The organism is Photorhabdus sp. S10-54, assembly GCF_963878145.1.
In the GTDB taxonomy this organism is placed as follows: domain Bacteria; phylum Pseudomonadota; class Gammaproteobacteria; order Enterobacterales; family Enterobacteriaceae; genus Photorhabdus; species Photorhabdus kayaii.
In genome coordinates, this window is record NZ_CAWNXG010000002.1 from 173,015 (window position 1) to 220,794 (window position 47,780).

42 protein-coding genes, 1 tRNA gene, 1 other RNA gene and 3 pseudogenes (1 of these 47 cut by a window edge) are annotated in these 47,780 nt (G+C 41.6%); 15 read left to right on the forward strand and 32 right to left on the reverse strand.

The window, feature by feature from the left end; all coding sequences use genetic code 11:
* Nucleotides 1–111, reverse strand: partial view of a zinc ABC transporter substrate-binding protein ZnuA gene (gene znuA, locus AACQ83_RS02025; protein ID WP_112876053.1) — the 5' portion only. Its footprint begins 837 nt before the window's first position; 111 of the gene's 948 nt are visible here — the first part of the coding sequence; its start codon is at nt 109–111; its stop codon lies off the left edge, out of view.
* 76 nt (nt 112–187) lie between these two features.
* Here znuA and znuC point away from each other — a divergent pair, with 76 nt between their 5' ends.
* Nucleotides 188–946: a zinc ABC transporter ATP-binding protein ZnuC gene (gene znuC, locus AACQ83_RS02030; RefSeq protein ID WP_112876054.1), complete on the forward strand. Its 759-nt coding sequence runs from the start codon at nt 188–190 to the stop codon at nt 944–946.
* Nucleotides 943–1,728, forward strand: coding sequence for a zinc ABC transporter permease subunit ZnuB (gene znuB, locus AACQ83_RS02035; RefSeq protein ID WP_112876055.1), 786 nt, complete (start codon nt 943–945; stop codon nt 1,726–1,728). Before znuC ends, znuB begins: the two co-directional genes overlap by 4 nt.
* Before the next feature lie 93 nt (nt 1,729–1,821).
* Here znuB and ruvB read toward each other — a convergent pair whose 3' ends face one another.
* The 6 genes from ruvB to aspS all read right to left on the reverse strand — a co-directional run bounded on the left by ruvB (nt 1,822) and on the right by aspS (nt 7,158).
* Nucleotides 1,822–2,829 carry a Holliday junction branch migration DNA helicase RuvB gene (gene ruvB, locus AACQ83_RS02040; protein ID WP_112876056.1) on the reverse strand — a complete coding sequence of 336 codons (1,008 nt, stop codon included), beginning with the start codon at nt 2,827–2,829 and terminating at the stop codon, nt 1,822–1,824.
* A 16-nt stretch (nt 2,830–2,845) separates the two neighbouring features.
* Entirely contained in the window at nt 2,846–3,463 is a 618-nt protein-coding gene (ruvA, locus tag AACQ83_RS02045) for a Holliday junction branch migration protein RuvA (RefSeq protein WP_112876057.1), read from the reverse strand.
* 79 nt (nt 3,464–3,542) lie between these two features.
* Nucleotides 3,543–4,064 carry a crossover junction endodeoxyribonuclease RuvC gene (gene ruvC, locus AACQ83_RS02050; RefSeq protein ID WP_112876058.1) on the reverse strand — a complete coding sequence of 174 codons (522 nt, stop codon included), beginning with the start codon at nt 4,062–4,064 and terminating at the stop codon, nt 3,543–3,545.
* Between the two features lie 111 nt (nt 4,065–4,175).
* Nucleotides 4,176–4,919 (reverse strand): YebC/PmpR family DNA-binding transcriptional regulator, encoded by a 744-nt coding sequence (locus AACQ83_RS02055; protein WP_036806426.1) that lies wholly within the window; start codon nt 4,917–4,919, stop codon nt 4,176–4,178.
* A gap of 29 nt (nt 4,920–4,948) precedes the next feature.
* A complete protein-coding gene (gene nudB, locus AACQ83_RS02060; RefSeq protein ID WP_112876059.1) occupies nt 4,949–5,386 on the reverse strand; it encodes a dihydroneopterin triphosphate diphosphatase in 438 nt (145 codons plus the stop codon).
* Nucleotides 5,386–7,158 carry an aspartate--tRNA ligase gene (gene aspS, locus AACQ83_RS02065; RefSeq protein WP_112876060.1) on the reverse strand — a complete coding sequence of 591 codons (1,773 nt, stop codon included), beginning with the start codon at nt 7,156–7,158 and terminating at the stop codon, nt 5,386–5,388. The genes nudB and aspS overlap by 1 nt, the downstream gene beginning before the upstream one ends.
* 276 nt (nt 7,159–7,434) lie before the next feature.
* Between aspS and AACQ83_RS02070 the strand changes: the two genes are divergently transcribed.
* The 3 genes from AACQ83_RS02070 (at nt 7,435) to cmoB (ending at nt 9,692) form a co-directional block, all read left to right on the forward strand.
* The gene (locus AACQ83_RS02070; protein ID WP_112876061.1) at nt 7,435–7,830 is read left to right on the forward strand and encodes an MAPEG family protein; all 396 of its coding nucleotides are present in this window, start codon (nt 7,435–7,437) and stop codon (nt 7,828–7,830) included.
* A gap of 135 nt (nt 7,831–7,965) precedes the next feature.
* Complete coding sequence (cmoA, locus tag AACQ83_RS02075) at nt 7,966–8,724, forward strand: carboxy-S-adenosyl-L-methionine synthase CmoA (RefSeq protein ID WP_112876062.1); 759 nt, start codon at nt 7,966–7,968, stop codon at nt 8,722–8,724.
* The gene (gene cmoB, locus AACQ83_RS02080; RefSeq protein ID WP_112876063.1) at nt 8,721–9,692 is read left to right on the forward strand and encodes a tRNA 5-methoxyuridine(34)/uridine 5-oxyacetic acid(34) synthase CmoB; all 972 of its coding nucleotides are present in this window, start codon (nt 8,721–8,723) and stop codon (nt 9,690–9,692) included. The genes cmoA and cmoB overlap by 4 nt, the downstream gene beginning before the upstream one ends.
* A 38-nt stretch (nt 9,693–9,730) precedes the next feature.
* Here cmoB and cutC read toward each other — a convergent pair whose 3' ends face one another.
* Entirely contained in the window at nt 9,731–10,477 is a 747-nt protein-coding gene (gene cutC / locus AACQ83_RS02085; protein WP_112876064.1) for a copper homeostasis protein CutC, read from the reverse strand.
* A gap of 137 nt (nt 10,478–10,614) precedes the next feature.
* Nucleotides 10,615–11,199 (reverse strand): VOC family protein, encoded by a 585-nt coding sequence (locus tag AACQ83_RS02090; protein ID WP_112876065.1) that lies wholly within the window; start codon nt 11,197–11,199, stop codon nt 10,615–10,617.
* 648 nt (nt 11,200–11,847) lie between these two features.
* Here AACQ83_RS02090 and AACQ83_RS02100 point away from each other — a divergent pair.
* Nucleotides 11,848–12,225, forward strand: coding sequence for a LecA/PA-IL family lectin (locus AACQ83_RS02100; protein ID WP_112876066.1), 378 nt, complete (start codon nt 11,848–11,850; stop codon nt 12,223–12,225).
* Between the two features lie 395 nt (nt 12,226–12,620).
* Here AACQ83_RS02100 and AACQ83_RS02105 read toward each other — a convergent pair whose 3' ends face one another.
* Both AACQ83_RS02105 and AACQ83_RS02110 read right to left on the reverse strand, forming a co-directional pair.
* Nucleotides 12,621–13,199, reverse strand: coding sequence for a YceI family protein (locus AACQ83_RS02105; RefSeq protein ID WP_112876067.1), 579 nt, complete (start codon nt 13,197–13,199; stop codon nt 12,621–12,623).
* A 26-nt stretch (nt 13,200–13,225) separates the two neighbouring features.
* Nucleotides 13,226–13,780 carry a cytochrome b gene (locus AACQ83_RS02110; protein ID WP_112876068.1) on the reverse strand — a complete coding sequence of 185 codons (555 nt, stop codon included), beginning with the start codon at nt 13,778–13,780 and terminating at the stop codon, nt 13,226–13,228.
* A gap of 527 nt (nt 13,781–14,307) precedes the next feature.
* Here AACQ83_RS02110 and AACQ83_RS02115 point away from each other — a divergent pair.
* Complete coding sequence (locus AACQ83_RS02115; RefSeq protein ID WP_112876069.1) at nt 14,308–15,045, forward strand: cyclase family protein; 738 nt, start codon at nt 14,308–14,310, stop codon at nt 15,043–15,045.
* 352 nt (nt 15,046–15,397) lie between these two features.
* The gene (gene argS / locus AACQ83_RS02120; RefSeq protein ID WP_112876070.1) at nt 15,398–17,128 is read left to right on the forward strand and encodes an arginine--tRNA ligase; all 1,731 of its coding nucleotides are present in this window, start codon (nt 15,398–15,400) and stop codon (nt 17,126–17,128) included.
* A gap of 219 nt (nt 17,129–17,347) precedes the next feature.
* Here argS and AACQ83_RS02125 read toward each other — a convergent pair whose 3' ends face one another.
* The 7 genes and pseudogenes from AACQ83_RS02125 to rimJ form a co-directional block, all read right to left on the reverse strand.
* Nucleotides 17,348–21,628 (reverse strand): non-ribosomal peptide synthetase, encoded by a 4,281-nt coding sequence (locus AACQ83_RS02125; RefSeq protein ID WP_112876071.1) that lies wholly within the window; start codon nt 21,626–21,628, stop codon nt 17,348–17,350.
* A 14-nt stretch (nt 21,629–21,642) separates the two neighbouring features.
* Nucleotides 21,643–21,822: a hypothetical protein gene (locus AACQ83_RS02130; RefSeq protein WP_112876072.1), complete on the reverse strand. Its 180-nt coding sequence runs from the start codon at nt 21,820–21,822 to the stop codon at nt 21,643–21,645.
* A 14-nt stretch (nt 21,823–21,836) separates the two neighbouring features.
* Nucleotides 21,837–22,805, reverse strand: a complete 969-nt coding sequence (locus AACQ83_RS02135) for a diiron oxygenase (protein ID WP_112876073.1) — start codon at nt 22,803–22,805, stop codon at nt 21,837–21,839.
* A 360-nt stretch (nt 22,806–23,165) separates the two neighbouring features.
* Nucleotides 23,166–23,414, reverse strand: coding sequence for a hypothetical protein (locus AACQ83_RS02140; protein ID WP_112876074.1), 249 nt, complete (start codon nt 23,412–23,414; stop codon nt 23,166–23,168).
* A 681-nt stretch (nt 23,415–24,095) separates the two neighbouring features.
* Entirely contained in the window at nt 24,096–25,634 is a 1,539-nt protein-coding gene (murJ, locus tag AACQ83_RS02145; protein WP_112876075.1) for a murein biosynthesis integral membrane protein MurJ, read from the reverse strand.
* Between the two features lie 513 nt (nt 25,635–26,147).
* Nucleotides 26,148–26,534: pseudogene (locus AACQ83_RS02150) on the reverse strand (hypothetical protein); the annotation flags it as partial.
* A 527-nt stretch (nt 26,535–27,061) separates the two neighbouring features.
* Nucleotides 27,062–27,646: a ribosomal protein S5-alanine N-acetyltransferase gene (gene rimJ / locus AACQ83_RS02155; RefSeq protein ID WP_112876076.1), complete on the reverse strand. Its 585-nt coding sequence runs from the start codon at nt 27,644–27,646 to the stop codon at nt 27,062–27,064.
* A 187-nt stretch (nt 27,647–27,833) separates the two neighbouring features.
* Between rimJ and mdtH the strand changes: the two genes are divergently transcribed.
* Together mdtH and AACQ83_RS02165 are read left to right on the forward strand one after the other, a co-directional pair.
* Nucleotides 27,834–29,039 (forward strand): multidrug efflux MFS transporter MdtH, encoded by a 1,206-nt coding sequence (gene mdtH, locus AACQ83_RS02160; RefSeq protein WP_112876077.1) that lies wholly within the window; start codon nt 27,834–27,836, stop codon nt 29,037–29,039.
* A 37-nt stretch (nt 29,040–29,076) separates the two neighbouring features.
* Entirely contained in the window at nt 29,077–29,640 is a 564-nt protein-coding gene (locus AACQ83_RS02165) for a lipoprotein (RefSeq protein WP_112876078.1), read from the forward strand.
* 65 nt (nt 29,641–29,705) lie between these two features.
* On the opposite strand, the gene AACQ83_RS02170 is transcribed toward AACQ83_RS02165, so the two are convergent.
* Nucleotides 29,706–30,245 (reverse strand): TorD/DmsD family molecular chaperone, encoded by a 540-nt coding sequence (locus tag AACQ83_RS02170; RefSeq protein ID WP_112876079.1) that lies wholly within the window; start codon nt 30,243–30,245, stop codon nt 29,706–29,708.
* 72 nt (nt 30,246–30,317) lie between these two features.
* Nucleotides 30,318–31,259, reverse strand: coding sequence for a glyoxylate/hydroxypyruvate reductase GhrA (gene ghrA, locus AACQ83_RS02175; protein ID WP_112876080.1), 942 nt, complete (start codon nt 31,257–31,259; stop codon nt 30,318–30,320).
* A gap of 323 nt (nt 31,260–31,582) precedes the next feature.
* Between ghrA and AACQ83_RS02180 the strand changes: the two genes are divergently transcribed.
* From AACQ83_RS02180 to mazF, 4 genes are all read left to right on the forward strand, one after another.
* Nucleotides 31,583–31,672: transfer RNA gene (locus AACQ83_RS02180), tRNA-Ser, on the forward strand.
* Between the two features lie 48 nt (nt 31,673–31,720).
* Nucleotides 31,721–31,844, forward strand: a non-coding RNA gene (locus tag AACQ83_RS02185) — RtT sRNA.
* Between the two features lie 342 nt (nt 31,845–32,186).
* Nucleotides 32,187–32,432 (forward strand): AbrB/MazE/SpoVT family DNA-binding domain-containing protein, encoded by a 246-nt coding sequence (locus tag AACQ83_RS02190; RefSeq protein WP_112876081.1) that lies wholly within the window; start codon nt 32,187–32,189, stop codon nt 32,430–32,432.
* Nucleotides 32,433–32,765: an endoribonuclease MazF gene (mazF, locus tag AACQ83_RS02195; RefSeq protein WP_205068643.1), complete on the forward strand. Its 333-nt coding sequence runs from the start codon at nt 32,433–32,435 to the stop codon at nt 32,763–32,765. It abuts the gene before it with no gap.
* A 360-nt stretch (nt 32,766–33,125) separates the two neighbouring features.
* Here the strand turns inward: mazF and luxE are convergent, their stop codons facing one another.
* The 9 genes from luxE to AACQ83_RS02240 all read right to left on the reverse strand — a co-directional run bounded on the left by luxE (nt 33,126) and on the right by AACQ83_RS02240 (nt 43,644).
* Nucleotides 33,126–34,238, reverse strand: coding sequence for a long-chain-fatty-acid--protein ligase LuxE (luxE, locus tag AACQ83_RS02200; RefSeq protein ID WP_112876082.1), 1,113 nt, complete (start codon nt 34,236–34,238; stop codon nt 33,126–33,128).
* A gap of 62 nt (nt 34,239–34,300) precedes the next feature.
* A complete protein-coding gene (luxB, locus tag AACQ83_RS02205) occupies nt 34,301–35,275 on the reverse strand; it encodes a luciferase subunit beta (protein ID WP_112876083.1) in 975 nt (324 codons plus the stop codon).
* A 14-nt stretch (nt 35,276–35,289) separates the two neighbouring features.
* Complete coding sequence (gene luxA, locus AACQ83_RS02210) at nt 35,290–36,372, reverse strand: luciferase subunit alpha (RefSeq protein WP_112876084.1); 1,083 nt, start codon at nt 36,370–36,372, stop codon at nt 35,290–35,292.
* A gap of 182 nt (nt 36,373–36,554) precedes the next feature.
* Nucleotides 36,555–37,478 carry an acyl transferase gene (locus AACQ83_RS02215; RefSeq protein WP_112876085.1) on the reverse strand — a complete coding sequence of 308 codons (924 nt, stop codon included), beginning with the start codon at nt 37,476–37,478 and terminating at the stop codon, nt 36,555–36,557.
* Between the two features lie 12 nt (nt 37,479–37,490).
* Nucleotides 37,491–38,933, reverse strand: coding sequence for a long-chain-fatty-acyl-CoA reductase LuxC (gene luxC / locus AACQ83_RS02220; protein WP_112876086.1), 1,443 nt, complete (start codon nt 38,931–38,933; stop codon nt 37,491–37,493).
* Nucleotides 38,934–39,475: 542 nt separating this feature from the next.
* Entirely contained in the window at nt 39,476–39,940 is a 465-nt protein-coding gene (locus tag AACQ83_RS02225) for a type II toxin-antitoxin system PemK/MazF family toxin (RefSeq protein ID WP_240000676.1), read from the reverse strand.
* Nucleotides 39,912–40,196 carry a hypothetical protein gene (locus AACQ83_RS02230; RefSeq protein WP_112876088.1) on the reverse strand — a complete coding sequence of 95 codons (285 nt, stop codon included), beginning with the start codon at nt 40,194–40,196 and terminating at the stop codon, nt 39,912–39,914. Before AACQ83_RS02230 ends, AACQ83_RS02225 begins: the two co-directional genes overlap by 29 nt.
* 512 nt (nt 40,197–40,708) lie before the next feature.
* Nucleotides 40,709–42,460: a carbamoyltransferase family protein gene (locus AACQ83_RS02235; RefSeq protein WP_112876089.1), complete on the reverse strand. Its 1,752-nt coding sequence runs from the start codon at nt 42,458–42,460 to the stop codon at nt 40,709–40,711.
* Between the two features lie 491 nt (nt 42,461–42,951).
* Complete coding sequence (locus tag AACQ83_RS02240) at nt 42,952–43,644, reverse strand: SDR family NAD(P)-dependent oxidoreductase (RefSeq protein WP_112876090.1); 693 nt, start codon at nt 43,642–43,644, stop codon at nt 42,952–42,954.
* Nucleotides 43,645–44,343: 699 nt separating this feature from the next.
* Here AACQ83_RS02240 and dauA point away from each other — a divergent pair.
* On the forward strand, nt 44,344–46,059 hold the full coding sequence (gene dauA, locus AACQ83_RS02245; protein ID WP_112876091.1) for a C4-dicarboxylic acid transporter DauA: 1,716 nt from the start codon (nt 44,344–44,346) through the stop codon (nt 46,057–46,059).
* Nucleotides 46,060–46,194: 135 nt separating this feature from the next.
* On the opposite strand, the gene kdsA is transcribed toward dauA, so the two are convergent.
* The 3 genes and pseudogenes from kdsA to AACQ83_RS02260 all read right to left on the reverse strand — a co-directional run.
* Nucleotides 46,195–47,049: a 3-deoxy-8-phosphooctulonate synthase gene (gene kdsA / locus AACQ83_RS02250; RefSeq protein ID WP_112876092.1), complete on the reverse strand. Its 855-nt coding sequence runs from the start codon at nt 47,047–47,049 to the stop codon at nt 46,195–46,197.
* A gap of 98 nt (nt 47,050–47,147) precedes the next feature.
* Nucleotides 47,148–47,648, reverse strand: a pseudogene (locus AACQ83_RS02255) (tetratricopeptide repeat protein); the annotation flags it as partial.
* Nucleotides 47,649–47,693: 45 nt separating this feature from the next.
* A pseudogene (locus AACQ83_RS02260) lies at nt 47,694–47,780 on the reverse strand (RNA-guided endonuclease InsQ/TnpB family protein); the annotation flags it as partial.

A 47,780-nucleotide genomic window follows, 5' to 3' on the forward strand; every position in this document is an offset into this window, starting at 1 on the left:
TGATGTCACAACATCGGCATTAACCGATTGTATCGTTCCTGACATGAAAACAGCAGTAATCGCAGTCTTGCAGAGAAACTTGTGCGCTAGTTTATATGATTTGTGTAACATAATGTAAATATCTCGTGGACAGAAACCAGAATTGTTATATTATAACATCTCAATATTCACGCAAGATATATTTAACATGTCGACACTCATCACTTTAAAAAATATTGCTGTTAATTTCGGCGATCGTCGGGTATTAAACAATATCTCTCTACATTTGCAACGAGGAAATATTCTGACGTTGCTAGGTCCTAATGGTGCCGGTAAATCAACTTTAGTCCGCGTTGTTTTAGGGCTTATTGAGCCATCATCCGGCACTATTGAACATACCGATGGATTGAAAATCGGCTATGTTCCACAGAAGTTGCATCTTGACCCCACCCTGCCATTGACAGTTAAACGCTTCATGATGCTAAAACCTGGGGTAAAATCTGGCGATATATTGCCGGCACTTGAACGAGTAAATGCTGCTCATCTATTGCAACAGCCCATGCAAAAATTATCCGGTGGGGAAAGCCAACGGGTTTTATTAGCCAGAGCACTATTAAATCAACCTCAATTACTCGTCCTTGATGAACCAACACAAGGGGTCGATGTTAATGGTCAATTAGCACTTTATGATTTAATCAATCAAATCAGGACCGAATTACATTGCGCTGTACTGATGGTTTCCCATGATTTGCATCTGGTCATGGCGAAAACAGACGAAGTTTTATGCCTTAATCAACATATTTGTTGTTCCGGCACACCTGAAGTTGTTTCAACTCACCCTGAATTTATCGCGATGTTTGGTCATCATGGTGCTGAACAATTGGCAATATACCGCCACCAACACGACCATCACCATGATCTGAAAGGGAAAATTAGCTTGGAAAATAACAGGGAATGCCACTCATGATCGAATTATTATTCCCCGGTTGGTTGGCCGGCGTATTATTGGCTATTGCTGCCGGGCCATTAGGCTCATTTGTTGTCTGGCGCAGAATGTCCTATTTTGGCGATACTCTGGCTCATGCTTCATTACTGGGCGTTGCTTTCGGATTATTGCTAAATATTAGCCCTTTTTACACAATTATCGCCGTCACTTTGATACTGGCAATTATTTTAGTTTGGCTGGAGAAACGTCCTCAACTGGCAATCGATACTTTGTTGGGGATTATGGCTCACAGCGCATTATCATTAGGGCTAGTGGTTGTCAGTTTAATGTCTAATGTGCGAGTTGATTTGATGGCTTATCTGTTTGGTGATTTGTTATCAGTCACCTATGAAGATATTTGGTTGATTGCCATCGGTGTCACCATGGTCACCACGCTCCTGTTCTGGCAATGGAACGCCTTGCTCTCTATCACCGTCAGTCAAGAAATGGCTTTTGTGGATGGAATTAAAATACAGCGGTTAAGAGTGCTGTTAATGCTGGTAACCGCGTTGACAATCGGCTTGGCAATGAAGTTTGTCGGCGCACTGATTATCACCTCCCTGCTCATTATCCCGGCCGCCACTGCTCGCCGTTTTGCCCGTACACCGGAGCAAATGGCCGGTATTGCTATTGCGGTTGGTACGCTTGCCGTCACCGGTGGATTAGCTTTCTCCGCCGTTTACGACACACCAGCTGGGCCTTCTGTCGTGCTATGTGCTGCGGTGATGTTTATTATCAGCCTGATCAGTAAAGCAAAAAATTGATCCACTGAGTGGGGATAACCCAGTTATCAGGAGAACGGGATAGGTTTCCCTTGCAGGGAGTACCCATCCCGATTTTTCAGGTAATTAAACAAGTCATTCCTGATCTCTGACCATACCAAAATGGCGATAAGCATGTTCGGTGGCAATTCGTCCACGGGAAGTGCGTTGAATAAAACCCTGTTGAATCAAAAAGGGTTCCAGCACATCTTCAATCGTTTCCCGCTCTTCACCAATAGCAGCGGCAAGATTATCTACCCCAACCGGCCCGCCCATAAATTTATCAATGATGGCAATCAGTAATTTACGATCCAGATAATCAAAACCGGCAGCATCTACGCTCAACATATCCAGCGCTCTGGTGGCAATATTGCCATCAATCGCACCATTCCCTTTTACTTGAGCAAAATCACGTACCCGGCGCAGTAAACGATTTGTAATCCGCGGCGTTCCACGAGAACGCATGGCAACTTGCCGGGCGCCCTCATCAGTGATCGCCACCCCCATAAAACGAGCGCTGCGAGAAACGATACTTTGCAAATCGTCCACGTTATAAAACTCAAGGCGCTGCACGATACCGAACCGATCACGCAGTGGAGAAGTTAAAGAGCCTGCGCGAGTAGTAGCACCAATCAAGGTAAAAGGTGGCAAATCAATTTTAATCGAACGGGCTGCCGGCCCCTCGCCAATCATAATATCCAGCTGGTAATCTTCCATAGCTGGATAAAGAATTTCTTCCACTACCGGCGATAAGCGGTGAATTTCATCGATAAACAACACATCGTGCGGTTCAAGATTGGTCAGCATTGCCGCCAAATCACCCGCTTTTTCCAACACCGGGCCTGAAGTTGTGCGAAGATTAACACCCATCTCATTGGCAACAATATTCGCCAGCGTTGTTTTCCCCAATCCTGGCGGACCAAAAATCAGTAGATGGTCAAGAGCATCACCACGCTGTCTGGCAGCCTGAATAAAAATCTCCATCTGCTCACAGACCTGCGGTTGTCCGACATATTCAGACAACAATTTAGGTCTGATGGCACGGTCAACGGCTTCATCATCTGGCAAAACTTCCGCAGAAACCAGACGGTCAGCTTCAATCATGGCTTACCCCTGTAACTTAGAGAACAGCGCGAAGCGCTTCGCGGATAAGTGTTTCACAATCCGCGCCCGGTTTAGCAACTTTACTTACCATGCGGCTAGCCTCTTGCGGTTTGTAACCCAGAGAGACTAACGCCGCAGCAGCTTCCGCTTCGCTATCAACGTCAGAAGTTGTCTGTTTGGCCGTTGCCGGCAAATTAATATCACTGCTCTGATTGAAGAGATCGCCATTCAGCCCTTTAAAGCGATCTTTCATTTCAACCACCAGCCGTTCAGCGGTTTTCTTACCCACACCCGGTAGTTTAACCAGAGAAGCGATCGCCTCTTGTTCAATAGCAGAAACAAATTGCTGCGCAGACATGCCCGAAAGAATAGCCAACGCCAATTTAGGCCCTACGCCATTCACTTTAATTAATTCTCGGAATAGTGCCCGCTCCTGCTTATCATTAAAACCATAAAGTAATTGCGCATCTTCACGCACAACAAAGTGAGTAAACAGAACAGTCTCCTGTCCGGCATCAGGCAATTCATAAAAACAGGTCATTGGCATATGGACTTCATAACCAACGCCATTCGTTTCCAGTAAAACCAAGGGTGGTTGTTTTTCCAGCACAATTCCTCTGAGACGCCCTATCACTCGTTTACCCCCTAAAAAATAAAACTGATTGTTCTACTTATGGTTATAACATAAAAAAAGCTGGATGCATATCCAGCCGTTATCTTAAACGTCCACGTGCCAAGATTAATCTGGGATCACCAACCCGCAAAAGATTCTGATTAAAGTGACAATGGGTTATCGCAACGGCCAATGCATCTGCCGCATCGGATTGCGGATTAGCAGACAATTTCAGCACCGAGCGTACCATGTGTTGAACTTGGCTTTTTTCAGCCGCCCCGGTTCCGACAACCGTTTGTTTCACCTGCCGAGCAGCATATTCAAAAACCGGTACCGATTGATTAACGGCAGCAAGAATCGCAACTCCCCGCGCTTGCCCTAATTTCAGCGCTGAATCGGCGTTTTTTGCCATAAAGACCTGCTCGATGGCAAAAGCATCTGGTTGAAACTGCGTAATAATTTCAAAGATACCCGCATAAATACGCTGTAATCGGTTAGGCAGATCATCAACTTTTGTTCGGATACAACCACTACCAAGATAGCTCAAATGACGTCCCTGCTGACGGATCACACCATAGCCAGTGACGCGGGAACCCGGGTCGATACCTAAGATAATCGCCATATTTTATTTATTCGCCTTTGATTATCACCTTTAATATAAGGAGATAAAAACGTTAGAGAAAGTGTCCTGTACCACAGCACACTTTCTCTACGCTATACAACCCGATTGAAATTACAGCAAAGCAGCAACTTCATCAGAGATTTCGCCGTTATGGTAAACCTCTTGTACGTCGTCTGAATCTTCCAACATATCAATCAAGCGCAATAATTTAGGTGCGGTTTCCGCATCCAATTCCGCTTTAGTAGAAGGGATCATCGAAACTTCCGCTGATTCAGCCACAAAACCGGCGGCATCTAACGCATCTTTCACGTCACCAAACGTTTCTGGTGTAGTGTAAACATCAATCGCGCCATCATCATAGGTTTCTACATCATCAGCGCCGGCTTCCAACGCCGCTTCCATAACCGCATCTTCATCCAATCCTGGCGCGTAAGAAATCACCCCTTTCTTGGTGAACAGATAAGCCACCGAGCCATCAGTGCCCAAATTACCACCGGTTTTAGTGAAAGCATGACGAACGTCGGAAACAGTACGATTACGGTTGTCACTCAGACACTCAACCATCACCGCCGTTCCCCCCGGACCATAACCTTCATAAATGATGGTTTCCATGTTATCCGCGTCATCGTTGCCGACACCACGGGCGATAGCACGGTTCAACGTATCGCGGGTCATGTTGTTGGACAGTGCTTTATCAATTGCAGCGCGCAGACGTGGGTTAGATGCCGGATCTCCACCACCCAAACGGGCTGCCGTTACTAGCTCCCGGATAATTTTGGTGAAAATCTTACCGCGTTTCGCATCCTGCGCAGCTTTGCGGTGCTTGGTGTTGGCCCATTTACTATGACCTGCCATAAGGTTCTCCGATAAAACGTCTAATAAACTTATTCAATAACAAACTCTTCAATCGCCTGCCGATTGCTCCACGACTTAGTGAGCTTTACTGCTTTATCCGCATCCAGCCACTGATAAGCTTGATGTTCAGTCAACAGGCATTCTCGCTCTTCCGGCAATGCCAGACAGAACCAGTACTCTTTATTGCGGGTGACTCCTGGAGCATAGCGATGGCGCAAGTGGGTAAAAATCTCATAATAAAGAGAACGCCGGCAATCTATCAGTTCAAGATTTTCACCTATAATATCAATACCGACTTCTTCTTGCACTTCACGTAATGCTGTCTCCCACGGCGTTTCATCTCCATCAAGGCTGCCAGTGACAGACTGCCAAAAATCAGGATCGTCCCGCCGCTGTAACATTAGCACCCGTCGGCTGGAAAACGCATAAATAACCACCAGTACAGACTCGGGGCGCTTATAAGCCATTATTGACTCTCTTTTCTAGCAACAACAGAGATTGATAACTCTTCAAGGGCCGCCGAATTGGCATAACTTGGCGCTTCCGTCATTAAACAAGCGGCAGCGGTAGTTTTAGGGAATGCGATAACATCACGGATGTTATCCGTTCCTGTCAGCAACATCACCAAACGGTCAAGACCAAATGCCAAACCTGCATGGGGAGGCGTACCAAATTTCAGTGCATCCAGCAAGAAGCCAAATTTCTCCTGCTGTTCCTGCTCATTAATGCCCAAAATACGGAACACCGCTTGTTGCATTTCATTACGGTGAATACGCACTGAGCCACCACCCACTTCGTAGCCGTTAATCACCATATCGTAAGCATTAGCAATAGCCGAAACCGGATCTTGCTCCAACTCCGCCGCTGACATATTACACGGTGAAGTAAACGGATGGTGCATAGCGGTCAGGCCACCTTCCCCATCATTTTCGAACATGGGGAAGTCGATAACCCACAGTGGCCGCCAGCTATCCAATTTTGTCAGGCTCAGATCGCGCCCTAATTTCAAACGCAACGCTCCCAAAGCATCAGTGACCACTTTTACATTACCAGCACCGAAGAACAAAATATCGCCATCCTGTGCATCGGTACGGGAAAGCAGACCTTCAATCACCTCTGCATTCAGGAACTTGGCTATCGGACTTTGAACCCCTTCCAGACCGGCAGCACGCGCATTGACTTTTATCCACGCCAGCCCTTTTGCGCCATAAATCCCAACGAATTTGCCATATTCATCAATCTGCTTACGGCTCAGTTCAGAGCCACCTGGTACCCGAAGTACGGCTACGCGGCCTTTACTGTCATTCGCCGGTTCAGCAAAAACACTAAATTCCACATCTTTAACCAGATCAGCAACATCAACCAACTCCAATGGGTTACGCAGATCAGGTTTATCAGAACCGAAACGACGCATCACTTCGGCAAACGTCATCACCGGGAAATGCCCCAGATCAACACCTTCAATTTCAAGCCACAATTCGCGGATCATTTTTTCCATCATTTCCCTTACCTGCTCAGCAGTCATAAAGGAAGTTTCCACATCGATCTGGGTGAATTCTGGCTGACGATCCGCACGCAAATCTTCATCACGGAAGCATTTAACAATTTGATAATAACGGTCAAAACCAGACATCATCAGTAATTGTTTAAATAACTGTGGGGATTGAGGCAGGGCATAAAATTTGCCTTTATGAACACGACTCGGCACCAAATAATCACGAGCACCTTCGGGGGTTGCTTTCGTCAGCATCGGCGTTTCAATATCCAGGAAACCCTGATTATCCATGAAACGACGAACAAAACTGGTGATTTTAGCACGTGCTTTCAGACGATTTGCCATTTCAGGCCGGCGCAGATCAATATAACGATATTTCAGACGCTGCTCTTCACTGTTCGTCTGATTGCTATCCAAAGGCAAAGGTTCGGAGCGGTTGATAATATTTAAACTTTCCGCAAAAACCTCTATTTCACCGGTAGCCATATCTTTATTGATTTGACTGTCAGGACGGGCGCGTACAGTACCGGTGATTTGAATACAGAATTCATTACGCAGTTCAGCAGCCTGAGAAAATGCGGCTTGCTGATCCGGGTCAAAAAACACCTGAACAATCCCTTCACGATCACGCATATCAATAAAAATCAAGCCACCCAGATCACGGCGGCGGTTTACCCAACCACAAAGAGTCACCTTCTGGCCTTCATGGGTCAGATTCAACTGCCCACAATAATCAGTACGCATACAATATCCTTTTACTCGGCTGTTGTGCTGTTGCTGCGGAAATTTTGGCATCGTTCTTGAACTTGAAAAATGTCATGAAGTGTCAAAAAAGGTCGCCATTATAATGGAAATTCTGCTCAGAGATAAGGGCAGGTAATATTCCGATGCTATACCATTGCTTGATGTCTGATAATCGGGCAATTTATTTTCAATTCCCATCTATTTATAGCGACAGTTTTATTTTTGGGGTTTATCATAACTTAATTGGCCAATTTCGGTTAGGCAATGGAGTTAAAAATGGTTAGCTCGCTTTATGTTGTGTTGGGCGCACTATTATTGATTAAGCTGTCTTTTGATGTGGTTAAGTTAAGAACACAATATCGTGTCTCATATGGAGACGGTGGTTTTTACGAATTACAAACAGCGATCCGCATCCACGGTAATGCTGTGGAATATATTCCTATCTCTATGTTATTGCTAGTCATGATGGAGATGAACGGCTCAAATGTCTGGATGATACATGTCTGTGGTTTGATTCTGCTCACCGGCAGAGTCTTGCATTATTATGGTCTGCACCACCGTGAACTCCGCTGGCGACGTTCAGGCATGGTAGCAACTTATCTCTCAATCGTATTAATGGTGATGACAAATATTTACTACTTGCCTTGGGAACAGATATTTTCTCTCTACTAATCTAATAGTACTAGCGCTGAAATAACAGGCAGCAAACTCTGCTGCCTGGAATTATTGCGCTGATTACCCTTGCAGCCTTTTTGTGAATTTCTGTTAGAATGCCACCTTCTATTTTTTCTGATAATTAATGCTGTTATGTCAAATCAAGATCCTTACCATCAAAGGGATAGCCTGTTTGCCACGCCCATTGCCAATCTGGGAGACTGGCGTTTCGATGAACGGGTAGCCGAAGTTTTCCCTGATATGATCCAACGCTCCGTGCCAGGTTATTCAAATATTGTTTCCATGATTGGTATGCTGGCCTGTCGTTTCGTGACATCAAACAGTCAAATTTATGACCTGGGTTGTTCTCTGGGCGCATCAACCTTGGCAATGCGCCGCAATATTGCCGCTGAAAACTGCAAAATTATCGCCGTTGATAATTCCCCGGCAATGGTGGAACGCTGTCGTCGCCATATCGATGCTTTCCGGGCGCAAACACCGGTTGAAGTCATTGAAGCCGATATTCTTAATATCGATATTCAAAATGCTTCGATGGTCGTACTGAATTTCACCTTACAATTCCTCAACCCGCAAGATCGACAAGGTTTACTTAACCGGATTTATCAGGGATTACGTCCGGGGGGTGTTTTAGTTTTATCAGAGAAATTCAGCTTTGAAGATCAACAGATTGGTGAGTTACTGTTTAATATGCACCACGATTTTAAGCGTGCTAACGGATATAGCGAACTGGAAATCAGCCAGAAACGCAGCATGCTTGAAAATGTCATGTTGACTGATTCTGTAGAAACACACAAATCCCGTCTCCACCAATCCGGTTTTAACCACGTTGAAGTCTGGTTTCAGTGTTTTAACTTTGGTTCACTGCTAGCGATAAAAGGAGCCGATAAATGATCGATTTCGGTAATTTTTATCAACTTATTGCAAAAAATAACCTCCAGCATTGGCTTAATTGCCTTCCTGCTCAACTGCAAGAATGGCAAAAAGCGGCCCTGCACGGTAATTTTAAACCATGGGTAAAAACCCTGGAAAACCTACCCGAAATTTCACCGACCCAATTAGATCTGAAAAATGGCGTGATCGCAGAACGCGATCCGCCCCTATCCGAAGGTGAAAAAATTTGCCTTACCAATATATTGCGAGTATTCATGCCGTGGCGCAAAGGCCCATTCTCTCTTTATAGCGTAAATATTGATACTGAATGGCGTTCAGATTGGAAGTGGGATCGGGTACTGCCCCATATTTCTCCATTAACCGGCCGGACAATTCTTGATGTTGGTTGCGGCAGTGGTTATCACCTGTGGAGGATGGTGGGTGAAGGGGCTGAACTTGCCGTTGGTATCGATCCAACTCAGCTCTTCCTCTGCCAATTTGAAGCTGTCAGAAAGTTACTTGGCAATGATCAACGTGCCCATCTTTTACCTCTGGGCATTGAACAATTACCGGCACTAGCCGCTTTCGATACGGTTTTCTCGATGGGCGTTCTCTATCACCGCCGCTCTCCTCTTGACCATCTCTGGCAATTGAAAAACCAACTGGTATCTGAGGGTGAGTTAGTACTGGAAAGTCTGGTTGTTGAAGGAGATAAACATACCTGTTTAATCCCCGGTGAACGTTATGCTCAAATGCGCAACGTCTATTTCATCCCTTCGGCAAAAATGTTAAAAATTTGGCTGGAGAAGTGCGGTTTTGTCGATGTAAAAATTGTCGATCAGGCAGTCACAACGACGGAAGAACAACGTCGTACAGATTGGATGAAAACTGAATCGCTATCTGACTTCCTCGATCCTGCGGATAGCCGTAAAACCATTGAGGGTTATCCCGCTCCTCTGCGGGCGGTACTCATCGCCCGTAAGCCCTAACTTTAAGAACTGGCCCAACAGGGCCAGTTCACAATAGATTATTCAAATAAAGTCAAACTCAGCATCCCTTTCATCACCTCTACCACGCCACCATCAACACAATAATGTGAAAACTCATCCACTTCATTATCCGCGCTCATCGTCACCCCTGCTTTGCGGTAGGTCATGGTAGAGGGCATAATCCGGCTTGCCGAACTGTGAACTTCCGTTAACCCGATATCGATAAATTTATGAATATTACTCATACGAACACCCGCACCCGCCATAATAATTGGCCCCTGACTGGCTTGATGCAGCTCTTTCAATAAGGGTAATCCCAATTCGGCATTCTGTTGCTGACCGGAAGTCAATATTCGTTTAATACCAAGTTGAGTAAGTTGATCCAATGCCACATAAGGATTAAAACACATATCAAATGCACGGTGAAAAGTGACGGCCATATTGCCAGACAGTGCCATCAATTGTTGCATACGGGGCAAATCAATATGTCCTTCTTCATCTAATACACCAAAAACGACGCCTATAAATCCCATATCACGGATCTGAGCAACATCATTTTTCATCACCTCAAAATCTGAGTGACTGTAGCAAAAATCACCACCTCTTGGACGTACAATGGGATGTACAGGAATAGTTAATTGCTCAATAGCCTGCTTCAACGTACCAAAACTCGGTGTTAATCCCCCTTCCGCCTGACTGGCGCAAAGCTCTATCCGGTCAGCACCCGCCTGTTGTGCAATTAATGCGCAACCCACGCTAAAACAACAAATTTCTAACTTTGTCATCAGAAGTTCCTTGGACACCCAGTTATTAACGAGCAATCAATGAATCTACGCGATTCAGTAGTTCAACTCACTAACTATGACACCTAATTATTGCCGATGATTTGTAGGAAATCACAAGGTCAGAATTTTTATCTGGATCACAAGGACGAAAAAGTTAATTTTGCCGACTGGTGCTCATTTTTAACAATTTCACGCAATGTAAATGGGTGAAACTTGACGGTGATCTCACCATCAGTGACAGCTAAAGTAGGATTAGGCAACCGCTCTTGTTCCCCTTTGGGTTGATTCTCTTTGACAAAAAAACCTGTCGGCAAAGGTTGCGGTAATAATGCTTTTGCTGCTGTTGATAAAAGCTCAGGTGCCACGGGCAACACCAGTTCCACATGTTCCCATCCCTGATGCAAGTAAGTTTTCTTACCAGGATAGGGCAGTTCAACACAATCGATTTGCCAATTAAGCACTATGATTGGTTGTTCTAAATCAAACAAACAGATTGGACGCCCATTAATGAGACTTTCTGACATCAAACTGCCACATTGCAAAAAACCTTTACGCCAGCGCTCGGCTACAGCGATGTCGTGACAACGCAGGGAGATATGATCGGCTTGATATTGCTCAACATCCAAATTAAGCCGCTGTTTGAACTGTGCCAATTTTTGCACAAACATTGCCAAATCAGCCACTAGATCCTGTAATTCAATAATAGAAGAAAAATGTGCCATATTATCCCAGTTAAGATGCGAAGATTAATATTCCCTTTGGCTCCTAACAGCCTAAGCGTTTTAAAGGTTTGCCGCCGTTTCAAACCTCGAATGATACTCTCGATTTGTAATAATTGAAATTTTATAGCACCAACACAAGCACTTTTTCAATAACCTTCATGAATTTTCATTACCCTATTTCACTCACAAAAAACCGCAATTAAGCGAAAAAACTTCTCTTGAAACGAGGTTTAATACCTTAACAAACAATTTATTATCCATCTTTACCACCTCACATTTAGATCTCTCAGGATTTTCTTCTCTAATTCACTCAGAGCGTCCTGTATACCTTTTTTATAAATCAACAATAATCTGATGTGTGAAACGTACACTTTGTAGTAATAAATAACTGCTCCATGCAAAAAATACTATCTATCAATAAATTACTGTAACCATTCTATTTTAACGATTCAGGACAACTATTTAAAATAAAAAACAATTATAACATTAAATTAATCATCGCTCTAAAAATTGTTATTAACGCAAGTCACAACCTATGATGTTTTTCATTGTTCCTGACATCATAAAAATATAAATTTTCTTTCAGTCAAATATGTAAACATCTTTGACAAAACTATTTCTATAAAACATAATTTCAGAGGTAATACTATGTATAATTGGTCAGGAAGTGTTCCAGCTAATGCTGAAAATGGTAAACCTACAGGACTTATTCTCAAACAAGGAGATATAATCTCTGTTGTTGCACATGGATGGGTGAAATATGGCCGTGATAATGTTGAATGGGCATCACCTGATGGCCCTGTACCTAATAATCCACAGCCCCCACAAATAGCCACACTCATCGCTAAAATCGCCAACAGAAAGTTTAAAATTGGCAATGGAGGACTCCATAAAACAGTTCCTGTAGATGGAGAATTAATACTTTTATTCAATGATATACCGGGTACTTTTGGTGATAATTCACATGAATTTCTTGTCGATGTCATAATAGAATCTCGGTATTCCCCTCTAGAGGAAATAAAATAAAAACCACGTAAGCATGTATTACCAATAAAGTAATAAACATTTTCATTGATATAATGCCAAGTGAAAAATCACATCATTTCACTTGGCAGATAAGAAAAAGACCGCATTAAACAGCAGCCTCATCATTATTATTACTGTTCTCTACAAATGGATGCTTACTATGTCTTTCTCCAAACGATATATACCCGTCATCTTTCAAGTTGCCTCTTTGTTGGCTGCACTCGCTTACCCCGGTCACCAAAAACCACATACAATCAATCAACTGCAATGAACTGTATATAAAAACAGCACTATCCATCATACCAACTGAAAAGAAGGTTTTGCCTATCAATAAAACAGGCCACGCAATGCGCAGCCCTTAATAAATTGCACTAACGAGCTAAGTCATCAGCGTATTACTTTTCCCGAACACCTTCGATAGAAATCAATAAATCCGCTTCCTGTGATTTAGGCCCTAAATCTTTTTGGAAATTAAAGTCTTTCAGTTTGATTTTGCCGTAAGCATCAAAACCTGCGCGGTAGCCACCCCACGGATCTTTACCTTCACCCAATAGTTCTGCATTCAGTACTACTGGCTTTGTCACACCATTTAAAGTCAGATCACCTGTAACAACATATTTCTCCCCCTCTTTTTTCACTTCAGTTGATGTGAATTTTGCTTCAGGGTATTTCTCTGTATTAAAGTAATCTTTACTACGCAGGTGTTTATCACGTTCGGCGTGGTTAGTGTCCAAACTGGCTATTTTGATCGTCACATTAACTTTATTTGCAGCCGGATTTTGCTCATCAAATGTGAAAGAGCCATCAAAATCTTTAAATGTCCCATATAGCCAGCTATACCCCAAATGCTGAATGCGAAATCCAATAAAGGCGTGCTGGCCGGGTATATCAATTTTATAATTGGCAGCTAATGCAGAACTTGCATTTAGTAACAATGCACCCGCAGTCAGGCCAAGTAACGTCTTCTTCAACATATTCTTCTCCATAATCGTCTTTTATATTATTCAGGACGGAAACCCAGTATCCGCTTTAAGGTTGCATCACGGTCAATAAAATGGTGTTTTAATGCTGCAACAGCATGTAATAACGATAAAATTACCACTGCCCAAGCAAGGTAAAGATGAATCATTCCGGCAGTATCCGCCTGTTCGCCCTGACCGATTAATGTGGCCGGAACAATAAACCAGTCAAAAACAGAAATCGGCTGCCCATCAGCGGTCGAAATTAAATAACCACTAATCAAAATGCCAAACAATAAGATATACAACAAAATATGCATTAAAACAGCACTGACTCTAATCAAGCGGCTATAACTGGCTAATGGCTTGGGTGGTGGAGAAATAAAACGCCAGATAACACGCACAGCCATCATGATAAACAGCAACATCCCGATGCTTTTATGAATTTCAGGTGCTTTGTGATACCACGTATCGTAATACCCTAATGTCACCATCCACAGTCCTAGCGCAAACATGCCATATACGACCAATGCAACCAGCCAATGTAAAAGGACAGATAAGTGACCAAACTGGTTGGAAGTATTCTTCCAAAGCATAACAGTTCCTTTTTTAGGTAAATGTAGACTAGCCATTTTTTGAACTAATTCAATTATGAATGATATTAATCTCTTTTTTATTAAAAATCCCAACAAATAATTTGCAAAAGATTTTCAATTTTAATCAATGAAAACCACTTAAGGAAAAAACCATTATATAACAATAAGATAGGAATACATCACATTAATGATGATGCCGAAAAATATATAATATATATTTTTTTATTATATTTGATTTTAAATTTTAACTAATGTAAAAATCAATTATCTTATTTTCTATTATTTCTTTATAATTTTCCGCTTATAAGAATCATAACCTGATGTGCTCGTATCTGACGAGTCTAACACAAGCCTCAGTAGTCAGAAATGACGAGTCCGGCCGCCTTTATTTCGTATGTTCATTACTGGAACAATAAAAGTGAATAAAACATGAGGAACATCACTATTTACGGTAAAAAATCTTACAGCATTAATCATGCAATAGTGGTAAAAATAACATCAATAAATTATCAAAAATGAGGTTTTTTATGTCAAATAGCATTTTACAAGCGCTCACTTTATTGAAGTCAAAAAAATGGGTCGATTTGACGCATAGCTTCGATAAAGATTCTCCACATTTTTTTATGCTTGATTCAGCAGAGTTTAAAACACTTTTTGATTACAAAGATGGCTTTTTTGTTCAGCAATTTTCTTTTCCCGGCCAATATGGAACTCACATTGATGCTCCCTGCCATTTTGTTCCTAATACCCGTTATGTTGATGAACTGGAATTAAAAGAATTAGTTTTACCTTTAATCGTGCTTGATCAATCAGAAAGAGCAAAACAGGACCCCAACTTTTCACTTTCTAAAGAAGATATTCTTAAATTTGAAGAAGAATATGGAATTATTGAGGCAGGTACTTTCGTTGCGCTCAGAACTGACTGGAGTAAACGCTGGCCATCTCAGGAAAAAATGGACAATAAAGATGATTCTGGCAATAACCAAATACCTGGGTGGGGAATAGATGCCCTTAAATTTTTATTTGAGGAGCGTCATATTAAAGCCATCGGACATGAAACATTTGATACCGACGCCGCTAAAGATTTTAGAAAGAATAATGCCTTGTTGGGCGAAGATTATGTATTAAAGCAAGATACTTATCAGATAGAACTTTTGGCTAATTTGGACCAAGTACCTGTACGTGGCGCAGTTATTTTCAATATTGTAGCCAAACCTAAAAAAGCCTCTGGTTTTCCTGTTCGTTCGTTTGCCATACTGCCATGACTACTCCATCCTTGTGCCGTATATTCATTACGGCATTATATACCCGTTATCTTTCAAGCTGCCTCTTTGTTGGCTGCACTCGCTCACCCCGGTCACATAGTTACCTATGCTCCCGGGGATTCACTCCCTTGCCGTCGCGATCCATCTTGAAATCCATAGGGTATAGTCACCATCATGATTTTTCGATGAAATGCGTTTTTTATCTTCGCAACTTGGCACAAAACAACAGTAAAGTGGTATGTTATGTGTTGAATATGGTATAAAACTCGCCGTTTTTTATTATGAACCATTTTGCAAAGGATATTGTTTGCTACAATATACCTATTTCTTGTTCGTCATTTAAGGTAACCAGGTGAATATTCAGGCGATTCTTTCAGAAAAAGTCAGCCAAGCGCTGATTGCAGCAGGTGCTCCAGCCGACAGCGAAGCTCACATCCGCCAATCCGCGAAAGCGCAATTTGGCGACTATCAGGCCAATGGTGTTATGGCCGCCGCGAAAAAAGTGGGTATGCCTCCCCGACAACTGGCAGAAAAAGTTGTTAACCTGCTAAATCTGCAAGGTATCGCCAGTAAAGTTGAAATCGCTGGCCCCGGCTTTATCAATATTTTCCTTGATAAGGCGTGGATTGCAGCCAATATCGAAACTGCCCTGAAAGATGAAAAGCTGGGCGTTACGCCAGCCAAACCACAAACTATTGTTGTCGATTATTCCGCCCCCAATGTTGCGAAACAGATGCACGTTGGTCATTTGCGCTCCACGATTATTGGTGATGCCGCCGTCCGTACACTTGAATTCCTCGGTCATAAGATTATCCGCGCTAACCATGTGGGTGACTGGGGAACCCAGTTCGGTATGCTAATTGCCTATTTGGAAAAAGTGCAAAACGAAAATGCCAGCGATATGGCATTGTCCGATCTGGAAGCTTTCTATCGCGAAGCCAAAAAGCATTACGATGAAGATGAAGCGTTTGCCATCCGTGCCCGTAGCTATGTCGTAAAACTACAAGGCGGTGATGAATATTGCCGTACCATGTGGCGCAAGCTAGTGGATATCACGATGGCCCAAAATCAGCAAACCTATGATCGTCTGAATGTCACGCTGACTAAAGATTCTGTCATGGGTGAAAGTCTGTACAACGATCTGCTACCCAGTATTGTCGCTGATCTGAAACAGCAAGGGTTGGCAGTGGAAAGCGATGGTGCAACCGTAGTTTACCTTGATGAGTATAAAAACAAAGAAGGTGAACCGATGGGCGTTATTATCCAGAAGAAGGATGGGGGTTATCTTTACACCACAACCGATATCGCCTGCGCAAAATACCGTTATGAAACCCTGCACGCGGACCGCGTTCTTTACTACATCGATTCCCGTCAACATCAACATTTGATGCAAGCCTGGACCATCGTTCGTAAAGCTGGTTATGTATCAGAATCCGTGTCACTGGAACACCATATGTTCGGCATGATGTTGGGCAAAGATGGCAAACCATTTAAAACTCGCGCCGGCGGTACTGTCAGATTGACCGATCTATTGGATGAAGCTATTGAACGTGCCAACACCCTTATCCGTGAAAAGAACCCGGATATGCCAGAAGATGAATTAAAAAAAGTGGTTGAAGCTGTCGGTATCGGTGCCGTGAAATACGCAGATCTCTCCAAAAGCCGTACCACAGATTACATCTTCGATTGGGATAATATGCTCGCCTTTGAAGGCAATACCGCGCCTTATATGCAATATGCTTACACCCGTGTTGCTTCCATCTTTAAACGTGCCGAAATCGATGAAAGCAGTCTGACCCTACCGGTTATCCTAAATGAAGATCGTGAACAAACATTGGCCACCCATTTGTTACAATTTGAAGAGGCCATTACCACCGTCGCCCGTGAAGGTACACCACATGTGATGTGTGCTTACCTGTACGATTTGGCTGGTCTATTCTCCTGTTTCTATGAACACTGCCAAATCCTCAATGCGGAAAGCGAAGAGTTGCGTCAAAGTCGCCTGAAACTGGCGCTCCTGACCGCTAAGACATTGAAGCAAGGTCTGAATACATTGGGTATTGAGACGGTAGAGCGGATGTAACAGGATAATCGCTGTTTTTCTGAAAAATTGGCGTGATTGGGCATATCTATTATCGCCTTATCACGCCTGTCACAATAGGCACTGCCACTCTTCATAATCCCCAACGCGACCACCACTCGCTGAGCGAATCCCGCTTGTTACAATTAATGTTCATATAAGCTACTCAGCGTCTGACGTGGATATTCAACCTGAGTGTCATTCCAACGTTGGATTGCATCATTATTGTGCTACTGATTGTGCTACTGGCAAAGCTGGAGTAGGAAAAGCCACCTGTTGCCAATCACGCTCAGCAACTAATCGAATCAATTGACAATAGCTGTCATGCATGGCCTTGATGGTATCGGCTGCAAACAGTTGTTCGACATAATCCCATTCAGCAACAAATCCTTCATCAGTTTCGTAAGCCTTATGATTCAGCCAGACCTGTGAAGTTTGGGAAATGGAATATTGCATCCCCTGATAGCTTTCATCCAACGGTAACTCAAACATGCTGGCTTTGCTATTCATCCCCAATACACTGGTTAACATAACCGGAGCAATAACGGTATTGGCTGATAGCTCTCTCTGCTGTTTCAACATACGTTGTACATCAACCCCATCAAACAGATTATGTTCAATATCCTGCAACAGTGCGCCATGAACCTGTTCAAGTTGCTGACAAATCGAAATATCCGTACGGTTTTGGTAAGCGAAGAGACTTAAGACGGTAAAATCGCCAATAATCTGATTAACCTGCGGATGAAGTGGCAAGCGATTAAACCGTGTCAAATTGAGGCAAATCTGCTCTTGTCCGGCCCAATAGCAAAGGGTTCGGCTATAAAGTTCAACAATCAACGCCGTTGGGCTAATACTGTAATGTTGACATTTATCCAATAATTTCTGCCATATCGATTGTGGAATAACGCCACTGATACGTTGGAAATGAGGTTTACCCATTACAGCAGGACGTATTGCCAAAGGCAGATTCATCTCAAGTGATATGGAGCTGGCTTTCTGTCGCCAATAATTCTCAGCTTGCGTGAACAACGCACTGTTCCGTGCCCGCTCATACTGCAAATGATAATCACGATAAGTAATATCCAGCACCGGTAACGGCAATTCTGGCTGTTGATAGAGCTGAATCCATTCTGAAAACAGAATTTCAAAGCTGGTCATATCAATGATGATCGCATCAAAGCTGATATGCAGAATGTATTTGCCTGCGTACTCACTTAACAGAATGTCGAATAACGGATAACGTTCCGGCGCATAAACTTTATGTGAAAATTGTTCGCGCAGTGCCATAAATTCGGTATCCGTTGTGATCTGCCGATATGAGATATTGTAGTAAGGCACACTGTTTAAATAACGCTGTTCACCATTTTCAAATATCGTGCATAACGAAGGATGACGTGAAATAAGTTGGTTGAATGTCAGTTCTAAATGCCGATGATCCAATTGTCCAAAGACAAATTCACTGTAGATATGGGTTGATACCTCACTCAGTTCAAAACTCTTGAAGCGACCCAAATAGTAAGTTTGTTGAACATTATTCAGTGGGAACGGATGATAACGGTGTTCCAAATCAGTACGTTTAATCAGGTAATCCCGATACATGAATTCGCCACGGCCCACCTCCACTAACGGAACTAAGCGAGAGATCATTTTCTGCTGGAAAATATCTCTAATTTTCAGATTACAATTCAACTCACTATTTATCTGATTAACCAGATGAATCGCTGATAAGCTACTTCCTCCCAAACTAAAAAAGTCGTCAGTAATGCCAATTTGGGTTTGCCCATCCCCTAATACCTGACTAAAGATCCGACACAATATCCGCTGGCACTCCGTGTAAGGCGCAACATAGTGTTGCTGCTCATGTAACTGAATAGCTGGCAGCGCTTTGCGATCCACCTTGCCGTTGGCATTTAACGGAATATTTGCCAGGAACATATAGGTACTGGGCAACATATAATCAGGCAGTAACGGCGCGAAAAAATCTGTCAGCAGTTGGCGATCCAAAGGCGCATTAGCCTGATAATAAGCAGCAAGGAAAGGTTCCCCGCCCGGAGTAACGGATTGCTGTAAAGCCACCACCGCACGCTGGATACCCGGATATTGCTGTAATACCGACTCTATTTCCCCCAATTCAATCCGGTGCCCACGCAATTTAATCTGATTGTCAACCCGACTGATATATTCCAGATTACCGCAAGGTAAATAACGAACCCGATCACCGGTTTTATACATAATTGGCCCAGGCCAGTTTTTCCCTGTGCAATAGAATGGATTAGGTATAAATTGACTACGGGTCAACTGTGGATTACCAAAATACCCACGTGCCACACCGGCCCCTGAAATATGCAGCTCACCAATCACACCAGGAGGAACCGGACGACCTGACTCATCTAAAACATAACACTGGGTATTAGCTATCGGTTTACCGATTAGCACCTGTGACTGTTCAACATTCAATAAGCAACCCGTTGACCAGACACACGTTTCCGTCGGGCCATACATATTCCATGTCTGAATGGTCATCTTCGCTAACCGCCGTGCCAAATCATTGGAGACCGCTTCCCCGCCACATATCGCCCGAACTGGCAGAAATTGCCCATCCATCTGTAAAATAATCTGTTGCCAGAATGAAGGAGTTCCTTGCATCAAGCTGACACGGTACGTTTCCAGATAATGTTTTAGCCTATTCGTTTCGAGTAATTGACGTTGATCCGCTAATACCACGGTGGCGCCAAACATTAGCGGCATAAAAATTTCCAATTTGCATATATCAAACGCCAACGTCGTGATAGCCAAAAAGCGATCCTGAGCTGTCAATGCAATACGCCGCTGCACATCATTAAACACATTCAGAAGATTGCCGTGTTCGATGGCGACACCTTTCGGCTTACCCGTTGTACCGGAAGTATAGGTAACATAGGCTAAATCATGAGGTTGCACTGTTAATTCAGGGTTGCTGGTCGGTTCATCAGAGAAAATATCACTGCCCGCCTGACTATTGAGATATAAATGCTGCACGCCCTGAGGTAAAAAACCTGTAGGAACAGGCTGCGAAGTGAGTAGCAACACCGGTTGGGCGTCTTCAAGAATCGAATAAGTTCTGATCGCCGGTGACTGGGTATCAATGGGAACGTAAGCGCATCCCAATTTAAGTATCGCCAACAATGCGACGAACAAATCGGCTTCACGGGACATCATGATCGCCACCCGATCACCAATTTCCAGACAATAGTGCCGCATCATATAGCTCGCAAGCTGATTGGCTCGCTGATTCAGTTCGCCGTAACTCATCGCAACTTGTTCAGTCAATACCGCCGGATGGTCTGGCGCCAAATTGACTTGCTGTTCAAACAGCGCGGGGATGGTGGTGTGCGGATAATCGCATTGTGTTTGATTATTCTGATAATAATAACGTTGCAACAAGTTTTCCGGTAACTGCGCCAATGCCATAAAACTGACTTTTCCCTGCTTAAAATCAGGCAAGCGACGCATAAATTCGGCAATATAATCGGCAACCGCACTGAAAAAAGGTATCCCCTGACGGAAGTTCAGCGTCAAGCTTTGGCTAACACTGTGCCAATTCAGACTCAGATTAAGATTCTCTTGGTCCCAATTCGGCTGGCAATCCACAAACACCGCGACACCCGGTACAGGCAGTGCAGATGAAACGCTTAAAGGATCATAAAAGGGGTTATCCAATTCACCGGACCAAAGGCAATCTATCTCATTTCGCAAACCGACATATTTCTCAACACCTGTTAGTAACTGATAGTGATTCAACCAACGCTGATCATGATTCCAATCGAAACTGTAAAGTGCAGAGCGGCGGGCATTAAATAAGAACTGTAGCAACAACGCCAATAACGCAACATCTTCCTGTTGGAAAATCCCCGTAACCGGCAATGTGACAATTTCTCTTTCACTTTGCTCAAGGTTAATTTCATCTTGCAGAACAAAACAGGTGTAATGTTGGCTCTGCTCGGCAAACACCCATTGCCGGTTACGCATCTGTTCCTGCGCCTGATACCATAGCGATATATCATTTTTACTGGGATACCACTGGGGTGTATGCTCCAAATCGTAACGGCAAAAAGTAATCAAACCGTCAATAAAAAGTTCCGCCAACAATTCATGAGCCTGTACTGATCGATGCGCTTCCCAAGCCAATTTTTTTTCTGCCAATATCTGCCAGCTTCCACCATGCTCACCCACAACCTGAAATAAAGCGGCCTCTTCTTGGTTAAAAGCCACTAACTTAATCGCAGTCGCCGCAGAAATCGCGGGCATCATGCCGTAACAAAACTCGCAATCAATAGCATAATCTGCAATATGCTCATGTGAAATCAGCATGAAATTATGCTTAAATGCGGCTTGCCAGGCTGCTTGCTGCTCTACATCATCGGCTACTACATAAACAAAGTGTCCCGCGTCCAATAGATAACGGACAACATGAGAGCTTAGCTGATCCAAATGAGCGCCAGTGAGTATGTTAAGTATTCTCATAACGTATCACTCCCTCACCGAGCTGACATGATGAGGCTTAACGGCAACCAGAACAGGTACCCCCCATTTTCGTTATAATTAACTTCCTGTATCAAAATTAAGCTTTGACGATTAATCAAACGGGTTTTAATTTCTTTTACCACACTCTTGAGTTCTGCCATTGATACGGTTTGATGAGACATTACATTACTCATTTCCTCGGCTCCTCTCATGAAATAACCCATCCGATATTTTCAAAACCACGCCGAACCGCTTGATGTTCAAGCACCCCCGCTCTCTTTAATGCCAATAAAACATTTTTTACAATAGGGACATCGGGCGTTACCTCAAATCCCTGATATATTCGCTGTACTGACTTCTCACTATAAGCCCGATCATTCGTAATACTGCTTAGGAGTTCGGTATTAAACTGTTTCTCTGATTCAATATTAAGATAAAGTTTAACGAAGTCAGCAATATGCTGACCAATTCCATAAGTTTCATCATCACTCATATGATGCCAGGTATATTGTAATAATTCATGGAAATATAGATAATGCCTGGATTCATCATTCATGTGGTCATTAACATAATATTTTATTGAAGGATGAACATTTTCACTGTTGAAAAACTCCACCAACTCTTTCACCAGCGTTGTTTCAAAAATACAGACTGCAATTATTTCAAACAAATCATGGTAACGAGGAGAAAGACGCGACATTATCTCTGAAACCGCAACATAAGCATCTGATATAGGATAAGATAACTCTTTTATATCAGGAAATTTAGCTTTCAACTGGTTCATCATATTTCTGGCAATATAAACATGATAATATTCATCAATCACAATCGTATAAGCATTGATTTTCATCTGCTCATGATATTTCACTGATAAATCATTATAGATGATTTTATTACAGGCTGAATTAATGAGTTTAATTTCAAGATTAATAATATCATTCAAATATTTAAAAAATGCTTGTATCAAAATCTCATTTTTAACTTCATAACTAATATGTTGTAAACTCTCATCAAGTAACAAAGGCTGTTTTTCTTCAGGAAAGAAAAAACCGGGTATATCAAAGTCAATATACTTCTCTGGCCGGGTTCTTATTGAAGCCCGTTGTTCCCATTTAGCGGTATAAGAGGACAATAATCCCCCTTTTGACAATACATTGCCAATCAGTTCTGAACTCATGTGTCGTTCCTTATTTTAGGATAAAGCTGCTCCTCAATGTACATTCCAGTATCTGAACACTATTCATGCCCATTATTTTGACAATAATGGTCTACACATCAATAACGCCTACTGGAATAAGCTCTCGATGTTATATAAGGTAAGATATTCACCCCAACTTAATAGAGAATACTATTCATAATTCATACCAACGGCTCCGTTAATTTCCATAATTAAAAAGACTAAGACTGATTACCCCTGATAAAACAATCTACAGAGAAAAAATTGACAAGTTGAGAGTGGTTAGCAACCTATTTCATTAGGTGACGTTATCTACCCATTTTCCTCCTATGTTACCCAGAAATTTTAACATCATCTATCTCATAATTTCCTATTTTCACCCATAGGAACATTGATTAATAATAACATAAATATCAATATGATAGATAAAGAAACATACAATTCAGTTTCTAAAGAATTAGAGATAACAATCTGCTGAATAACCCCGCCAGCAACACTAAAATTAACTGTCTTATCAGCAAAGCCAATAACAGGTCTATCAACTTCGACATCTCCAAGCAGTAAAGAGATATTTGAGATTATTGATGATGAGAAAAATTTATAACACATAGTTCCATATATTCCTTAGAAATAGTTTACTAGTATTACAAATATCTAATTAATATCACATAACGAATATAGTCTATATGATAACTATGTTCCAGAACAGCATTCCTTATAATATTTATAGAAGAAATACGACCTGACACACATAATTAATTTTTCAATAAAATACTATTCAATCGAGTGACTATAATAGTCTAGTTACCACTGATTTATAAAAACTTATAACAATTAAATATATTACTTTTCATTCATAAATCGGATAAAAAAATCAAATTGAACAATTGAGCATGTCAATAATTTCAACACAGAGAAATATAAATATAGCAAAATAACTTACCTGACAGATATAAATAACCAATAGATATATACCCGTTATCTTTCAAGTTGCCCTTTGTTGGCTGCACTCGCTCACCCCGATCACATAGTTAGCTATGCTCCCAAGGATTCACTCCCTTGCCGTCGCGATGCATCTTGAAATCCATTGGGTAAGTAAATTTTATAAAAATCATTAATAAATGTATTATTTGAGCAAACAAATAAAATAATCCCTATCTGCCATTCAATGTTTTCCCTAAAATACGCCTATATTATCTCACCAATATAACACTCATTAGCTGATATCCCGGTAACCTCAGAAAACTCAAGCTCAGCCTAAGCTAGCAATAACTACCGGGATATCTCAATTTATTGAAAACCGCGGTGGGCAAAATCTTTTAGCCGAAAACCCATCAGCGCTAACGCAGCAAAATAGCTGCTGGCCCCGGCGATAACCACCACCATCAATCGCAACAGGCGCATAGCCATATTCCCCTGCTCCCATGCTGGCATCAACCACAAAGTAACAGCCAATATTGCAATCATTACTGCAATTGCCACTACCAGCTTAAATAAGAACATACCCCAACCTGCTAACGGCTTAAAAATATTTTTCTTACGTAATTGCCAGTAAAGCATGCCAGCATTGAAACAAGATGCCAAACCGATAGAAAGGGCCAACCCGGCGTGTTTTAATGGGCCAACAAAAGCAAGGTTCATTAGCTGAGTCAGAATCAAAGTGACAATCGCAATTTTTACCGGGGTTTTAATATCTCGACGAGAATAAAAACCCGGTACCAGCACCTTGACAATAATTAGCCCCATCAATCCAAAACAGTAAGCAATTAACGCTTTTTGGGTCATTACTGCATCAAATGCCGTAAAATTACCGTATTGAAACAGAGAAACTATTAAAGGTTCTGCCAGCATACCTAAAGCAACAGCACAAGGCAGTGCTAACAAAAAACAGAGCCTCAGTCCCCAATCCATTAATTTGGTGTACTCCTCATGATTTCCGCTGGAAAAACTTTTCGCCAGTGAAGGCAAAAGAATAGTCCCAAGCGCAACACCTAATACACCAGAAGGTAATTCCATTAAACGGTCAGCGTAATACATCCAGGAGACAGAACCGGACACCAGAAATGAAGCGAAAATCGTATTAATAATTAATGAAATCTGGCCGACTGACACCCCAAGAAGTGCTGGTCCCATCTGCCGCATCACCCGCCATACGCCGCTGTCACGGAAAGAAATACGCGGTAACACCAGCATGCCAATCTTTTTTAAATGAGGAAGCTGATATAAGAGCTGTAAAATTCCTCCTACAACCACCGCCCAACCCAACGCCATCACCGGCGGATTACAATAAGGGGCAACAAATAACGCAAACACAATCATGCTGATATTAAGTAACGTCGGAGCGAAGGCAGGAACAGAAAATCGATTCCAGGTATTTAATATCGCGCCTACCAACGAGGCCAGTGATATCAGAAAAATATAGGGGAAAGTAATTCTTAACAGATTTGTTGTCAGCGTAAATTTATCAGCGGTATCGGTAAAACCTGGTGCAGTAACATAGATCACCCAAGGTGCGCTTAAAATCCCCAGCACAGTAACAATTGCCAGAATTAACGTCAACATCCCGGAAACATAAGCAATAAACGTCCGAGTCTCTTCATCACCTTGCTGGTTCTTATATTCTGCCAAAATAGGCACAAATGCCTGAGAAAAAGCGCCTTCGGCAAAAATACGACGCAGTAAATTAGGCAGTTTAAACGCAACAAAAAAAGCGTCCGCTGCAACACCGGCCCCAAATATGCGGGCAATAATGGCATCCCGGATAAAGCCCAAAACCCGAGAGAACATGGTCATAGAGCTAACCGCAGCCAGCGATTTCAATAAATTCATCGTATTTATCTCAAAATCATGTTAGTTGATTTCCGAACTGCCTGTACGACAGTGCAAAAATGGAAAATGAATTATACACGACTGAGATACTTGTAAGCTGTCTATACTTTTTAAACCACCTGTATGCTAGTACAAAAAAAACCAAATTACACCATCTTAATCCAGCTTGCTAAACTACCTATACCCAATGGATTTCAAGATGCATCGCGACGGCAAGGGAGTGAATCCCCGGGAGCATAGGTAACGATGTGACCGGGGTGAGTGAGTGCCGCCAACAAAGAGGCAACTTGAAAGATAACGGGTATATACCTACCAGATTGTCCAACTGGGTATTTTGACTTAACCTAACGGTGTTACCTGTTTATTAGAGTCTAATATCTTATTAGGGTCTACCGCCTTATTAGGGTCTAACATCAAAATAATTGTATTTGTTACTTGATTCTGCGATGACCCAGCATTCACTGGTTTCTGAGGCAATTCAGTACTCACTGGTTTCTGAGGTAACTGAGCATTTACTACTTTTGGATGCAGCGTATACATCCCGCCATTAAATGGATCAACTAAGAGCCAACCAATTAAACTACCAAATATAAAATTACCCCCAATGTACCAACCATTGGCGCTCGCCTTAATTGGTAACGTTACAGACTCAGAATTCTCTTTAGTAAAAGTAACCAGATAGTCTTTTTTACCAAAATAACTTCCATCTGACTTTTCTAAAATCACATCCTGAGGCGTTTTCCCTTGAGCAACAACCCTACCTAATTCATCTTTGATAGAGAATGTGGACCCTGATGGATTACTATCAACCTGAACATGCTGAGTTTTATCACCCACAATCGTAGCGCAACCGCTAGTAAACATTACAGCAGCCAAGGACAAGGCAGCAATATTATTCATGGTTAATTATTCACTTTGTTAACAAAAGCGGCGAGTATACATAAATTCATGCTTATGCACTAGAAATCATTAACCTTTATAAGCCGCCAGTGCAACATTGTATTTGGCCTAGATGATGGCACCTTGCAACTAGCCTTATTACAAAAACCACTTTAAAAAGCGCAACAACCGAAGTCAGTGCGTCAAATAAGTCAACTCATTGAAGCTTACTCATTTCTAAACTGCCTGTGCGGCAGTGTACCGTCGTGGTTCAAGTTGGCAACGAACTATCAATTTCTAAGCTGCCTGTACGGCAGTGAACTGTTACATATTAACTTTAAGCTACTGACAGTTAAAGCATATATTAATAAAACAATGAAAAAACCCTTTTTTCAAGAGAACCAATATTTCCTTTAAAATCAATAAATTAAAATTGAGCACAAAAAAAGGGTCAAAATAAGGTATAGGCTTGGCAGATTTTCAACAGTAATTTAATTCATCATTACCAACTTGTTTTACTCTCATTAGGTGGTAATACAGCTCAACAATCAACTTTTTCCACTCCATTTTTCATCTGTCAATGCGGTTAATACGTGATCCTGCCAAACTCCATTGATCATCAGGTATTTCTTGGCATAGCCTTCACGCTCAAAACCCAATCGTTCCAATAACTTCCCACTACGATGATTATCCGGCATATAATTAGCCATAATCCGATGCATCCCCTGTTGACGTTGCATATAACGGATAGCGGGTTGTAAAGCTTCATACATCAACCCTTTTCCCTGCCACTTTTCACCAAGCGAATATCCCAAATAACAGGCATGAAAAGCACCACGCAGAATATTACTGAAATTGGCAACACCAATAACTTCACTCTCATTTGAATCAAGCAGCAGAAAATGAAAAGCCACCCCCTGTCTTTGCATTTCTATGATTAAATTCAATCGATTTATCCAACCGGAAGGCTGACAATGACTGCTATCTCTGGTCGGCTCCCAAGGTTTAAGAAACTCGTAATTTTCTGAATAGTACTCAGCCAAACGATAAGTATCCCGCTCGTACACTAAACGCACCACCATTCGTTCCGTGATCAGACGAACTTTCGGTAAAGTGGAACGATAACCAAACATTATTTCTCCCTAGCTATGTTAATTTATCCGTTAAAAATTTAAACCATTTATCTGTAAAAAACAGCTTCCAGTCATTACCTTACGACAAAAAAATATTATCCATGATTCACTATCCTAATGTCCGAATTAAGTACAGAATATATAAAGAACTATATTTCCTCTCTTCTTACTACTCCAATGGTGAGCAATGTCACTGGTTTCACAAGCACGTAGCCTGGGTAAGTACTTCCTGTTATTCGATAACATGCTGGTCGTTCTGGGTTTCTTCGTCGTTTTTCCTTTAATATCAATACATTTCGTTGAGCAACTGGGTTGGGCGGCGCTGGTTGTCGGTTTTGCGCTTGGTTTACGTCAGTTTGTACAACAAGGTTTAGGCATTTTTGGTGGCGCAATTGCAGACCGTTTTGGCGCGAAGCCGATGATCGTCACCGGCATGCTGTTACGCGCTCTTGGTTTTGCTTTAATCGCTTTAGCCACCGAACCGTGGATACTGTGGCTTGCCTGCATATTATCCGCACTGGGGGGGACCTTATTTGATCCTCCCCGGACCGCACTGGTCATCAAACTAACCCGACCACACGAGCGTGGCCGTTTCTTCTCGCTGCTGTTAATGCAGGATAGCGCCGGCGCGGTTATTGGCGCACTGATTGGTAGCTGGCTGCTGCAATACGATTTCCAACTTGTCTGCTGGACAGGTGCCGGTGTTTTCGTTCTGGCAGCCATCTGGAATGCATTATTTCTCCCTGCCTACCGGATTTCTACTACCCGCACTCCCATCTGGGAAGGGATGGAGCGCGTTATTAAAGATCGTCGCTTCTTCACCTATGTGTTGACGTTGACCGGCTACTTTATGCTGTCTGTCCAGGTGATGTTAATGTTCCCGATTATCGTCAACGAAATCGCCGGAACACCCGCTGCGGTAAAATGGATGTACGCAATTGAAGCAACCCTATCGCTCACTTTGCTGTATCCGATCGCCCGTTGGAGCGAAAAACGATTCCGGCTAGAACAGCGTCTAATGGCCGGGCTTTTCCTGATGAGCCTGAGTATGTTCCCTGTCGGTTTGATTGGTGAAATAAATACCTTGTTTGGCCTTATTTGCCTGTTCTATCTCGGCACCATCACCGCTGAACCTGCCCGTGAGACATTAAGTGCTTCACTAGCTGATCCACGCGCGCGTGGTAGTTATATGGGATTCAGCCGTCTTGGTCTGGCATTGGGTGGTGCCTTGGGTTATACCGGCGGTGGTTGGTTATATGATACCGGCCATGCGCTGAACATTCCGCAATTGCCTTGGTTTCTGCTTGGGATTATTGGCTTGATAACGCTGTATGCCCTGCACCGTCAATTTAACCAACGTAAAATTGAATCTGCCATGCTGAGTGGCAATTAATGAGGTAAAATCTGCCCTCCAAAATAAAGGAGTCGATATGAGAAAATTTTTCTTGGGGGCAGTCTTGCTGCTAGCGGGGTTAATCAGTGGTTGTGATCAGTTCAAAGATGTCAGTATCAGCGAAGAGTTAATTAATGGTTATCTAGCAAAACACGTCCATTACCAGAAACAGATCGAATTACATGGTATTGCCAATGCGGATATTGAATTGACAGAACTATCCAGCCAAATTGGTCGAACAGAACCAAACAAAATAGCGTTAACTGGCCGTGCAAACGTAAATATTACATCCTTGCTTGGCCCAGCTAAAGCCGATATGAAACTCACCCTGAAAGCACAACCTGTTTTTGAGCAGGAAAAAGAGGCTATTTTTCTGAAAGAATTAGAAGTCGTTGATTACCAAATCACACCGGAAAAAATGGAAAAACCGATTAACGCATTACTTCCTTATCTGAATAAATCACTCAGTGCTTTCTTTGATATTCATCCTATTTATGTAATAAAAGCAGATCATAGTAAAGCTGAAGCCGCAGCTAAAACATTAGCAAAAAGGTTAGAAGTGAAACCTGGCAAATTAGTTATTATGCTGACCGATAAATAATTTTCATCAAAATATAGTAAAAAGGCAAATAATTCGACATTATTTGCCTTTTTATCATTTAAAAATTAAGAATCCAGTTCTTCTCTTAACGCCTGTAACGCTTCACGGGTAATCATTGCTAATGTCCGGTAGAAACCGGTTATTGCATGGGCTTCCACTTTCCCCAGAAATTGCCCACACCATGGCAGCAAATATTCATCAAACAGCACAATTTGCCCCTGAACCTCATCTTCTGCTGCCTGATCTTCCAGCCATGAAGCCCCTAATAACAGAGAACCAAACTGATCGACTGGCCCATCGGACAATGGCATTCCTCGTTCAGTCAAAAATTGACGAATATCGTTTTCATTCTCCCCGGTATAGTCAGAACGGCGGCCTGGTACGCTAGCATTATCGCCATAAAACAGTGCCACATAATCAGCTTGCATTGCGGATAGATCGCAGCTTTGTTGCAAGCGATCCAACAATGCATCTTGCTCCAATGGCCATGATTGCTTCAATTTACCTTCGACAATCATCGTCAGAAGTGGTTTCAGAATCGGGTCTTGCGGTTGACGATTAAATAAAGTCCCTAAAATACGGCAGACTATTGAAAATTCATTCATCTCAGTTTCCAAATAAATAGCAATTTTGCCGTTATTGTCTCCAATAGCCGCCCCTATTGTAAAGAGACGTTATTAATACCCTAGTTTTATATCCACAACGCCGGTTGATAATTCCCCTTGTTCAATTCGTCGAATATTTTCACTAATCGTATCCATAGCAATATCGGGAATAGTAATAGCCGCAATATGTGGCGTCACCGTTATACGGGGGTGAGTCCAGAATGGGTGCATCTCTGGTAGCGGTTCCTCAACAAACACATCCAATGAAGCCCCGGCGATATAACCTTTATCAATCGCCACCAACAGATCATATTCTACTAAATGGGCACCTCGTGCGATATTAATCAGATATGACTTTGGTTTTAGCTGGCTAAACAGCGATAAATTCAGAATAGCACGGGTTTTTGGTGTATCGGGCAGCAAATTGATAAGCACCTTGCTACCGGAGAGAAAATCGCCCAATTGATCTTCACCGTGAAAGCTAACTACGTTATTAACCTGTTTTGGAGTACGGCTCCAACAACGCACAATAAAGCCCCATTCAACTAACGCCTGTGCAACACGGCTGCCCAGAACACCGGCGCCCAACACACCCACAACAAAATCCTTACGATCATGAGGTTCGAGTTGTTTCCACATCCTCTGCCCTTGTTGCAGCTTATACTCATCCATGCGTCGCAAATAATGTAAAACCGTTGCTACCGCATACTCCTGCATTTGCAGCCCCATGCCTGCATCTTCAAGCCGCATCAGTGGCACACCGGCGGGTAACATCCCTGGTTTTTGCTGTTCCTGCTTTAAAATCGCCTCTACTCCTGCTCCTAAAATAAAAATCCCCTTCAATCCAGAGCGATTTTCCAACATCTCATAGGGGGGAGCCCAAACCATTGCATAATCCGCATGCTTATTATCGCCGCGTTTCCATTGGCGGATATTGACATTGGGCAATCGTTGCTGCATGCCTTGAATCCATTGAGCAGCATCAAAAAAGGGGTGGTAAAAGATAATATCCACGATTAGTTATCCTCATCTTATTTTTTCACAAGGGTTATCTGATTGAGTGTAGGTTGCAAGTCCCTTTGTTAATCATCGTTACGAAAATTTTGAGAATGTTAAGTAGTTAACGAATTCATTTTTTTCTTATCAAAGGACTTGTACATTTTCTATTTCAGCGGCATCAGGTGGATATCAATTCACCGAATTGACTCTTATTTAGCTAACCAATCAAAAAACCAAAGAAAAATATCAGAAGAGTGTTGACGCTTGTAACGCTTTTCCCTATAGTAGCGCCCCGTTGCAGCGACAATGTTAGACAAAGTTGCTGGAATGAAAAAAATGGTGAGGTGTCCGAGAGGCTGAAGGAGCACGCCTGGAAAGTGTGTATACGTGAAAACGTATCGAGGGTTCGAATCCCTCCCTCACCGCCAGAATTGAAAGAAAGCTCAGGTTAAATACCTGGTTTTTTTTGCTTACATATACCCCTGATGCAGGGAGGGTCGAGAACCCTCGACCAGGGTTCGACAAAACGGCTTGCCGTTTTGGACCGCCAACGGCGGCCCGTAGGGTGAGCGCAGCGAATCCATCCCTCCCTCACCGCCAGAATTGAAGAGAAGCTCAGGTTTACCACCTGGGCTTTTTTCTTGTATATACCCTTGAGTTAGACACCAAGTCATACATAGGAGTGCAGTTTTTTATAGGATATTTGTTGGAACTCAAATTAGCCGCTGTTCACTATCATTGGGCTGGATGAATTAACTCTCTAAATCTAACTGTTATAGGGATTTTTCGACTGAAGCCCAACCTTATGAAAACACACGCTAACCACATTATTACCCTGAATCACTATCATTCATCTTACATATTGTATCAACAATGTTGATTTTTTATCCAGAAATGTACATTATATACATTGAAGATACATACTTATGGAGAGAATAAATCATGCCTCAAGTGACTATTAAAAAATGGGGAAATAGCCCATCAGTAAGGCTGCCCATAGCTGTTATGAAAATGGCGTCTTTAAGTGTTGATGATACCGTTAATATTTCTGTAGAAGATGGAAAAGTAGTTATTGTTCCTGTCAAAGCAAAAGAATATAACCTTGATGCGTTATTGGCTGGCGTAAAAGATGAAAATATTCATACTGAGGTAGATTTCGGCGCACCCGTAGGAAAGGAAATATTATAAGTGATTAATCGCTATATTCCTGATATGGGAGATATTATTTGGCTTGATTTTGACCCGCAAACGGGGCGTGAACATGCCGGACATCGCCCCGCTCTTGTACTAAGTCCTGCGGCTTATAACGGTCGAATAGGGCTGATGCTATGTTGCCCTATGACAACAAAAATTAAAGATTATCCCTTTGAGGTTGTAATTAGTAGAAACCCCGACAGTGTTGTGCTTTCCGATCAAGTAAAAAGCCTTGACTGGAGGAAACGTAACGCCATAAAGAAAGGTAAAGTTTCTGATGATGTTTTAGCCGAGGTCAGAGCAAAAGCTAAAGCATTAATAGGGTGAATACCCATAAGTTCAGTTCAAAATAGGTACGGGGATTGAGACTGTAATTTAATTCTTCTCAACTAAAAACAAAATGGTACGCTTCGTAACATTTTGTTTTATATTTATGAGGACATTATCTTTACACCAATATTCATCATGCCAATATTCGTCAAAATATTTTTCAAAACCCATACTTTCAACATATTTTGATAAGGGTCGGCTACCGTGCTGTCATTTTTATCCAGTGTTTGGGGTTAGCTCATAAATATCCGGCCTTTTTACTTGTATATACCCCCAACGCCGGGAAAGTCGAGAACCCTAGAACAGGGTTCGACAAAACAGCAATATATTTACCTCGAAAGCATTGGGCAAAGGACATTAACTATCAAATGCTTCGGTTAAGCTTAAAGCACACCCTTTCTGTGCCCTCGTATTGACACGACGTAAAATTTCAACGAGCACGCCGGGATACTTACCATATTCTCTGCTAATTATCCCGACATCATCGGTAACAATAAATGCTGGGTAACTCGTTGATGACGCATCCATATAACTCATCAAACCCGGCGTTCCATCAGGTACAGGTTTCAATGTTTCAGGATCAAGCGCTCGCGCATATACCCACGGCGGAACACGTTTACGTTGCATCTCATCTTCAAAGAAACACGTGTTGAGTTCAACTTGATTAAATATATCGCGAATCTGACTAATATCACTGAGATTGAAAGTGTCGAATAAAAGATGATTAAAGTCGTTGCGTTTCAGGGATTCTTTTTCGTAACTTTTCCAGCCGCCCCCCGTTATGATATACAGACTTTTATCCCCAGAAAATGAGATATTTTTATCTTTCATATACTGGCAGAGCAAATAAATAAAGTATGGTGAACCGATAAGACAAATATCTTTCCCTTGATTTTTTATTCGTTCAAGACTATTCAATGTCTTAACAAAATCTATTCGCTCTTCTGTTACGGTAAATGTCGTGGGATATAATAATTCTACCAAGCTCATAACATATTTAAACCAAATGTTATGAGCATTAAATCTATCTGGCCCCAAGTTGACCAACTCCATTTGATGATCAAACCAACTACCAACATATTTCATGCCATAACTCACAGAGCCTAAGAGTCTCTCAATACTTAGTCTGTCACGCGCCACCTGACTTTTTAAACCACTCGTGCCACTACTGGTAAACCAACTTTCAATCTCGTTCTCCTGAGAAGTTAATAAGCGAGTAAACTTAAAAACTGATGTTGGGAATACAGGTATGTCATCAATTTCCGTAATATTATCATCTACTTTGTGTGCCTGACAGTAGTGACGGTATTCTTGACAATGTTTATAGTGATTACGAAATGCATCAAGCACAAGTTTGTTTCTGATTTTTTCCTGCTCATCGTAAGACCAGACTAATGGATCACTCGAAAAAATCAAATCATCAATTTCTGAGCTTGCTGTGATTTCTTGTTTATCAATATATGAAGTCATACCTGTTTTACCCCTCCCGATAATTTAGAGAGTATGGCAACATACACTGCCATACTCTTTTACTACATGTGGTACTTTTTAATATTATCATTAACAATATTGATTACGTTTTTTTGGCGCATCAAGTCATTCATTGGTTCAAAGGATAGCAATACACCTTTTGCACCACACTTTTCAATTGCCAGCTTAGCCGCAGCTATACATTCCGTATAATCTCCGACAGCGTTTTCTGTGATTATCTCTTCAAGTTTATTTTCGAGATTTTCATTAGGATACATTTCAAGAACATAATCACGGATAAATTCCCGTGTCTCTTGTTTAGCTTTCTTACTATCTTCGTTATAGTTAACCAATACCATTAACTGATGATCTATCACTGATAAGTCAATGCCATATTTATCAGCAACGGCTTTATACCTCTCAGCATATTCATATCTAACATCATTGGAGTCATCCCACTTAAAGATGAGAGGAATGCCTTTTTTAGCAGCCCACTCAACAATATGATGACTGGTTGCTGTGACATATCTCCGAGGCCCGCCTTGGGTATAAGCATGGGGGTTTACAGATATTTTAGGGAAACTATAAAAATCGTTATCGGGATTACAATAACCTGTTGTTAAAGCATCATTAATGATTTCATAACACTCTTCAAACAGTTGCTGTTGATATTCAACAGGGCGATTAAAAAGACGCATTTCATCTTTTTTTTCACAATCACTAAACCCTAAAATAAATCTCCCTTCGCTCAATTGATCCAATAAACAAGCCTCCTCCGCTATTCGGACAGGATGATGAGTTGTAATGATGTGATTCAATGAGCCAATTTTAATTTTTTCTGTTAAACCGAGCAAAAAACCAGAAACAGTCAGAGGAGCACCGACAATACCATTACCTGAAAAATGATTTTCATACACCAAAATCTGTTCAAAATTCAACGTGTCAACATGCTCCGTTATTTCCTGCATGCGAACTATACTTTGTTCTTGAGCAGTTGTTGAATTGATGAAGTTAAGGAAGAACAATCCAAATTTCATTTCTTTTTCCTTAGCTAATATAATAGCGATCGTTGTTTTTCTTTAAGAAACGGCATGACATCAGACTGGAAGAGCTTCATGGAGGCAATAATTTCGTCTACTGTTCCATTAGCTTCAAACCCACAACAGATATTTGATATTCCTGTGGCATCAATGTCTTTTTGAATTATGTCAATGCATTCCTGCGGGGTTCCCACGGGATTGATTTCATAACTGTAATCAATGCGGCGATTAGTATCTTTATGTCCTTTTAATACAAAGTCACGCCACTGCCCTTTATTGAAATCATAACCTCTTGTTTTGTCTGAATCATCAAAAATAGTCGTGGCATTCACATAAGAGTCATACCAATACCCTAGAAAATTCCGACAAATCTCTTTCGCTTTATTTGAGTCATGATCTACAGATGTTATATATGATAAGCAATGGTCGATATTATGAATATCGTGCCCATATTCTTGAGCCACCTCGTTATAGAGCTCAAGTTGTGCTTTCTTTTCGTTAGTATTTATAATCCAACTTAATATCATCGGTAAACCAAATTGAGCGGCCCATTCAGTAGTCGAGGCTGATTCAGCAACCACATAAACAGGTGCTCCACCTTTACTATATGCTGTCGGGTTTACTTTTACCTTATGGAACTTGATATGTTCATTATCAGCTTCCATATATCCCTCTGTCATTCCATTTTTTATCAACCCGTACCAGCATTCCGCTAAAGCGCGACTGTTATTCATATCTGTGCCAAATACGCGAAAGTCTTTGTTATAAAGCCCCCGACAAATACCAAACCGAAATCGTCCTTTTGACATTTGATCCAATAAATTCACATCTTCAAGTTGGCGCACTGGATGAGCTGTGGGAAGAACAATAGCCGCAGTCCCTACATTCAATTTTTTGGTTGCACCAAGTAAATACGCAGCAGCGACATAAGGGTTACCAAGCAAACCAAACTCCGTGAAATGGTGCTCCAGTAACCATACAGTATCAAAACCACACTCCTCAGAAATACGACCTAATTTAACCAAACGTTTCATTACTTCTGTTTGAGAAAATTGGGGGGGTTGGTATGTAAGCAAAAAGTTTCCAAATTTCATAGTGAGTCCTTATATTGCTATTTGAGTGATAGTATTAACCATACCCGTTATCTTTCAAGTTGCCTCTTTGTTGGCTGCACTCACTCACCCCGGTCACATCGTTATCTATACTCCCGGGGATTCGCTCCCTTGCCGTCGCGATACACCTTGAAATCCATAGGGTATATCTATCCCAATAGGTTTTAAGACAGCGAAATCGCTTGATTTTCAATCTCAATTTTCATTCGACGTTCATTGACTGTCGCAATAGTTAGATGTTCAAATGATGGTTCAATAATATCAACATCAATATCCAGACGATCATTATCCATCGCGATAGCGGCCTTCGTAACCGATTGATAAAAATTGCGTAAGACCACTAAGTTTTCACCCAAGTCATGAGAGCTTCCCAGCAAAGAATATATCTTGCATCGATTACTACGAATATTTGATAACAATGTGATAACTTCATCTTGCTTTACCCAATTGTCATTATTTGCAGTAAAAGCAATAAACGGTATATCAAGATACATCATGCTATTGATTGTAGAAGTTAAATCTTCCCAGCCAAAATCAAAGCAATCTCTCGCAAAGACTTCAGCACCCAATTTATGGCCTTCAAAATCCAGATTATTCGGCAGTTCATCAATGGGTAAACTGAGATAATCAAATCCTAAAGCTCTTTCAAGCGTATATCTTAAGTTAACAACACCGACCGCGGTGATTAAAAACGAAACATTAATTTCAGATAGACTTGCATAAACTATCCGTGCAGACAAGCTTGAAGCCAAAACACCACGGTTATTTATTTTTCGTGTATTTAACCAATCAACAACTGCTAATAGGCTCTGTTTTCCTATAGACATTGTAAATTCATCAATTGTCCCTGAACTCAACCCAACGTGGTGAAGTGAATCATAGCGAATCACATGAAACCCATTCTGCGATAAATATTCCGCCAGGCCAGCAAAATGATCCATCCTTCGGGCAAAGCCCGACGCAATAATAATGGTATTCTTTCTCTTTGAGCTGTTTTCTTCTGGCAGCGTTTCCCAAACATGAATTTTTTTATTTCCTTCAACACAAAGAACATGGTCGATGGTTTTATATTTGGATTTATTTTCCATACTTTTTACCTATTATGGGACAAATACAAGGAATTTATCTTCTTCCAGGAATCGAGTCTGTTCTATTTCAACAGCAACATCCTTAGCAGTATAGTTAGATGGCCTTTCATGAGAAATATATGTCACTAATCGTTGTAACGGTCTCATTCCATCATGAGATCCACCAACGCGAAATATGTTATTCATCCCTGCTTCTACAATCCTTTCTGCACCTTTTAGTGCTAATGCGTCTCGATATTTAAATGCTGATTCCCAAGGAAAAATAGATATGGTTTGCGTCTTATTTTTTTGAACATAAGGCAATATTTGCTCAATATTATCGACGTGATGAAGATACACACATCTGCCAAGTGGTTGATTAAATTCCACACCTGCATTTGATTCAATAATCATCCAACGTTGATGAATATCCACCTCTACTTTTAATCCAGCAAACAAGCTCTCTTTTTGGACTAAAGAATAGGCCGCCTTTTCATCAAAATCTTTTTTGGCGTTTGGTAATATATGCGCATATAGATTAAGTTTTTCTATCAACGCTAGCTTAAATTCTTCATAATGACTTCCCATGTAGTATATGTTTTGGGTGGAAAAACAAGCTCGCTGATCGTAAAAACAAATATCATGAGCCGCACCGGTAGCTGCTGATGTCAAGTCAACTGGGTCATCAATAATGCAAAAACTCTTCTTAGAACCAAATTTAATCACGTCAACATAAGGTGGCGCCTGTTCTACAGCCCAATTAATCGCATCTTCTCCTCCCCAAGCAACAATGACATCCGCATGTTGCATAATTTCTTTTGCGAGTGATGTATCCCCTTGATGTTGCCAATATACAACAGACAAAGAGCGCGTTATCGGGTGATTAGGGTCTACATCGATAAAGCTTAACGCTAATGCATGAGCTGTAAAAGGATCGGTTGATGATGTTTTTATAATACACTGATTCTTGGTTAAAATTGCGCGCAATATAGACATGATCCCAGATAATGGAACATTACCTGCCAACAGATGTACAGACTTACCTTTTGGGAAAGCCCTAATATAACTCTCATCCTGAGGTAGCCACTCATCCATGATATGGCGAGAACCAAGCTCATTATTTACAACATCATAAAGGCCACCTTTAGAACATAAAATCATAGATATCCAGTTGGCCTCTAGCTTTGCCATTTCTTCTGAATATCCCATATATTTTTTTAAGTCACGTATATATGTCCTGCGTCTTGAATATTCTTCATTTTTCCATCTTTGCCCTACCGTATAGAGAAAATTGACAATGTTATGCAACCGTAATTTATTATTTTCATTATAATCAATAATGTTTTTTACATGAGAATCATTCAATATTGGCAGGTAAACACTATTATCACCAAAGTCAATGGATTGCACTAAATCATCACTTTCAGGAAAGATTTCGACCTGGCCGTTAATAATGAATGAAATTTTTTTAGTCATATTTACCATCCATTTAATAGGGTAATTTCAACTTAAATTGTTGTTTAACCATCTTTGCAAACTGGTCGTACCAACTCTTACTTCTTGTATTTTTATATTAAGATAATGCAAGTAACAAAATATCCATAAAATTCAGATTCTGACTACCGGACTCCTGAGCTGTAAATTTCGTTAGGATTATGATAATAATATGAATTTTCTGCTCAAGGCTGTTAATGTGAATGAGTGGATCGTCAATATAATTTCTGCTCCAGTTTTAATACCTGTTAAAATAGCAAAGTAAAATTTTCATATCAACAAGATTTGTTAATGAAAAGTTTAAATTAAAAAAGTCACGCTCTTCTCTAATGTATGATAATACTTATGTAAATTATTAGCCTGAGTATTATTTCACAAATACCGATAGAAATAGATTGAATAGCAATCTAATTTTCACCGGCAGATTTTTAAAGAAGAGCTTAAATTCAAAATACTTGAGCTTTTTATTTGTATACGCCTACGATGGAGGGTTTATAACCCTCCAATTAAAACAATAAATCTAGCTACTTTTTGAGGCATGCTGCGGCTTGTCGCACAACATCGTAGTAGCTGGCTGGTAACGTCCCCATACGTGGCGTAACAGGGATTGGCAACGCACGCCAAGCTGGCGCGACTTCAAACCAGTTAGAATCATAAAACAGTTTTATTTCGTGGTTTAGATTGAATTTTGTGTCGTAAGCAAGACCTGTCAGTTCAAAATCTATGTCCGTTGTCTGAATAAGAAATTCGCCAGGGTAAATCTGATGGGTTTTCTGCGAGGTGCCGTAGACCACAATCACCGCGTGATCAGTCGGAGATACAGCAATTACTAACGCCGGTCGAGATTTCGGTCCCGGCGTCCCGAAGCTTTCAGGAAACCGACACCACACAATGCTGCCGATAGTGGCAAGGGGGATAAACCTGATCGTTTTGTGCTGCTGTGCCATCATTGCCTCTCGATCAGAACAGGCGTTGAGTAAAGTTATCATCCGCAATGTCGCTAGCGGCGCTCGCCTCACGGATGGCACAGATCTGCTCATTGCTCAATGGTCCGTCATCTTTCTCGTAGTGCGGTAGATACCGATCTGCAAAGTTGCGCAAGGCAAGGTGTGCGATCTCAGTTTTACTCATACCAGTGACTTTAACCAGTTCATCAAGCGTCCCGGCGCTGATCCCTGTGGGCGTATCCTGACTACGCAAGCGGATCAAGAAACTGGCTGTGGTTTTTCCTTGGGTATTGTGCATGGTGCGTTCTCCGAGTTATGCCAAAACAACGTATATCAATTCCATATCATGATAGCATATTGATATACCATTACCAAATCCCCATCACTTAATCAATTACCCTTCATTTTCCCAACTCTGGTGTAAGAATTTTTTTGCAAAAATAGACTCCCCGCTCATCCTTTCCAGAATTGAGTAAAATTGGATAGGACAAAAAAGCGAAAATGCTACCTCTGCACCAAAAAATGAAATCTCCGCAAAATATTAATTAACAACATTTCCCAACACCGATACAAGAGATTCAAACACAGATATTCCCTCACTCAAAACTTGCAAAAGTGTCTCATCAAGAAACTCAGCAGCTGCATATAAACGGTCAAAGAGCCGCCAGTAAAACAATCTTTGTTTTGCAAATAGACAGGATGTGTTTCTACATCATCAAATATCATCTCCAGATATTTTTTAAAATGACAAAGAAACACATTTGATCCCAAAATCAATTAACTGACATTTTAATCAGAAAGCCATCAGGGTTATTCTTTCCAGACAACAAACCCCTCAATATAAAGCTTATCCAGCGAAGTTTTCAAAAATGTTTCTATTGCAATTTCCGGTGACATAATAAGCGGCTGCCCCTGAATGTTAAATGAAGTATTCACCAGACAGCCATAACCGGTTATCTTCTGTACCTCTTTCAATAATCGCCAAAAAGTTGCGTTAAAAGTACGTTCAACAAGCTGAATACGCGCCGTTCCATCAGCATGAACAATACCAGACACCGGCCCCATCATTTCTGGTTTTACTTTGGCGGTGCAAAGCATATATCGAGTCGGCATTAAATTACGCGTCTCAAAAATAGTGTCGCAATCCTCATCCAAAATTGCCGGGGCAAATGGTCGGAAAGCCTCACGGAATTTCACTGTACTATTAATCCTATCCTTTATTCTTTCACCTGTTGGCAAAGCTAGAATCGAACGGTTGCCAAGTGCCCTCGGACCAAATTCCATTCGACCATGGAACCAGGCAATGATTTTATCTTCTGCGATATCTTTAGCCGCAGAAACAAAATAATCATCATTCAATCCCAAATAACGCCATTTCATTCCCGCATTGCCACCATGTCGGAATAATACATTGCGGACTTCATCGGTGGAGAAGCGTGGGCCAAGATAAGGATTAAAGCAAGGATCTACATCATTGTGGTAGCCACCAGCCACAAAAAGCGCAGCCCCCAAGGCCGAACCATCATCACCCGATGCCGGTTGGATAAAGACGTTTTCCAACCCATCAAGTTGACAAAGAACTTGGTTTGCTTTGCAGTTTAAAAATGATCCTCCAGCAAAACAGAGTGACGTTTCACCGGTTTTTTGCAGCCAATAGGTCACTAACTGTTTCAGCAACAGTGTAAATTTCTCCTGTAATCCAGCAGCAAAATCCTGATGAACATCCAGCAAAATGTTATCTTCACTTCTCGGTGTAAAACCAAACATATCGCTAAGTTGTGCCATTGCACCGGGAAAACCATATTCCGCATTGTCAAATGCTTGCGGTAACCAGTTTATCTGTATCGTTCCGCTCTCTGCATCGAATTGCGCTAATTCATTAAAAATATCGCGGTATCGCTCAGGGTTACCATACGCAGCAAGTCCCATGACTTTATATTCATCACTATTAAATACAAAACCAAGGAACCGGGTACAGATAGAATAAAATATTCCTAATGAAGAACTAATTGGCTGACTGTACAATTTCTGGAATTGCTGGCCTTTAGCAAGATAAACACTTAAAGATTCTATTTCGCCCATACCGTCTGAAATGACACATAGCGCAGACGGGAAGCCACTGGGATAAAAGGCTGATGCCGCATGAGCTAGATGGTGATCTACCCCCTGAAAACGTGATTCAATATTCTGCCATCCCTTATCAGCTAATGCATTAATCACGGTTTTTCCACTAAAAACCTCCTCGAATAACGCTTCATTAGACATGAAAAATCGGCGATAATTATCATAATTAAAACCGTGAGCAATAACCTGTATATCATCTTGCATAAGACCTGCTTCCGCTAAACAATAATTAATGGCATTAGCAGGAAACCGCCCTGTTCCTTTCTCTCCCGTAAAGCGCTCTTCCGCCGCCGCTGCAACAATTTTTCCATCAATAATCACACAGGCCGCACTATCGACTCCCTGGCAAATACGTTCGTCTAATTTACTTACCTCTGGATTATTCTCTCGCAGAAAACGTTGAGCATTAGGAAGGCCACTGATACCTAATATAACCATTTTCTTCACCTCCAAATTGTTATTTTTCTTTCATAAAAATTAAACGCTCCCGGGAATTCGCTCCATTTCCGTCGCGATGCATCTTGAAATTGCCTGCAACAATTACGCCTATTGAGATAGACTCTCATTTACCCAAAAAAAAATAACTCATAAACGATATAAAATAAAGATATCTGATAATCAGTTTCAGCTTCTATTCCAAATAGCGTAACCAACATTGGAATAATAACCAATAACCTTTTCTCATTAAAGCGATTGGCAATATTAGGCCAAGTGAAGAAATACATTTATTATAAATCCAACCCGCTATTCCAGCTAATTGATGAACGCATGCTTGCGGATCACGATTTATACCCGTCATCTTTCAAGTTGCCTCTTTGTTGGCGGCACTCACTCACCCCGGTCACATAGTTAGTTATCTATGCTCCCGGGGATTCGTTCCCTTGCCGTCGAGATGCATCTTGAAATCCATAGGGTATATAATATTGTTATTAACCACTTAATCCCCCATCAATGCAAAGAGATGTTCCTGTGATATAGGTTGATGTACTCAACGTCCCCACACAAAAACTGGCAATTTCATTAACACCTGCCATTCGTTTTAATGCAGTGCTTCTAGCGAATTCCATCTTCTTTTCTGGAGAAATATGACGCAACATACCACCATCAACATATCCCGGCATTACAGTGTAGGCCCTAACATTAAAACGACCGTAGTCATTAGAGATGTTTTTTACCAATGCATTCATGGCTGCTTTCGAACAAGAATAAGCGATGGCGCCTGTCTCTACACGTAAACTTGCCGTAGAAGAAATAAATTGCATCACGCCATTACGATTCTTCATAAAATGTGGCAGCAAATATTTTGCTACTCTTGCTGCACCAAATAAGTTGACATTAAAAACATCATGCCAACCCTCAATATCTTGAGCATGTAATAAGCCATCCAATGACATTGCCGGCGTATAAATAACCGCATCAATACATTTTATTTTTTCAATGGCAATGCTAATGGCTTCTCTAACACTGTTATCCGACATAACATCTAAATAAATTTCTTCATTACGCGGTTTACGTGAAGTGCCTAATACCTGATAACCACTTGCAACCGCATGCTGGCAAATTGCATTCCCAATTTCACTTGATGAACCAATAATAAGTATTTTGCTATCATATTTGTGCATTTAAACATTCCCACCTTATCTAAAAGATATTTTCCAACAGTAATCCCTACTTTAAATAAAGCATTCAGAATAAATATTATCTAAACAAAAAAACATTTTTAATTTATATATTATTAACGTATATATTTTTAGCTTACCTATTTTCAATTCACTTGTTCAATCTAATTCTATGAGTCACCCTAAATAATAGGGTGAGTTCTTATATCTGTCAAATTATTAATCTAATATTTAAGAGATATCAAAGCATTGGTTAAATTACACCCAAAAATTAAATAAAAAAATATTATGCGTAAAAACATTCAATACAGCTAGTTTAATTCAGTCATAATCAATACTTGTGGTGAATGCATAATTAATTATTTAACTTTCTAACAATAACAATTAAAAATTACAATCAATTATGTGAATCCAAATAGCTTCAATTTTAAAAATATTAATTAAATTCTTTATGAAGTTAATTCAATAATATTCACCAATAAGAATAGACACTTAATAGAATCGGTTTCAGCCTATTTTATGGTGATAAGAACACTATTCTCCCTTTTACTTTTCACTTTCCTGACGTTAAGCTATTAACATTAAGTTTGATCTATAGCGCTATCGCTTTGAACTAAAAGCACTATTTTTACAATTCGGTCTTGCAATTTGGTTGTAACAACCTTATTGCTTTTTCCCTCTATATTTTTGGTTTATGCACAGATGAAAACTCGTAGAATGAACGGTATACGGCCGTTTAGTGCTGTAATTGATGCTTGTTGGAAGGAATCTTACTCTTTTGCTCGTTTAACTAAAGATATTATTGCCGGTATTACTGTCGGTATTATCGCCATCCCGCTCGCGATGGCGCTAGCCATCGGGAGTGGTGTCGCGCCACAATATGGGCTTTACACCGCCGCAATTGCCGGGATAGTTATCGCGATAACCGGCGGTTCACGCTATAGTGTTTCCGGCCCTACCGCCGCTTTCGTTGTCATTCTCTATCCGGTCTCTCAACAATTTGGTCTGAGTGGTTTGCTCATTGCAACATTAATGTCAGGCATTATTTTGCTGGTGATGGGGTTAGCCCGCGTTGGTAAATTGATCGAGTATATTCCGCTACCCGTAACACTCGGTTTTACTTCTGGGATCGCGATAACTATCGCAACCATGCAAGTAAAAGATTTTTTTGGTCTGCAATTGGAACATATGCCAGAGAATTATATCAATAAGGTTGCGGTTCTGTTTCAAGCTCTGCCAACGCTGTATTTGAGTGATACGCTGATTGGCCTGACGACACTTGCCGTTCTGATTTATTGGCCTAAGCTTGGGCTGAAATTACCCGGGCATCTTCCTGCTCTCATTGCAGGAACTGCTGTAATGGGGATCATGAACTTATTCGATCAACATGTTGCTACTATTGGTTCTGAATTTAGTTATATATTGAATGACGGTACACAAGGACAAGGCATCCCACCCATCCTACCGCAATTTATTTTACCGTGGCATTTACCTGATATGGATGCTCATCAGGTTAATATCAGTTGGGCAACAATTTCAGCCCTATTACCCGCCGCCTTTTCAATGGCAATGTTAGGCGCGATTGAATCACTGCTTTGTGCCGTGGTTTTAGATGGTATGACCGGTAAGAAGCATCACTCAAACAGTGAATTGATTGGCCAAGGATTGGGAAATATTGTCGTGCCATTCTTCGGTGGTATTACAGCTACCGCCGCAATCGCCCGCTCAGCCGCAAATATCAGGGCCGGCGCGACATCACCGGTTTCAGCCATTGTTCACTCTCTGCTCGTCTTATTAACTTTACTGGCATTGGCGCCCATGCTTTCCTATCTTCCTCTGGCCGCTATGTCCGCCTTGTTGCTCATGGTCGCCTGGAATATGAGCGAAATACATAAAGTTATCGATCTGATCCGCCGTGCACCAAGGGATGACATTATTGTGCTGGTACTTTGTATGTCGCTCACCGTACTGTTTGACATGGTTATCGCTATTACGATTGGTATCGTATTAGCTTCACTGCTGTTTATGCGTCGGATAGCCAATATGACTCGCATCAGTCAATTGCCACAAACAAATGTCGATAAAGCTCTGCTGGTTGTTCGTATCAATGGCCCGCTATTCTTTGCCGCCGCTGAACGTATCTTCACAGAATTAAAGGAAGAAAGCGCCAATTATCAGACAATCCTCATGCAATGGGATGCCGTGCCAGTACTGGATGCGGGTGGGCTGCATGCTTTCCAACGTTTTATTGATGAAGTGGGTAAGGATAAATATATTGCTGTTTGTGATATTCCATTTCAGCCGTTAAAAACATTGGCCAGAGCCAGAATCCAGTTGGTTGAAAATCACCTTAGCTTCCATGCGACATTACCACGAGCAATGGAAGAGTTGAATTTCAATGGCAAAATGGATAGCTGAAATTGCCAGATAAAAGTTTGCTAGCTCTGTTTCCAATAACTCTTTTTTTTAAAATCATGGCGCTGTAAACCAGCGCCAAATCTATTCATCACCAAATCTCGTCATCATTTGATGTCATGGCATCAAAAAGCCACTTTATTTACTGGTATCCAGTTGAGGGAAGCTTTTCACCACATCATCAATTGCTTTCATCTGGCTCAAAAATAGTTCAAGTTTTGCCAACGGCAATGCTGATGGACCATCACACCTCGCATTCGCAGGATCAGGATGAGCTTCAAGGAACAGGCCAGCAATGCCGACTGCCATTCCCGCACGCGCCAGTTCAGCAACCTGAGCACGACGACCACCAGACGCAGCACCAAATGGATCGCGGCATTGGAGTGAATGGGTGACATCAAAAATGACCGGATGCCCCCCCGTCGCCTGAGCCATAACATTGAAGCCCAACATATCCACCACCAAATTGTCATAACCAAAGTTGCTGCCACGGTCACATAAGATCACCTGATCGTTGCCGCCTTCTTTGAATTTATCCACAATATTTCCCATCTGACCCGGGCTAATAAACTGGGGTTTTTTAACGTTGATTACCGCGCCGGTACGCGCCATCGCCTCAACTAAATCAGTCTGACGCGCCAGAAATGCTGGCAGTTGGATAACATCAACCACTTCCGCCACTGGCTGGGCCTGTGCCGACTCATGCACGTCAGTGATGATTTTCACACCGAAAGTTTGTTTCAATTCCTGAAAAATCTTCATTCCCTCTTCCAGACCGGGGCCGCGGTAAGAGTGAATTGATGATCGGTTTGCTTTATCAAAGGAGGCTTTGAAAACATAAGGAATGCCCAATTTTTGTGTCACTGTCACATAGTGCTCACAAATACTCATGGCCAAATCCCGTGACTCAAGGACATTCATACCACCAAAGAGAACAAACGGTAGATCATTCGCGACCTTGATATCACCAATATGAACCACTTTCTGTTGCATACTTATACCTTCCGTTAGGGACCAATAAATTAATGAGATAAATCAGTGCAGTGCGCTATTCATCAGTGCAAAACAATATTTCAATACAAAACAATATTTCAATGTAAAACAAGGCATTGCTGCTGAATGGCGTATATCTGCATTCTGACCATTTCTGCCACCGGGTCCTCCGGGCAGTGCTCCACAAAATAATTTAAATCAGAAACCGCAATATGATTACAATCAAGTTCCGCATAAATCAGCCCCCTATCACGTATTTCATAGGGGTTATCGGGATCAAATATCAGCACAGCTTCACTCGTTCTCAGTGCCAGTTCCATTTGCCCTTCGTCCATTAACGCGACTTTTATTGTATCCAGCACTTTACGTACAATGCTGGCGTTATCAGCTCCTTGCAAATCATCGGCTGCTAATTTAGCTGTCTGACTAATGTTACCTTTAAGCCACACATCAAGCACATATTCACTTAACGCTTCACCATTGAGTGGATTAATAAACCTCGCCGTGTTATCTGGATAATCAACACGCAAAATCAACTGTGTTGGAAAAACAACCGGCATAAACGGTAGCTCTAAAGCCTGAGCAATATGGATAAGAATTACCCGTGACTGCTCCCCGCCGTAAACGGCGAGGCTTCCCACTTCCTAGGCCGCAGCCGTCTGTGCGACGGATTTACGCAGGCCTCCATGGGCAGAAACGACGAGTCCCGCCGCCTGTAATTCAAATATGCC

Bases quoted from the DNA above. Each gene is read 5' to 3' on its own strand.
- znuC (WP_112876054.1), top strand. From the start codon at position 188: ATGTCGACACTCATCACTTTAAAAAATATTGCTGTTAATTTCGGCGAT.
- znuB (WP_112876055.1), top strand. From the start codon at position 943: ATGATCGAATTATTATTCCCCGGTTGGTTGGCCGGCGTATTATTGGCT.
- ruvB (WP_112876056.1), bottom strand. From the start codon at position 2,829: ATGATTGAAGCTGACCGTCTGGTTTCTGCGGAAGTTTTGCCAGATGAT.
- ruvC (WP_112876058.1), bottom strand. From the start codon at position 4,064: ATGGCGATTATCTTAGGTATCGACCCGGGTTCCCGCGTCACTGGCTAT.
- AACQ83_RS02055 (WP_036806426.1), bottom strand. From the start codon at position 4,919: ATGGCAGGTCATAGTAAATGGGCCAACACCAAGCACCGCAAAGCTGCG.
- nudB (WP_112876059.1), bottom strand. From the start codon at position 5,386: ATGGCTTATAAGCGCCCCGAGTCTGTACTGGTGGTTATTTATGCGTTT.
- aspS (WP_112876060.1), bottom strand. From the start codon at position 7,158: ATGCGTACTGATTATTGTGGGCAGTTGAATCTGACCCATGAAGGCCAG.
- AACQ83_RS02070 (WP_112876061.1), top strand. From the start codon at position 7,435: ATGGTTAGCTCGCTTTATGTTGTGTTGGGCGCACTATTATTGATTAAG.
- cmoA (WP_112876062.1), top strand. From the start codon at position 7,966: ATGTCAAATCAAGATCCTTACCATCAAAGGGATAGCCTGTTTGCCACG.
- cmoB (WP_112876063.1), top strand. From the start codon at position 8,721: ATGATCGATTTCGGTAATTTTTATCAACTTATTGCAAAAAATAACCTC.
- cutC (WP_112876064.1), bottom strand. From the start codon at position 10,477: ATGACAAAGTTAGAAATTTGTTGTTTTAGCGTGGGTTGCGCATTAATT.
- AACQ83_RS02090 (WP_112876065.1), bottom strand. From the start codon at position 11,199: ATGGCACATTTTTCTTCTATTATTGAATTACAGGATCTAGTGGCTGAT.
- AACQ83_RS02100 (WP_112876066.1), top strand. From the start codon at position 11,848: ATGTATAATTGGTCAGGAAGTGTTCCAGCTAATGCTGAAAATGGTAAA.
- AACQ83_RS02105 (WP_112876067.1), bottom strand. From the start codon at position 13,199: ATGTTGAAGAAGACGTTACTTGGCCTGACTGCGGGTGCATTGTTACTA.
- AACQ83_RS02110 (WP_112876068.1), bottom strand. From the start codon at position 13,780: ATGCTTTGGAAGAATACTTCCAACCAGTTTGGTCACTTATCTGTCCTT.
- AACQ83_RS02115 (WP_112876069.1), top strand. From the start codon at position 14,308: ATGTCAAATAGCATTTTACAAGCGCTCACTTTATTGAAGTCAAAAAAA.
- AACQ83_RS02125 (WP_112876071.1), bottom strand. From the start codon at position 21,628: ATGAGAATACTTAACATACTCACTGGCGCTCATTTGGATCAGCTAAGC.
- AACQ83_RS02130 (WP_112876072.1), bottom strand. From the start codon at position 21,822: ATGAGTAATGTAATGTCTCATCAAACCGTATCAATGGCAGAACTCAAG.
- AACQ83_RS02135 (WP_112876073.1), bottom strand. From the start codon at position 22,805: ATGAGTTCAGAACTGATTGGCAATGTATTGTCAAAAGGGGGATTATTG.
- AACQ83_RS02140 (WP_112876074.1), bottom strand. From the start codon at position 23,414: ATGTGTTATAAATTTTTCTCATCATCAATAATCTCAAATATCTCTTTA.
- murJ (WP_112876075.1), bottom strand. From the start codon at position 25,634: ATGAATTTATTGAAATCGCTGGCTGCGGTTAGCTCTATGACCATGTTC.
- rimJ (WP_112876076.1), bottom strand. From the start codon at position 27,646: ATGTTTGGTTATCGTTCCACTTTACCGAAAGTTCGTCTGATCACGGAA.
- mdtH (WP_112876077.1), top strand. From the start codon at position 27,834: ATGTCACTGGTTTCACAAGCACGTAGCCTGGGTAAGTACTTCCTGTTA.
- AACQ83_RS02165 (WP_112876078.1), top strand. From the start codon at position 29,077: ATGAGAAAATTTTTCTTGGGGGCAGTCTTGCTGCTAGCGGGGTTAATC.
- AACQ83_RS02170 (WP_112876079.1), bottom strand. From the start codon at position 30,245: ATGAATGAATTTTCAATAGTCTGCCGTATTTTAGGGACTTTATTTAAT.
- AACQ83_RS02190 (WP_112876081.1), top strand. From the start codon at position 32,187: ATGCCTCAAGTGACTATTAAAAAATGGGGAAATAGCCCATCAGTAAGG.
- luxE (WP_112876082.1), bottom strand. From the start codon at position 34,238: ATGACTTCATATATTGATAAACAAGAAATCACAGCAAGCTCAGAAATT.
- luxB (WP_112876083.1), bottom strand. From the start codon at position 35,275: ATGAAATTTGGATTGTTCTTCCTTAACTTCATCAATTCAACAACTGCT.
- luxA (WP_112876084.1), bottom strand. From the start codon at position 36,372: ATGAAATTTGGAAACTTTTTGCTTACATACCAACCCCCCCAATTTTCT.
- AACQ83_RS02215 (WP_112876085.1), bottom strand. From the start codon at position 37,478: ATGGAAAATAAATCCAAATATAAAACCATCGACCATGTTCTTTGTGTT.
- luxC (WP_112876086.1), bottom strand. From the start codon at position 38,933: ATGACTAAAAAAATTTCATTCATTATTAACGGCCAGGTCGAAATCTTT.
- AACQ83_RS02225 (WP_240000676.1), bottom strand. From the start codon at position 39,940: ATGATAACTTTACTCAACGCCTGTTCTGATCGAGAGGCAATGATGGCA.
- AACQ83_RS02230 (WP_112876088.1), bottom strand. From the start codon at position 40,196: ATGCACAATACCCAAGGAAAAACCACAGCCAGTTTCTTGATCCGCTTG.
- AACQ83_RS02235 (WP_112876089.1), bottom strand. From the start codon at position 42,460: ATGGTTATATTAGGTATCAGTGGCCTTCCTAATGCTCAACGTTTTCTG.
- AACQ83_RS02240 (WP_112876090.1), bottom strand. From the start codon at position 43,644: ATGCACAAATATGATAGCAAAATACTTATTATTGGTTCATCAAGTGAA.
- dauA (WP_112876091.1), top strand. From the start codon at position 44,344: ATGAAAACTCGTAGAATGAACGGTATACGGCCGTTTAGTGCTGTAATT.
- kdsA (WP_112876092.1), bottom strand. From the start codon at position 47,049: ATGCAACAGAAAGTGGTTCATATTGGTGATATCAAGGTCGCGAATGAT.